The organism is Bradyrhizobium sp. UFLA05-125, from assembly GCF_059803515.1.
The window spans coordinates 1-56,901 of sequence record NZ_JBANBJ010000009.1 but is presented as its reverse complement, the minus strand read 5'-3'; the positions used below and the strand labels follow the sequence as shown (position 1 = coordinate 56,901).

At 64.2% G+C, this 56,901-nt stretch carries 51 protein-coding genes (1 of these 51 only partly in view); 15 read left to right on the top strand and 36 right to left on the bottom strand.

Features of this window, described 5'->3' with window-relative positions; all coding sequences use genetic code 11:
* Positions 1 to 373, top strand: partial view of a carbohydrate ABC transporter permease gene (locus SO156_RS11855; protein WP_458144929.1) — the end only. Its footprint begins 479 nt before the window's first position; 373 of the gene's 852 nt are visible here — the last part of the coding sequence; its start codon lies off the left edge, out of view; its stop codon occupies positions 371 to 373.
* Here the strand turns inward: SO156_RS11855 and SO156_RS11850 are convergent.
* The 6 genes from SO156_RS11850 to SO156_RS11825 form a co-directional block, all read right to left on the bottom strand.
* On the bottom strand, positions 370 to 867 hold the full coding sequence (locus tag SO156_RS11850) for a DUF6622 family protein (protein WP_498534900.1): 498 nt from the start codon (positions 865 to 867) through the stop codon (positions 370 to 372). The genes SO156_RS11855 and SO156_RS11850 overlap by 4 nt on opposite strands.
* A 13-nt stretch (positions 868 to 880) precedes the next feature.
* Positions 881 to 1,693: an ABC transporter permease gene (locus SO156_RS11845; protein WP_458144931.1), complete on the bottom strand. Its 813-nt coding sequence runs from the start codon at positions 1,691 to 1,693 to the stop codon at positions 881 to 883.
* 1 nt (position 1,694) lies between these two features.
* Positions 1,695 to 2,606, bottom strand: coding sequence for an ABC transporter permease (locus SO156_RS11840; protein ID WP_458144932.1), 912 nt, complete (start codon positions 2,604 to 2,606; stop codon positions 1,695 to 1,697).
* Entirely contained in the window at positions 2,603 to 3,772 is a 1,170-nt protein-coding gene (locus SO156_RS11835) for an ABC transporter ATP-binding protein (protein ID WP_498534899.1), read from the bottom strand. Before SO156_RS11835 ends, SO156_RS11840 begins: the two co-directional genes overlap by 4 nt.
* A 75-nt stretch (positions 3,773 to 3,847) precedes the next feature.
* Positions 3,848 to 5,311, bottom strand: coding sequence for a glycerol-3-phosphate dehydrogenase (locus tag SO156_RS11830; protein ID WP_498534898.1), 1,464 nt, complete (start codon positions 5,309 to 5,311; stop codon positions 3,848 to 3,850).
* 147 nt (positions 5,312 to 5,458) lie between these two features.
* Entirely contained in the window at positions 5,459 to 8,143 is a 2,685-nt protein-coding gene (locus SO156_RS11825; RefSeq protein ID WP_498534897.1) for a sensor domain-containing protein, read from the bottom strand.
* Positions 8,144 to 8,366: 223 nt separating this feature from the next.
* Here SO156_RS11825 and SO156_RS11820 point away from each other — a divergent pair, with 223 nt between their 5' ends.
* Entirely contained in the window at positions 8,367 to 9,470 is a 1,104-nt protein-coding gene (locus SO156_RS11820; protein WP_498534896.1) for an NAD(P)/FAD-dependent oxidoreductase, read from the top strand.
* A 265-nt stretch (positions 9,471 to 9,735) separates the two neighbouring features.
* Here SO156_RS11820 and SO156_RS11815 read toward each other — a convergent pair whose 3' ends face one another.
* A complete protein-coding gene (locus SO156_RS11815) occupies positions 9,736 to 9,921 on the bottom strand; it encodes a YdcH family protein (RefSeq protein WP_449376847.1) in 186 nt (61 codons plus the stop codon).
* A 330-nt stretch (positions 9,922 to 10,251) separates the two neighbouring features.
* On the opposite strand from SO156_RS11815, the gene SO156_RS11810 reads away from it, so the two are divergent.
* The 3 genes from SO156_RS11810 to SO156_RS11800 all read left to right on the top strand — a co-directional run bounded on the left by SO156_RS11810 (position 10,252) and on the right by SO156_RS11800 (position 11,053).
* Complete coding sequence (locus tag SO156_RS11810) at positions 10,252 to 10,458, top strand: YdcH family protein (RefSeq protein WP_027553252.1); 207 nt, start codon at positions 10,252 to 10,254, stop codon at positions 10,456 to 10,458.
* Between the two features lie 103 nt (positions 10,459 to 10,561).
* Positions 10,562 to 10,777: a hypothetical protein gene (locus tag SO156_RS11805; RefSeq protein ID WP_254099836.1), complete on the top strand. Its 216-nt coding sequence runs from the start codon at positions 10,562 to 10,564 to the stop codon at positions 10,775 to 10,777.
* 24 nt (positions 10,778 to 10,801) lie between these two features.
* Complete coding sequence (locus SO156_RS11800) at positions 10,802 to 11,053, top strand: hypothetical protein (protein WP_498534895.1); 252 nt, start codon at positions 10,802 to 10,804, stop codon at positions 11,051 to 11,053.
* 94 nt (positions 11,054 to 11,147) lie between these two features.
* Here SO156_RS11800 and SO156_RS11795 read toward each other — a convergent pair whose 3' ends face one another.
* A complete protein-coding gene (locus tag SO156_RS11795; RefSeq protein ID WP_498534894.1) occupies positions 11,148 to 11,909 on the bottom strand; it encodes a GGDEF domain-containing protein in 762 nt (253 codons plus the stop codon).
* 142 nt (positions 11,910 to 12,051) lie between these two features.
* Between SO156_RS11795 and purE the strand changes: the two genes are divergently transcribed.
* Both purE and SO156_RS11785 read left to right on the top strand, forming a co-directional pair.
* Positions 12,052 to 12,540 (top strand): 5-(carboxyamino)imidazole ribonucleotide mutase, encoded by a 489-nt coding sequence (gene purE / locus SO156_RS11790; protein WP_498534893.1) that lies wholly within the window; start codon positions 12,052 to 12,054, stop codon positions 12,538 to 12,540.
* Positions 12,537 to 13,643 carry a 5-(carboxyamino)imidazole ribonucleotide synthase gene (locus SO156_RS11785; protein WP_458144942.1) on the top strand — a complete coding sequence of 369 codons (1,107 nt, stop codon included), beginning with the start codon at positions 12,537 to 12,539 and terminating at the stop codon, positions 13,641 to 13,643. Before purE ends, SO156_RS11785 begins: the two co-directional genes overlap by 4 nt.
* 147 nt (positions 13,644 to 13,790) lie before the next feature.
* On the opposite strand, the gene aqpZ is transcribed toward SO156_RS11785, so the two are convergent.
* Entirely contained in the window at positions 13,791 to 14,513 is a 723-nt protein-coding gene (gene aqpZ, locus SO156_RS11780; RefSeq protein WP_498534892.1) for an aquaporin Z, read from the bottom strand.
* A gap of 262 nt (positions 14,514 to 14,775) precedes the next feature.
* Between aqpZ and rpsU the strand changes: the two genes are divergently transcribed.
* Together rpsU and SO156_RS11770 are read left to right on the top strand one after the other, a co-directional pair.
* Positions 14,776 to 15,078: a 30S ribosomal protein S21 gene (gene rpsU / locus SO156_RS11775; RefSeq protein WP_027525171.1), complete on the top strand. Its 303-nt coding sequence runs from the start codon at positions 14,776 to 14,778 to the stop codon at positions 15,076 to 15,078.
* A 127-nt stretch (positions 15,079 to 15,205) separates the two neighbouring features.
* Positions 15,206 to 15,859, top strand: a complete 654-nt coding sequence (locus SO156_RS11770) for a tetratricopeptide repeat protein (RefSeq protein ID WP_498534891.1) — start codon at positions 15,206 to 15,208, stop codon at positions 15,857 to 15,859.
* A 28-nt stretch (positions 15,860 to 15,887) separates the two neighbouring features.
* Here SO156_RS11770 and SO156_RS11765 read toward each other — a convergent pair whose 3' ends face one another.
* The 10 genes from SO156_RS11765 to SO156_RS11720 all read right to left on the bottom strand — a co-directional run bounded on the left by SO156_RS11765 (position 15,888) and on the right by SO156_RS11720 (position 27,742).
* The gene (locus SO156_RS11765) at positions 15,888 to 16,829 is read right to left on the bottom strand and encodes a hypothetical protein (protein WP_458144945.1); all 942 of its coding nucleotides are present in this window, start codon (positions 16,827 to 16,829) and stop codon (positions 15,888 to 15,890) included.
* A gap of 92 nt (positions 16,830 to 16,921) precedes the next feature.
* The gene (locus SO156_RS11760; RefSeq protein WP_458144968.1) at positions 16,922 to 17,206 is read right to left on the bottom strand and encodes a cupin domain-containing protein; all 285 of its coding nucleotides are present in this window, start codon (positions 17,204 to 17,206) and stop codon (positions 16,922 to 16,924) included.
* A gap of 14 nt (positions 17,207 to 17,220) precedes the next feature.
* On the bottom strand, positions 17,221 to 18,318 hold the full coding sequence (locus SO156_RS11755; RefSeq protein WP_458144946.1) for a calcium:cation antiporter: 1,098 nt from the start codon (positions 18,316 to 18,318) through the stop codon (positions 17,221 to 17,223).
* Positions 18,319 to 18,378: 60 nt separating this feature from the next.
* The gene (locus SO156_RS11750) at positions 18,379 to 19,179 is read right to left on the bottom strand and encodes an alpha/beta hydrolase (protein WP_498534890.1); all 801 of its coding nucleotides are present in this window, start codon (positions 19,177 to 19,179) and stop codon (positions 18,379 to 18,381) included.
* A 57-nt stretch (positions 19,180 to 19,236) separates the two neighbouring features.
* The gene (locus tag SO156_RS11745) at positions 19,237 to 20,634 is read right to left on the bottom strand and encodes an NAD(P)(+) transhydrogenase (Re/Si-specific) subunit beta (RefSeq protein ID WP_458144948.1); all 1,398 of its coding nucleotides are present in this window, start codon (positions 20,632 to 20,634) and stop codon (positions 19,237 to 19,239) included.
* Between the two features lie 39 nt (positions 20,635 to 20,673).
* Complete coding sequence (locus SO156_RS11740) at positions 20,674 to 20,991, bottom strand: proton-translocating transhydrogenase family protein (protein ID WP_283039714.1); 318 nt, start codon at positions 20,989 to 20,991, stop codon at positions 20,674 to 20,676.
* Positions 20,992 to 21,001: 10 nt separating this feature from the next.
* Complete coding sequence (locus SO156_RS11735; RefSeq protein WP_458144949.1) at positions 21,002 to 22,129, bottom strand: Re/Si-specific NAD(P)(+) transhydrogenase subunit alpha; 1,128 nt, start codon at positions 22,127 to 22,129, stop codon at positions 21,002 to 21,004.
* Between the two features lie 136 nt (positions 22,130 to 22,265).
* Positions 22,266 to 22,418 carry an aa3-type cytochrome c oxidase subunit IV gene (locus SO156_RS11730; RefSeq protein WP_449376860.1) on the bottom strand — a complete coding sequence of 51 codons (153 nt, stop codon included), beginning with the start codon at positions 22,416 to 22,418 and terminating at the stop codon, positions 22,266 to 22,268.
* Between the two features lie 144 nt (positions 22,419 to 22,562).
* Entirely contained in the window at positions 22,563 to 25,514 is a 2,952-nt protein-coding gene (locus tag SO156_RS11725; RefSeq protein ID WP_498534889.1) for a cell division protein, read from the bottom strand.
* A 347-nt stretch (positions 25,515 to 25,861) separates the two neighbouring features.
* Positions 25,862 to 27,742 carry a M3 family oligoendopeptidase gene (locus SO156_RS11720; protein ID WP_458144951.1) on the bottom strand — a complete coding sequence of 627 codons (1,881 nt, stop codon included), beginning with the start codon at positions 27,740 to 27,742 and terminating at the stop codon, positions 25,862 to 25,864.
* Between the two features lie 124 nt (positions 27,743 to 27,866).
* Here SO156_RS11720 and SO156_RS11715 point away from each other — a divergent pair, with 124 nt between their 5' ends.
* From SO156_RS11715 to SO156_RS11705, 3 genes are all read left to right on the top strand, one after another.
* Positions 27,867 to 29,369 carry a sigma-54-dependent transcriptional regulator gene (locus SO156_RS11715; RefSeq protein WP_498534888.1) on the top strand — a complete coding sequence of 501 codons (1,503 nt, stop codon included), beginning with the start codon at positions 27,867 to 27,869 and terminating at the stop codon, positions 29,367 to 29,369.
* Positions 29,370 to 29,715: 346 nt separating this feature from the next.
* Positions 29,716 to 32,001 carry a L,D-transpeptidase family protein gene (locus tag SO156_RS11710; RefSeq protein WP_498534887.1) on the top strand — a complete coding sequence of 762 codons (2,286 nt, stop codon included), beginning with the start codon at positions 29,716 to 29,718 and terminating at the stop codon, positions 31,999 to 32,001.
* Between the two features lie 338 nt (positions 32,002 to 32,339).
* The gene (locus SO156_RS11705) at positions 32,340 to 33,977 is read left to right on the top strand and encodes a peptidoglycan L,D-endopeptidase MepK (protein WP_498534886.1); all 1,638 of its coding nucleotides are present in this window, start codon (positions 32,340 to 32,342) and stop codon (positions 33,975 to 33,977) included.
* Between the two features lie 111 nt (positions 33,978 to 34,088).
* Here the strand turns inward: SO156_RS11705 and SO156_RS11700 are convergent, their stop codons facing one another.
* The 4 genes from SO156_RS11700 to SO156_RS11685 all read right to left on the bottom strand — a co-directional run bounded on the left by SO156_RS11700 (position 34,089) and on the right by SO156_RS11685 (position 37,153).
* Positions 34,089 to 34,511: a DUF1801 domain-containing protein gene (locus SO156_RS11700; RefSeq protein ID WP_458144955.1), complete on the bottom strand. Its 423-nt coding sequence runs from the start codon at positions 34,509 to 34,511 to the stop codon at positions 34,089 to 34,091.
* Between the two features lie 18 nt (positions 34,512 to 34,529).
* Positions 34,530 to 36,296: an adenylate/guanylate cyclase domain-containing protein gene (locus SO156_RS11695; RefSeq protein ID WP_498534885.1), complete on the bottom strand. Its 1,767-nt coding sequence runs from the start codon at positions 36,294 to 36,296 to the stop codon at positions 34,530 to 34,532.
* Between the two features lie 87 nt (positions 36,297 to 36,383).
* A complete protein-coding gene (locus SO156_RS11690) occupies positions 36,384 to 36,656 on the bottom strand; it encodes a DUF2312 domain-containing protein (RefSeq protein WP_458144957.1) in 273 nt (90 codons plus the stop codon).
* A gap of 194 nt (positions 36,657 to 36,850) precedes the next feature.
* Positions 36,851 to 37,153, bottom strand: a complete 303-nt coding sequence (locus SO156_RS11685; protein WP_458144958.1) for a DUF1244 domain-containing protein — start codon at positions 37,151 to 37,153, stop codon at positions 36,851 to 36,853.
* A gap of 263 nt (positions 37,154 to 37,416) precedes the next feature.
* Here SO156_RS11685 and SO156_RS11680 point away from each other — a divergent pair, with 263 nt between their 5' ends.
* Positions 37,417 to 38,013 (top strand): DUF1036 domain-containing protein, encoded by a 597-nt coding sequence (locus SO156_RS11680; RefSeq protein ID WP_498534884.1) that lies wholly within the window; start codon positions 37,417 to 37,419, stop codon positions 38,011 to 38,013.
* Entirely contained in the window at positions 38,010 to 39,446 is a 1,437-nt protein-coding gene (gene pyk, locus SO156_RS11675) for a pyruvate kinase (protein ID WP_498534883.1), read from the top strand. The genes SO156_RS11680 and pyk overlap by 4 nt, the downstream gene beginning before the upstream one ends.
* A gap of 110 nt (positions 39,447 to 39,556) precedes the next feature.
* On the opposite strand, the gene SO156_RS11670 is transcribed toward pyk, so the two are convergent.
* The 3 genes from SO156_RS11670 to SO156_RS11660 all read right to left on the bottom strand — a co-directional run bounded on the left by SO156_RS11670 (position 39,557) and on the right by SO156_RS11660 (position 41,894).
* Positions 39,557 to 40,234, bottom strand: coding sequence for a TetR/AcrR family transcriptional regulator (locus SO156_RS11670; RefSeq protein WP_027521917.1), 678 nt, complete (start codon positions 40,232 to 40,234; stop codon positions 39,557 to 39,559).
* A 116-nt stretch (positions 40,235 to 40,350) separates the two neighbouring features.
* Positions 40,351 to 41,637 carry a glycosyltransferase family 87 protein gene (locus SO156_RS11665; RefSeq protein WP_498534882.1) on the bottom strand — a complete coding sequence of 429 codons (1,287 nt, stop codon included), beginning with the start codon at positions 41,635 to 41,637 and terminating at the stop codon, positions 40,351 to 40,353.
* Positions 41,638 to 41,729: 92 nt separating this feature from the next.
* On the bottom strand, positions 41,730 to 41,894 hold the full coding sequence (locus SO156_RS11660; protein WP_027521915.1) for a Flp family type IVb pilin: 165 nt from the start codon (positions 41,892 to 41,894) through the stop codon (positions 41,730 to 41,732).
* A gap of 395 nt (positions 41,895 to 42,289) precedes the next feature.
* Here SO156_RS11660 and SO156_RS11655 point away from each other — a divergent pair, with 395 nt between their 5' ends.
* Positions 42,290 to 43,780: a hypothetical protein gene (locus SO156_RS11655; protein ID WP_498534881.1), complete on the top strand. Its 1,491-nt coding sequence runs from the start codon at positions 42,290 to 42,292 to the stop codon at positions 43,778 to 43,780.
* A 301-nt stretch (positions 43,781 to 44,081) separates the two neighbouring features.
* Here SO156_RS11655 and ftsH read toward each other — a convergent pair whose 3' ends face one another.
* From ftsH to tolQ, 10 genes are all read right to left on the bottom strand, one after another.
* On the bottom strand, positions 44,082 to 46,004 hold the full coding sequence (ftsH, locus tag SO156_RS11650; RefSeq protein ID WP_284268825.1) for an ATP-dependent zinc metalloprotease FtsH: 1,923 nt from the start codon (positions 46,002 to 46,004) through the stop codon (positions 44,082 to 44,084).
* A gap of 243 nt (positions 46,005 to 46,247) precedes the next feature.
* Positions 46,248 to 47,318, bottom strand: coding sequence for a tRNA lysidine(34) synthetase TilS (gene tilS / locus SO156_RS11645; protein WP_498534880.1), 1,071 nt, complete (start codon positions 47,316 to 47,318; stop codon positions 46,248 to 46,250).
* A 166-nt stretch (positions 47,319 to 47,484) separates the two neighbouring features.
* On the bottom strand, positions 47,485 to 48,522 hold the full coding sequence (ybgF, locus tag SO156_RS11640; protein WP_458149446.1) for a tol-pal system protein YbgF: 1,038 nt from the start codon (positions 48,520 to 48,522) through the stop codon (positions 47,485 to 47,487).
* Between the two features lie 225 nt (positions 48,523 to 48,747).
* The gene (gene pal / locus SO156_RS11635; RefSeq protein ID WP_458149445.1) at positions 48,748 to 49,236 is read right to left on the bottom strand and encodes a peptidoglycan-associated lipoprotein Pal; all 489 of its coding nucleotides are present in this window, start codon (positions 49,234 to 49,236) and stop codon (positions 48,748 to 48,750) included.
* 286 nt (positions 49,237 to 49,522) lie between these two features.
* Entirely contained in the window at positions 49,523 to 50,248 is a 726-nt protein-coding gene (locus tag SO156_RS11630) for an N-acyl amino acid synthase FeeM domain-containing protein (protein ID WP_458149444.1), read from the bottom strand.
* A 174-nt stretch (positions 50,249 to 50,422) separates the two neighbouring features.
* On the bottom strand, positions 50,423 to 52,753 hold the full coding sequence (locus SO156_RS11625) for a putative bifunctional diguanylate cyclase/phosphodiesterase (protein ID WP_498534879.1): 2,331 nt from the start codon (positions 52,751 to 52,753) through the stop codon (positions 50,423 to 50,425).
* 245 nt (positions 52,754 to 52,998) lie between these two features.
* Entirely contained in the window at positions 52,999 to 54,357 is a 1,359-nt protein-coding gene (gene tolB, locus SO156_RS11620) for a Tol-Pal system beta propeller repeat protein TolB (protein ID WP_498534878.1), read from the bottom strand.
* A gap of 21 nt (positions 54,358 to 54,378) precedes the next feature.
* Entirely contained in the window at positions 54,379 to 55,332 is a 954-nt protein-coding gene (gene tolA, locus SO156_RS11615; RefSeq protein WP_498534877.1) for a cell envelope integrity protein TolA, read from the bottom strand.
* A complete protein-coding gene (locus SO156_RS11610) occupies positions 55,329 to 55,796 on the bottom strand; it encodes a biopolymer transporter ExbD (RefSeq protein WP_254099914.1) in 468 nt (155 codons plus the stop codon). Before SO156_RS11610 ends, tolA begins: the two co-directional genes overlap by 4 nt.
* 37 nt (positions 55,797 to 55,833) lie before the next feature.
* A complete protein-coding gene (tolQ, locus tag SO156_RS11605; RefSeq protein WP_458149440.1) occupies positions 55,834 to 56,550 on the bottom strand; it encodes a protein TolQ in 717 nt (238 codons plus the stop codon).
* Positions 56,551 to 56,901 lie beyond the last annotated feature (351 nt).

Here is a 56,901-nt window from a genome sequence, read left to right as displayed (position 1 = left end):
GATCTGGGTCTTGAAGCAGGCATCCGACAAGCTGCCGGTCGAGCTTGATGAGGCCGCAGTGATGGACGGTGCCACCACGCTGCAGATCTTCCGCCTGGTCTATCTGCCCCTGATGATGCCCTCGCTGGTCGCGATCGGCACCTACGCGGTGCTGCTGGCCTGGAATGAATATCTCTACGCGTTCCTGCTGCTGTCGAACGACCGCGAGATCACCCTCCCCGTCGCGCTCGGCAACTTCCTCGCCGCCGACGATTCACCGTGGGAGCTGTTGATGACGACCGGCTTCATCTACGCGCTGCCGCCGGCCGCGATCTACTACGCCTTCCGCCGCTACATGGTGGGCGGACTCACCGCAGGCGCGGTGAAGTCCTAGTCTTCCGCGCGCTTCCTGCGATAGGCAACCAGGAGCGCGATCGTCGAGCCGATGAAATAGCCCGCGGTTGCGCCCGAGATGGCGCGGCCGAGGATGATCGCGAGCGCGCGGTCACCGGCGTCGATCGCCGAAATCACGCCGACCATGTATTGCAGGCCGAATACGATGAGGTTGCGGACCAGGCCAAACGCGCTGCCCGGCCGGATGATCTCTCCGCTCTTGTGATCCACCTCGAACGGGCGCGGCGTCAGGATGCCGAGCGGCAGCAGCGCCAGCGCCGCCGCGATCCACGCAACGAGCGGCCACGCGCTGTCCTGATGCCCGAAGCCGATCCGCGAGACGCCCCAGACGATGAACACGACCGGTACGATCAGGGCGCGCCACATCGGCGTCGTGCGCGGCCGCATGGCCTTGATGCCCTGCCACACCAGGAAGGCGAGCAGCGCGAACACCCAGACCGGGGTATGGATCAGGATCTGATAGACGAAGGTCACGACTATTCCCTGCTCAAAGCGGCGCCGCGCTCTCGCCTTGCGAGCTCGACAGCTTTGAGGCGAGCGAGGCGATGACGATGACGATTGCGATCAGGCCTATCACCAACGTGCAGATCGCATTGATCTCGGGCTTCACCCCGAGCCGCACCTCGGAATAGATCCGGATCGGCAGCGTCGCCGAGCCGGGTCCAGTGGTGAAGCTCGCGATCACGAGATCGTCGAGCGAGAGCGTGAAGGCCAGCATCCAGCCGGCAATGATACTGGGCGCGATCAGCGGCAGCGTGACCAGAAGGAAGGCGCGGACGGGAGCGCAGCCGAGATCCATGGCGGCCTCCTCGAGCGACCGGTCGAGCGAGCCGAGGCGCGACTGCACTACGACAGCGACGAAGCACATCGTCAGCGTGGTGTGCGCGATCGTCACGGTCCAGAAGCCGCGCTCCGCATTCAAGGCGACGAACAGCAGCAAGAGCGACAGGCCGGTGATCACCTCCGGCATCACCAGCGGCGCATAGAGCATGCCGGAGAACAGCATGCGGCCGCGAAATCCTTCGCCGCGCGACAGCGCCACCGCGGCCATTGTTCCAAGCACGGTCGCAATGCTGGCCGAAGCGACCGCGACGCGCAGGCTCATCCAGGCCGCCTCGATCATGGCGCTGTCGTTGAAGAACTCGCGGTACCAGCGCAAAGACCAGCCGCCCCACACCGTCACCAGCCGCGAGGCATTGAAGGAATAGATGACGAGGATGAGGATCGGCAGATAAAGGAACGCCAGCCCGAGCGCGAGCGAGGCGACGTTGAAGCGGGAGAGGCGAGCGGCTTTACGCATCTCACCGCTCCTCCAACTGCCGCCGCTGGAGCCGCTCGTAGAGCAACAGCGGTGCGAGCAGCACGACCAGCAGGATGATGGCAGCCGCGGACGCGACCGGCCAATCCTTGTTGGTGAAGAATTCCAGCCACAGCGTCTGGCCGATCATCAGCGAGTTGGAGCCGGCGAGCAGATCCGGGATCACGAACTCGCCGACGATCGGAATGAAGCAGAGTAGCACGCCGGCGCCGACGCCGGGCAGCGACAGCGGAAAGGTGACGAGCCAGAATACCGCCCCCGGCGGCGCTCCGAGATCGGCGGCGGCCTCCTCCAGCGCCGGCTCCATCTTGGCCAGCGTCGCATAGAGCGGCAGGATCATGAACGGCAAATAGGAATAGACGATGCCGAGATACATCGCGCTGTCGGTGGAGAGCCACACCACCGGCTGGCTGACGAGATGCAGCGCGAGCAGGATCTGATTGAGCAGGCCGTCGTGCTGCAAGATGTTGATCCAGGCATAGATGCGGATCAGGAACGAGGTCCAGAACGGCACGATCACCAGCACCATCGCCACCGCCTGCCAGCGCGTCGGCAGCCGCGCCATGCCATAGGCGATGGGATAGCCGATCAGAAGCAGGATCGCGGTGGCCGTGATCGCGACGGAGAGGCTGTGCACATAGGCGAATACGTAGAGATCGTCGGAGACCAGCAGCTTGAAATTGTCGATCGACAGCGCGCCGAAGGCGGCCTTGATCGCCGCCCATCCAGCCGTCAGGTCGAACACTGGTTCATAAGGCGGCTGCGCGATTGCCGTCTGTGACAGGCTGATCTTCAGCACGAAGCCGAACGGCACCAGGAAGAACAGCGCCATCCAGAGGTAGGGCGCGATCGCGGCGAAGCGCGCGGGCCGCGCAAAGATTCGGCGTGCGCTCATTGCTCCAGCACCACGCAATCATTGGACGTGAACCAGGCCACCACGCGCTGATTCACGCTGTACGCATCGGTGTCGCGGCGCGCGGTATTTGCGATCGCGGACCGCACCGTGCCACCTGCATCGAGCTTCACCTTGTAGGCGGTGCTGCCGCCGAGATAGCAGACGTCGCTGACGGTGCCTTCCAGCCGGTTGATCGCCGGCCCCTGGTCCGCATCACCGCCGAGCCCACGGCGCGAAAGCTTGACCTTCTCGGGACGGATCGCGACGGTCAGGTTGGACTTGCCGAGCGGCGCGCTCGGCTCAGCCACCACGAGTGCTCCGGCATCGCGAGTCGCAATCATCAGGCGATGCGCCTCACGCGACTGCAGCTCGCCCTCGAACAGGTTGATGTCGCCGACGAACTGGGCGATCCAGCGCGAACGCGGAGCTTCATAGAGCTCGCGCGGCGATGCGACCTGGACGAGCCTGCCGGCGTCCATGACGCCGATTCTCGTCGCCATCGTCATCGCCTCCTCCTGATCGTGGGTGACGATGATGAAAGTCATGCCGAGCCGGCGCTGCAGCTCCATCAGCTCTGCTTGCGTGCTCTCGCGCAATTTCTTGTCGAGCGCGGCCAGCGGCTCGTCGAGCAGAAGGAGTTGAGGGCGGCGCGCCAGCGCACGCGCCAGCGCGACGCGCTGCCGCTGGCCGCCGGAGAGCTGGTCCGGTTTGCGCTTTTCCATTCCCTCCAACTTCACCATCGCGACCATCTCGGCCACGCGCGTGGCGATATCGGCGCGCGCCATGCCGGCGCGCTTCAGGCCGAACGCGATGTTGTCGCGCACAGACAGATGCGGAAACAGCGCGTAGCTCTGGAACATCATGTTGACGGGCCGCTCATGCGGCAGCGCCTGCGCGATGTCGTTGCCACCGAGCAAGACGCGCCCTTCGTCCGGCGCCTCGAAACCGGCCAGCATGCGGAGCAGCGTGGTCTTGCCGCAGCCGGAGGGACCGAGCAGCGCAAAGAACTCGCCGGCCCCGATGTCGAGCGACACGCCGTCGACCGCGCGGAAGGCGCCGAAATTCTTCACCACGCCGTCAATGCGCAGCAGCGGACGCTCTGTCGCCGGATGCGCGCCTGGCCTGGCCGCGGCGGCCGCCTTGATCCCCTCGAGTTCGTCAGCCATGTTCCCTGCCGGCCCCAATGCAGCCGCACGCTAGCGGCGGAACGCCGCCGGCTCAACCGGTTCGATGCCGATCATTCACACCGCATTCGCCATGAACGCCTCCAGCGCGTCGCGATCCGCGGGCGGCATGGTCAGGCCGAGCTTGGATCGGCGCCACAGGATGTCGTCGGGGAAGCGAGCCCATTCGGTTTGCATGAGGTAACGCACCTCGGCTCCCGTTAATTCGGGACCGAAAGCCGGCCCCAGCTCGGCCCGACTCGTCGCCTCGCCCAGCACGGCCGGCAACCGCGAGCCATAGGCACCGACCAGGCGCTGCGCCTGCGCCTCGGAGAGAAAGCGCCAACGGTCGCGCGCGGCATCGACTTCCGCTTCGAAGCTCTGCCAGGGAAAGTCCCCGCCCGGAAGCGCCGCACCCGCCGTCCAGGGCCGCGACATCGGATAGAACGGCGTCAGCCTGGTCACCGCGCGCTCCGCGCGCCATCGTGCGGTCGTGACATCGCCACCGAACATCGTGATCAGCGGCGCCTTGCGCCGCCGCGCATCGAATGCGAGCGCACCATCCCGCCGGCGCGCCGCTTCAGGCGCCAGATTGACGCCCGACATCGTCCGCACCACATCGACCGGCGCGACCACCTCGCGGAAATAGCGGTTGGCCGCCTCGCAGAGATAGCTCACGTCAGCGGCCGGCATGGCGACGATCGCGGGATCGCCCGTGAAGGCATGCGTCACGGCGCCGATCAGGGTGAAATCGCGCTCGAATGGGCTTGCGAAGATCAGCCGGCCATCGCTGTTCTGGAAGACGTAGACATTGTCGGGTTCGAACAGCCGCGGCACGACGATCTGGCTGATCTGCACGGCTGCGCCCGCGCGCGGTGGCGGCTGTCGGAGCACGGTCTCGGCGACGCTCACGCTCCATCCACCGCTGGTGTTCGCGAGCGCGCGGGTCGTGATGACCCTGCGATGGCCGCGATCGACGACGGCGAGCCGCCAGATCTCGGTGCGATCGGCCCGCACACAGCGCGCGCCGGTACGGATCACGGCACCACGCTCCGCCGCATCCAGCGCGGAGAGGACTGTGAGCCTGGAATCATCGACGACGCAGTCCGAATATTCAAAGGCGGTGCCGAACGGCCGTTTCAGGGCGTTGCCAACCGGATGATGCGTGATATCGATGGTCGCCGACGGCGGCAACCCGCCGCGCCCGGCAAGCCGGTCGTAGAGCAGGAGACCGGCGCGCAGCAGCCAAGGCGGACGTTCGTCGGAATGCGCAGGGATCACGAAACGCATCGGACGAACCAGATGCGGGGCGATCGCGAGCCACACCTTCCGCTCGGCCAGCGCCCGGCGCACGCGGCGGAAGCGGCGACGCTCCAGCACCGAGAGATCGCCATGGATCAAATGCGGCGTCGCCGAGGAGGCCGCGCCACCGAGATCGCCCTGCTCGAGCAGAACGACGCGAAGGCCGCGCCCGGCGGCGTCGCGCGCGATGCTGACGCCGTTCAGGCCACCGCCGATGATCGCGAGGTCGTAATCCGCCATGAAGCCGTCGTGAAGGAACGAAGCAGGGACTTCGTCATCACTAGCGCATGATCCGGAAAAGTGTGTAGCGGTTTTCCGCGCGACAAACGCGGAACGCGTTTGCGCGGAGATCATGCACAAACATATGGCTGGAGCGCGACCAGCGCTCTAGCCGGTCTTGAGCGCAAGCTCCATCGCCTCGGCGCGGCCGATGAGGCGGGCATATTGTCCGATCGGCAAGGGCTTGCCGAGCAGATAGCCCTGCACGCCGTCGCAGCCCTCCTTGGCGAGGAAAGCGAGCTGCTCGATCGTCTCGACGCCCTCGGCGATGATCGACATTTCCAGGCCGTGACCGAGATCGATCACGGCGCGCACGATCGCCGCCGATTGCGGGTTGCGGCCGAGATTGATCACGAAGGCGCGGTCGATCTTGATCTTGTCGAACGGGAATGCCTGGAGATAGCTCAGCGAAGAATAGCCGCTGCCGAAATCGTCCATCGAGATCCGCACGCCCAGTGCCTTCAGGCGGCGCAGCAGCGCGAGGCCGCGATCAAAATCCTCGATCAGCACGCCCTCGGTGATTTCGAGCTCGAGCCGGCCAGGCGAAAGCCCGGTCTCCAGCAGGATCGAGTGGACGAGGCCGACCACGTCGCCATGGGCAAACTGCGCCGGCGACAAGTTGACCGCGACCTGGAGCGGCTTGGCCCAGGAAGCCGCCTCGCGGCAGGCTTGGCGCAGGATCCACTCGCCCATCTCGACGATCAGGCCGCTCTCCTCCGCGATCGGAATGAACTCGGCCGGCGAGACCTGGCCGCGGACCGGATGCTGCCAGCGCGCCAGCGCCTCGAAGCCGATGATCTCGCTCTCGGCGACGGTTTGGCCGGCGACGCCCTGCGGCTGGAACGCGAGCGAGAGCTCGCCGTTCTTGATCGCTTTCGACAGATCCTGGTGCAGCACGCGGCGGTCGCGGATCTGCTGGTCCATCTCGGGCTGATAGAGGCTGATCGTGCCGCGCGACTTCTGCTTGGCGCGGAACAGCGCTGCCCCGGCATTGGCGAGCAGCGAAGCACCGTCCGCGCCATTGTGCGGGAAGACCGATATGCCGGTGGTGACCCCGGCGCGCACCGCGCGGCCGTCGATCTGGAATTCCTGGGAAAGGGCTTCACCAAGCTGGCGCGCCAGCGCGAGACCCGTGTCGGGCTGCTTGCCATCGATGATCAGGCCAAACTCGTCGCCGGACAGGCGCGCGACCACGCCGCCACGGGCGGCGTCCTGGAGCCGCTGGGCGACCTCGACCAGGAGCTTGTCACCGAGCGCATGGCCGAAGACGTCGTTGACCTCCTTCAGCCCGTCGAGATCGATGCAAAGCACGGCGAACTCCTCGCCGGTGCCCTCGCAGGCCTCGATCATCTGCGTCAGTGCCTGGAGGAAGGCAGAGCGATTAGGCAGGTCGGTCAGACCGTCGTGATAGGCCATGTGCGCCATGCGCGACTCGGTCTGGCGGCGGTCGGTGACGTCCTCGTGGGTCTTGATCAGATATTCCGGCTCGCCAGCATCGCTGAGCACGGTGGCGCGGCGGGTGAGGAACAGCCGCAGACCATCCTTGGTCGAGATCGGATGCTCCTCGGTAATCATCCCCCGCTTCTTGATCGCGGCCTCGTCGCGCGCGATGATCAGCTTGGCTTCCTTGACATTGAAGATGTCGGAAGCGGTGAGGCCCGTGGCATCCTCGCGTTTACGGTTGAGGATCGCCTCCGCGCTGCGATTGGCGAGCAGATAGCGGCCGTCCTTGACTTGCTCCACGATCAGCGCAACCGGAATGTTGTCGACCACGAGCTCGAGGAATTTCTTGGTGCTCTCCAACTCCTCCGAGAGCGAGCGCCGGTCGGTGATGTCTTCGAACACGAGCAGCAGGAATTCAGGCTGGTTGCGTTCGTTGCGGACCACGATCCGGACCGAAGCAACCATGCGCCGCGCGGATCCGCGCTCGACCTCGAATTCGTTGCGGAACTGCCCGTCGGGAGAGTTAAGCGCGGCCCGATCGGCGTCCTCGATCCTGGTCGCCGAGACTGTAGCAAACAGCTCCCGCGCATTTTTGCCAACAGCGTAGTCCCGCGACAATCCCCAGAAGCGCTCATAGGCAGTGTTCGCGAAGATGTAGCGGCCGTCCTCGATGTTCTTCGCGGCCACACAGACCGGGACGTTGTCGAGCACCGATTCCAGGAATTGCTTGGTGGAGGCAAGCTGCCGCGACAAGTTGCGCTGCTCGCTGACGTCGAGATGCGTCGCTACCGAACCGCCGTTCGGGAGCACGAAATATTTCACCAGGATGGCCCGCCCCTCCGGCAGCTCGGTGATCAGGCCATTCGAGCTGGCGGCCTTCTCGTAGAACTCGTCGTCGGTCACGCCGAGCACGCCGCGATCGCGGCGCAGCCTGAGCATGTCGGGCCCGGTCATATCGGTCCAGAGGTCCGAGCGCGCCAGCCCGTAGATTTCGAGATAGCGGTCGTTGCAGAAGATGATCCGTCGCTGAGCGTCGGTCATCACGATACCCTGGTTCAGATTGTTCATGGCGGACGAAACGAACGCATTGCGCCGCAACTGCATGCGCCTGGCTCGCCGTAACGCCGAGTGGATCCACAGCACGATGGCCGCCAGGAGCGAGCACACCGCGATGCCGCCGAGCAGCGCCTCCCAGACCAGATTGGGATCGAGCCTGCCCAGATAGCTCTGCGGGCCGAAATTGTCGGACAGCGCAAAGGCGCGCGCGGGCGCAACCGTGCAGGCAAGGCACAGCAGGGCCTGCACAGACGTCAAAATCGTGCCGCTCGCGTGCCAGTCCTTCTCAGCCATCAGCCACCCGCGATTTCAACTCCGGATTGTCTGGCCTCACGGGTTGGGATCGGGTAAACGCCTGTCAGCACGACAGAAAAATGTGACGCCAGATACGGCAATTGCCCTGACATGATAAATTCTTCCTTAATGGAGAGCCGCCTTGGATGCGGTTCCTTAAGTCTCTCGTTAAGCCCCTTGTTAGACTTCTTGGCCCTGCCGCTTACGGACCTCCTGCCCCACCATGGATAGAGTTGACTGCGTCGTCATCGGAGCGGGCGTGGTCGGGCTCGCGGTCGCCCGAAAGCTCGCCCAGGCCGGGCGCGAGGTGATCGTGCTGGAAGCTGCGGAGGCCATCGGCACCGTCACTTCCTCGCGCAACAGCGAGGTGATTCATGCCGGGATCTACTACCGGGCCGGGAGCTGGATGGCGCGGCTGTGTGTCAGCGGCAAGCATGCGCTCTACCGCTACTGCGCCGAGCGCGACATCCCGCACAAAAATTGCGGCAAGCTGATCGTCGCGACCAGTCCGTGGGAGACCGAGAAGCTGCAATCGATCAAGGCGCATGCCGAGGCCAATGGCGTGCTCGACATGCAGATGCTTGCAGGCGACGCCGCGCGCGCGCTGGAGCCGGCGCTCGCTTGCGATGCCGCGTTGCTCTCGCCCTCGACCGGCATCATCGACAGCCACGCCTACATGCTCTCGCTGCGCGGCGAGGCCGAAGCGGCGGGAGCTGCGTTCGCGTTTCACACGCCGTTGATCCGCGCCAAGGCGTCGGGCGGCGTCATCGAAATCGATGCCGGCGGCGAGGCGCCGATGACGCTGCAATGCAGCCTGCTGGTCAATGCGGCAGGTCTTTCGGCGACGACGGTGGCGCGCAGCATCGACGGCATGCCGCTCGACCGGATTCCGCCGGCCTATCTCGCCAAGGGCAACTATTTCAGCTGCAGCACCAAGGCGCCGTTCTCACGGCTGATCTATCCTGTGCCCGAGCCCGGCGGGCTCGGCGTGCACCTCACCCTGGACATGGCGGGCCAGGCACGCTTCGGTCCCGACGTGGAGTGGATCGAAACGATCGACTATGCCGTCGATCCCGCACGCGCAGAGCGTTTCTATCCGGCGATCCGCAAATACTGGCCGGACCTGCCTGATGGTGCGTTGATGCCGAGCTATTCGGGCATACGGCCGAAAATCGTCCCGCCGGCGGTGGCCACACAGGATTTCCTGATGCAGGGCACGCGCGATCACGGCGTAAACGGCCTGATCAATCTCTTCGGTATCGAGTCGCCCGGCCTGACGTCATCGCTTGCGATCGCCGACCACGTCGCCGAGCTCGCAAACATCTAAAGCGCGATGAGATTGGGAGTGAATCGTCATCGCGCTCTAGGTTGTTGTATGAGCATGATCTCCGCGCAAACGCGTTCCGCGTTTGTCGCGAAGGAAAACCGCTTCACGCTTTGCGCTAACACGGCCCCTTCGGGTCCGGATCATGCTCTAGCCTTCGCACGAAGTTAACCGCACGACGCTTCGCACCTCGACGCAGGGATGAGCGCAACAGCTCTCATCCCTGCGTGAAGGATGCGTGATCAGGCTTACATGTGTACGGGGTTTACTAGTGGAGCGTGTCGTCCGTGCCGTGCCTCAACCGCTCGATCTGGTCCTTGACCATCAACTTCCGGCGCTTCAACTCAACAATTTGCAGGTCGTCTGTTGAAAGGTGCACAAGAGCTTCGTGCAATTCATTTTCGAGAAGTTTGTGTTTCCGCTCCAATTCAACAAGATGTGCCTGAATTGTCATTCGAAACCTCCTCGGTAGGGTTGAACCTCAGAATTCGATCCGGACGAAGAAGTGTACATCACCGATTCGTTCTGTCGATAAGTATCCGTAGTCTCCCTGTCATTTTTGAAACTTCATATGTAATGAACAGTGAGTAAGGAACCGCGGCAGGAATCATCCATGATTTCAATGCACCTGTGCGCTGGCGCCGCGATCCACTGAAATATCTTTGCGAGAGAACGTTGATAGGGGACCCAGATAGCTTGCGATCACGTCGCGCAAGGACGATACTTTCCACAGGCCTTCCACAGGCTTTCGCAACTTCATCGGGTTTTCCGGCTACCGCACATCATGACCAATGAAGACGAGCGCGAACTCGAAGCCGAGCTCGCCCGGTTGCAGCAGGAACACCGAGATCTCGATGCGGCGATCGATGCATTGCATCAATCGCCCGCCCCCGACCTGTTGCGGTTACAGCGCCTGAAGAAACGCAAGCTGTTGTTGCGCGACCGTATCGCCTTCATCGAAGACCAGATCACGCCCGACATCATCGCCTGATCCCCGCCGGTATGCCGGATGCGTTTTCCGCATACGGATTCCACTTGACTCAAAAAGAACAAAAGAAGAACATTCGGATCTCAACTGCTTCCGGGGAAATGCCATGTCCGCAGCCGCCTTCGACAACAGCCACTATGAGCAAGCCTGCGATCAAGCGATCGCGATGTGTGACGGCAATCTGCGCAGCACCATCAAGGCGCTGATCATGGCCAACGAATATCTGGAAGCGGAGCTCGAGGAATTGCAGGCGGCAATTTCGGCCGGCTGCATTCCCGAGACGTCGCGCAACAAGATGCGGAGCACCTCCAGCGCCGCGTGAGCCAAGGAGCACGAGGAGCCGACCATGTCCGATGTCACCTACTATGTCGCGCTGCCTTTCCTCATCGATGGAGATGGATCGCCGGTCGCGGGCGCCGCGGAGGAATGTCAGACCTCGGCCGCCGCGCTGCGGCGCGCCGAAATCCTGGCGCACGGCGACGGCCATATCGGCGCGATCGCGTTCAGCCGCAGCGGCGATCCCATGACCGGCGAGTTCGGCGACGCCAAGCTGCTGCGCAAGTTCGGCAACGTGCCGGACGATCTCAGCGCGCTTTAATCCAAAGCAGGATGAGTTTTGACTGAATCAACGCAAGCCGAGGGGGACACCTCTCCTCTCCCCGCTGGGGAGAGGTGAGCCAGATCATCGCATCCTAGCTGCTGATCAGCCTGATCCGCGGCTCGTGCCGCCGCTGCGCCTTGCGCACGTACATGGCTGCGTCGGCCTCCTCCAGCGCGCGGCCTGCCTCGGCATGAGATCCCAGCAGCGCGACACCGGCGGAGGCGCCTGCATTCACGCGCTGGCCGCGAAAGACAAAGGACAAGTCGTCGATAGCCTGCTCGAAGCCTGCGGCCTTGGCCTTGGCGTCCGTCTCGCTGAGGTTCCAGAGCAGCAGTGCGAACTCGTCGCCGCCAAGGCGGCCGACCACGTCAGAGGCGCGCACCTGCCGCGTCAGCGCGGCGGCGATCGCCTTCAGCACCTCGTCACCGGCGGCATGACCGAAGGAGTCGTTGATGGGCTTCAGACGATCGACGTCGAGCACGATCAACGCGCCGCGGGCGGCGTAGCGCGCCATGTAGGCGATCGCACGGTGCAGCTCGCGCTCGAAGCCGCGACGGTTCGGGATGCCGAGCAGGAAGTCGGTGTCGGCGGCAGCCTCGAGCTCGTCGATGCGCCTCTGGGCCCGGGCGAGCTTGGTGCGCAGGCTGCGGACGATCGCCTTGGCGTCGTTCTTGGCGTCGTTCTTGGCATCGTTTCTGGCATCGTTCCTGGCATTTTCCTTGGCCCGGCCGGTGGTCGCAGCGGGCCGGCCCGCCGACCGGGCCGTGCGCCTGGCCGCGGGTTTGGATCGGCTCCCGCTGCTTTTCCGGCGCTTTTTGGCCTTCGCAGCGATCGCCCTTTTTGGTTTCTTCATGGGCGTCCTGCTCAATGAAGGCTTGCGGGGATTCACCAAGACAGGATAGTGCATTCCCTTCTCCTTGCCACCGCCTTGCGAGCCGCCGGCCGGAACCGTTAATCTGGCCTATGTTTCTGTATTCCCGAGCACAATTGACGTCATGACCGCGCCGATCGCCATCATCATGGGAAGCCAGTCGGATTGGGACACCATGCGGCATGCTGCCGATACGCTCACAGCGCTCGGTGTCGCCTGCGAAAGCCGCATCGTCTCGGCCCACCGCACCCCGGAACGGCTGTTTACCTTTGCCAAGGGCGCCAAGGCCGAAGGCTTCAAGGTCATCATTGCGGGCGCCGGCGGCGCCGCGCATCTGCCCGGCATGACGGCGTCGCTGACCGAACTGCCGGTGTTCGGCGTTCCCGTCGAATCCAAGGCGCTGAAAGGCGTCGATTCGCTGCACTCGATCGTCCAGATGCCCGCCGGCATCCCGGTCGGCACGCTCGCCATCGGCAAGGCGGGCGCGATCAATGCAGCGCTGCTGGCGGCGGCCGTGCTGGCGCTGTCCGATCCGGCGCTGTCGGAACGCCTCGTGGCCTGGCGCAAGGCACAGACTGACGCCGTGGCCGAGCGCCCGGAGGACAAGGCGTGACTGGCACCAAACGGGTGAAGCTCAAGCCCGGCGACACCATCGGAATCCTCGGTGGCGGACAATTGGGGCGGATGCTTGCGATGGCCGCGGCGCGGCTCGGCCTGCGCTCCCAGGTGTTCTCGCCCGATCCGGACTCACCGGCCTTCGACGTCGTGCTGAACGCGACGTGCGCGGAATATGCCGACGTCGAAGCGCTCGAGCTGTTCGCGAATGACGTCAACGTCATCACCTACGAATTCGAGAACGTGCCGGCCGCGGCCGCGCTGGTGCTGGACGCGCGCCGCCCCGTGCTGCCCAACCGCAAGATCCTCGAGACCACCCAGGACCGGCTCGCCGAGAAGGATTTTATCACCCGGCTCGGGATCGGCACCGCCGCCTATGCCGATGTTACCTCGGTCGCATCGCTCCGCGAGGCGATCGTCAGGATCGGGCTTCCGGCCGTGCTGAAGACGCGCCGCTTCGGCTATGACGGCAAGGGCCAAGCGATCATCCGCGAGGGCGACGACATCGCGAAAGTGTGGACCGGCCTCGGCACCAAGTCGGCGATCCTCGAAGCCTTCGTGCCATTCGAGCGCGAGATCTCCGTGATCGCCGCGCGCTCGGCCGAAGGCCAGGTCGAATGTTTCGACGTCACCGAGAACGAACACCGCGATCACATCCTGAAGATCTCGCGCGCCCCGGCCGCGATTCCGGACGCGCTTGCCGAAGAGGCGCGCAACGTCGCCGGCAAGATCGCCGACGCGCTCGATTATGTCGGCGTGCTGGCGGTCGAGATGTTCGTGCTCGCCAACGGCACGGGACCGAAGGTGCTGGTGAACGAGATCGCGCCGCGCGTGCATAATTCCGGGCACTGGACGCTCGACGGCGCGTCCGTCTCGCAGTTCGAGCAGCACATCCGCGCCATCGCCGGCTGGCCGCTCGGCAAGCCCGTGCGGCACGGCGAGGTCGTCACCATGACCAATCTGATCGGCGACGAGATCAACCGCTACACGGAGTGGCTCACGGTCCCCGGAGCCACCGTGCACATCTACGGCAAGGGCACGCCCAAGCCGGGCCGCAAGATGGGCCACGTCACCGAGGTCGCGCCCGCCCGCGGTAAGTAAGGGGACCGCGGCGCTTCGCGATCCCCCTCTAAAGCGCGATCATCGTCGCGCCTTAGATTCTTGTTTGAGCATGATCTCCGCGCAAACGCGTTCCGCGCTTGTCGCGAGGAAAACCGCCGCACACTTTTCCGGATCATGCTGCGACGATCACGCGGTCTTCACACCGGCGACGACGCCGCCCGGCTCTTCGCTCAGCCAGCGATAGATCACGCCGCCGAGCGCGCCGCCGATCAGCGGTGCGACCCAGAACAGCCAGAGCTGTGCCAGCGCCCAGCCACCGACGAACAGCGCAGGGCCGGTGCTGCGCGCCGGGTTCACCGACGTGTTGGTGACGGGAATGCTGACGAGATGGATCATCACCAGCGTAAGCCCGATCGCGAGCGGCGCGAAGCCCGCAGGCGCCCTTCCGTGCGTCGCGCCCATGATGACGAACAGGAACATCATGGTCATCACCACCTCGGTGATGAAGCACACCACCATGCCGTACTGGCCGGGCGAGTGCGCACCGTACCCGTTCGACGCGAAGCCCTTGGCGACGTCGAATCCCGGGGCGCCGCTGGCGATCACATAGAGCAGCGTGGCCGCCACGATCGCGCCGATGACCTGCGCGACGATATAGGGCAGGATCTGTCCGGTCGGGAACCGACCGCCCGCCGCAAGACCGACCGTGACGGCCGGGTTGAGATGGCAGCCCGAGATGTGGCCGATGGCGTAGGCCATGGTGACGACGCTGAGGCCGAACGCCAGGGACACGCCGACCAGGCCGATACCGACCTGCGGAAAGCCGGCAGCGATCACCGCGCTCCCGCACCCCGCAAATGTCAGCCAAAAGGTGCCGATGGCCTCGGCGGCGTATTTCTTCATATCCATGAGGGACTCCCCTGATTTCCAAGACTTCCGGATCAAAATCCGGGAACGGCCCCGCGATTGGCACCAAACCACCCAAATCGCGGCCGCACGGGGGCATTTTTGCCCCATTTAATGGCTTATCTTGGCCCGAAAGCCCTCTTGGACAATGGACATCTCAGGTTTTGTCTGATACATCCGCGCGCTCAAGGTTAAGGGCTTGCGCTTTTTGCCATCCCCTTTGACTTACCAGAATTCAAATCCGATCCACTGAAGAGGATGCCGCGTGCAGGTTCTCGTTCGCGATAACAATGTCGATCAAGCCCTCAAGGCGCTGAAGAAGAAGATGCAGCGCGAGGGTATTTTCCGCGAGATGAAGCTCCGCGGTCATTACGAAAAGCCCTCCGAGAAGAAGGCCCGCGAAAAGGCCGAAGCCGTGCGCCGCGCGCGCAAGCTGGCCCGCAAGAAGCTGCAGCGTGAAGGCCTGCTGCCGATGAAGCCGAAGCCGGTGTTCGGCGCTGGCCCCGGTGGCGAGCGTGGCGCTGGCGGCCGTGGCGGCCCGGGCGCAGGTCCGCGCGGACCGCGCTGATTTTGCCGCTTCTGCAAAACTGAGTTTTCGATGACGCGGGCCCCGAGCCCGCGTTATTGTTTTGTGAGCGGTGCCTTTTCTGGGACGGGGCACTACCGATGCGGCACCAGCGCGAGCGAATCCGTAGATGGCCTCCCCTTTCCCCAAGCACAGCCCGGCACTGTCGTGCCGGCTCTGGCGGCGTTCCGTCACGCTCACATTGATCGCGATCGCACTGTCCGGCTGCTCGTTCGACCTGGGATCGCTGATGCCCGAGAAAGAGAAGCCGCAGGACGCGTCCAGGGCTGCTGCCGCGCCCGCCGAGAGCGCGGTCAGCGCCGGCAATGTCACTGAGGCCCAGAACCACACGGCAAAGGGCCAGGCGCTTGCGAAATCAGGAGAGACGGCAGCAGCGCTCGAGGAGTTCAACCGCGCCGTCGCGCTCGATCCCTACAATGCGCAGGCGCTCTATGGCCGCGCCCTGATCTATCAGGCGAGCAACGAGCACGAGTTCGCAATCGCGGATTTCAGCGCCGCGAGCGGGCTCAATCCGCAGAAGCCGGAGCCGCTGCTCGGCCGCGCCATCAGCTATCTCGCGGTCGGCAAGGTCAAGGAAGCCGCAGCCGACCTCGACGAGGCCTCCGAGGCTGATCCGCACAATGCGCAAGTCTGGACCACGCGGGGGCTCGCCTATGAGCGCCTCGGCGACAAGGCCAAGGCGGCGGCGTCCTACACCAAGGCGGTCGCGCTCCGTCCACGCGACGATGCTGCCCGCAGCGGGCTGGCCCGGGTCGGCGGCTGAGACGGGATCGAAGGCGCAGCGCCCCAGGTCAGTCTGGGGTCACGCTTTTCGGCAGGACCGCGTGGAACATCGACTTGACGCCTGACAGCATCTCGTCGGCGACGTTGGTCTTTGGCCGCGGCACGGGAGCGGCCGCATCGGCCCGCAGATCGAGCGGAGGCGCAACGACAACCGGGACCGGGATGTCGGCCGGTGGCGTCAGCCGGTTCGCATCATCCGAGCCAACGGACGCGGTGTAGGGCGGGTTCGACGTCGTGGGGGAGCCGTAGGCCTCCGGGCCCGGCGTCGACACCGTGATCGGCGGTGGCAACGGCTGCAAGGCGGACGGAGTTGCCGTCACGACCCGCGGGGCCTCATGAACACGCGGCGCTTCCACGGCATGGGCCGTCTCCTGAGGGGCAGCCTCGGGCGACTTGCGCAGCCGCTCGATCGCCGCGCGGGCAAGATCGTTGGCGTCAGGAGTCGCGGCATTCGATGCCGGGGCCTGAGTGGTCTCGGAGGCTGGCGCTGTGATGGCCGGAGCAGGCGTCGCCTTGGCCATGGCCTTGCTGTCGCGGGAAGCCGTCGGCCGGCCGCGCGGCGTGGCGGGAGCGGCGGCGGTCTCGGCGGGTGCAGTTTCGGCGGGCTTGTTCTCGGCCGGCTGGTCAGCAGCCTTGGTGTCAGCCGGCTTCTCGGCCGGCGTCTTGTCCGTCGCGGTCTTCTCGGAGACGCCCTTCTCGGCAATACCCTTCTCGGAAATACCCTTCTCGGAAATACCCTTGGCCTTCACTCCGGGCGCGGGGAGATTCGCGACCTCGGCAGGCTTGGCATCCTTCTTCGTCTGGGTGGTCTGAGCAGGCGCGACCGCGGCAGCGGGAGTGTCGGACGCCGGCCGGGCGTTGATGTAGTGATTAACGATGTACGCCCCGATGATCGTCGCGAGCACCGAGGGGAAGATGTCCATGGAGATTTTAGTCAGGTATTTCAGCATTCCGGCCACTCCCCACACGGTCTGATGCGGGAACTTTGAGGCAATAGTAAGGGGTCAACTGCGACGGATCGGTGGCCATTGGCAAGCCACTTTTACGGTTTCAGCTCGACTTCAAGGAACACGATCTCCGTTGCAGTTTCGTTAAGCACGTCGTGCGCGACACCTGCCTTGCGGAAGTAGGACTTGCCCGCCGAAAGCTGCGCTTTGGAACGCTCGCCATTGGGCGCCACGATGGTCATCTCGCCGGCCGTGACGGGAACGATCACATAGTCCATCCCGTGAATGTGATGGCCGGTGGCGCCGCCCGGCGGCAGCCGCCACTCGGTGACCCGGACCTCGTCGTTGTCGACCTGCACATCGGATTTTGCGGCCAGCATATCCATTCCTCTCGCTACGGCACAAAGACCATGAACACGTAGACCGCGAATACCACCATATGGACCAGCCCGAACAGGACGTTGGTCCTGCCGGTGCCGAATGTCAGCATGCTCAGCAAAAATGTCAGGAACATCAGCGCCGTATTCGGGGGGTTCAGGCCCAGCACAAGCGGCTGGTCGAGCGCATAGGTGGCGAGGCCGACGGCGGGAATCGTCAGGCCTATGGTGGCCAGCGAGGAGCCGAGGGCCAGGTTGATGCTCTTCTGGAGATCGTTCTTGCGCGCGGCGGCGATCGCCGAGACGCCCTCCGGCATCAGGATCAGCAGCGCGACCAGGAGCCCGGCAAAGGCCGGTGGGGCGCCAATCATGGCGGCAACGGCGTCGACCACCAGTGAGAACTTCTTGGCGAGCAAAACGACGGCAAGGAGCGAGATCAGGAGCAGGACCATGCTGAGAACCAGCATTGTGCCTGACAGATGGCTTTCGCCGCCCTTCCCGTCATCAGCCTGATTGATGAAATAGTCGCGGTGCAGCACGGTCTGCGTGTAGAGAAACACGCCATAGAGCACGATCGTCACGAGATCGACGAAGCCGAGCTGGAGCGACGAATAGATCGGGCCCGGCGTCGTCAGCGTATAGTTGGGCATGATCAGCGTGATGGTCGCCAGCGCGATCAGCGTGCTGAGATACACGTTGGAGCCCGAAACCTGGAAACCCTGCTCGCGATAGCGGAGGCCACCGATGAACACGCAGAGGCCGACGAGCCCGTTGCAGACGATCATCACCACGGCAAACACGGTGTCGCGCGCGAGCTCCGGTGCCGGCTTGTCGCCGAGCATGATGGTGGTGATCAGCGCGACCTCGATGATGGTCACCGCGAGCGTGAGCAGCAACGTGCCAAACGGCTCGCCGATCCGCTCCGCAATGACCTCGGAATGATGAACGGCAGCGAACACCGTTCCGAACAGGATCACCAGCAGGACGATCGCAAATCCAAGCCCCCCGACCGACAGGGTGAAGCCGTACCCCGTCGCGGTGACGATCAGGAACAGCAGCACCGCTAGGGCGGGAAATAGCCAAGACGACCGCGGCATCGGTCCGTGTGCGCTCATGCAGGCGATTCCTTCAAATAGGCGACCGATTATGCGCGAGAAGATCGCGCCCGTCAGCCCTCAGGAGCCATTGATGAAACGTCGGGCAATCTCCTGGGCACCAAAGCTGTCGAGATTGTCGTGCCCTCCGCCGGGAATGCGAACGAGCTGCCTTGATTGATTGGCGAGAGCGAACAGGCGCTCGCCGAACGCGATCGGGATCACCGTATCCTCCGTGCCGTGCATGATCAGGAGCGGAACGGTGACGCGAGCGATCCGCTCGTCCGAACGAAATTGATCGCGCATCAGGAAACGGACCGGAACGAAGCGAAAGAGCGAGGCCGCAACATCGACGGTCGAAGTGTAAGGCGCTTCCAGGATCAATTTGCCTATCGGATGCTCGGATGCGACCGCGACGGCCACACCGGTCCCGAGCGAAAAGCCCCAGACGACGATCCGTTCAGCCGCGTAGCGCGCGGTCGTGAAGGCGTAGGCGGCCGCAGCATCGCGCAGCAGGCCCTGTTCGCTCGGCGCGCCGCTCGAGCCGGCATAGCCGCGATAGGACAACGCGACGAGGCCGGTGCCGTCAGCCGTCATCGCCTTGAAGCGGCCGACGAGGCCGGCCAGATAATCACCATTGCCGGGAAAATGGAGGATCACGGGGCGGCCGGGCTTTGCCGGCACGTGCCAGATGATGATCTTCTCGCCGTCCGACGTGGTGAGCAGATGCTCTTCCGCCTCGGGGAGGCCTGCGGCTTCCGGTAGCGTTCGACCGACCGGGGGGATCGGAAACAGCATGTCGCGCTGTTTGACATAGAGCACGACGAGACCGGCGAGATAGCCGGTCACCAGCACGACGGCGACCCACTTCACGACGATCATGACGACGCCGCCAATCCAGAGCCCTATGGCTTGCGAGGGCTCTCGAGCATGTCGCGATCACATCGCCTTGACGATGTTCTCGGTGACCTTCTTGGCGTCGCCGAGCAGCATCATCGTGTTGTCGCGATAGAACAAGGGATTGTCGATGCCGGCATAACCCGAAGCCAGCGAGCGCTTGATGAACATCACGGTGCCGGCCTTCCAGACCTGGAGCACCGGCATGCCGTAGATCGGCGAGGTCTTGTCCTCTTCGGCCGCCGGGTTGGTGACGTCGTTGGCGCCGATCACGAAGGCGATGTCGGCCTGCGCGAATTCGGAGTTGATGTCCTCGAGCTCGAACACCTCGTCATAGGGCACGTTGGCTTCGGCCAGGAGCACGTTCATGTGGCCGGGCATGCGGCCTGCGACCGGGTGGATGGCGTATTTCACCTCGACGCCTTCCTTCTTCAGCATGTCGGCCATTTCGCGCAGCGCGTGCTGCGCCTGCGCCACCGCCATGCCATAGCCGGGCACGATGATGACCTTGGAGGCGTTCTTCATGATGAAGGCGGCATCGTCCGCCGAGCCGAGCTTTGCCGGCTTCTGCTCGCCAGTGCCCCCGCCGGCCGCCGCGGTCTCGCCGCCGAAGCCGCCGAGGATGACCGAGATGAAGGACCGGTTCATCGCGTGGCACATGATGTAGGACAGGATCGCACCGGATGAGCCGACCAGCGCGCCGGTGATGATCAGCGCGGAATTGCCGAGCGTGAAGCCGATGCCTGCCGCGGCCCATCCCGAATAGGAGTTCAGCATCGAGATCACGACCGGCATGTCGGCGCCACCGATCGGGATGATCATGAGCACGCCGAGCGCAAGCGCCAGGATGACGTTGAGCCAGAAGAACACCGGGCTGCCGGTGACGACGAGCCCGACGATGCAGGCGACCAGTGCGACCGCGAGCGCGATGTTGATGAGGTGCCGCGCCGGCAGGATGATCGGCGCACCGCTCATGCGGGCCGACAGCTTCAGGAACGCGATCACCGAGCCGGTGAAGGTCAGCGCGCCGATGGCGACGCCGAGCGACATTTCGACGAGGCTCTGGGTGTGGATGTTTCCGGGGGTGCCGATGTCGAAGGCTTCCGGCGCATAGAACGCGCCGGCTGCGACCAGCACCGCGGCCATGCCGACCAGCGAGTGGAAGGCGGCTACCAGTTCCGGCATCGAGGTCATCGGGACACGGCGCGCAACCACGGCGCCGATCGTACCACCGATGGCGATGCCGACGATGACGAGCAGCCAGGCAAGGCCGTCCGCCGGCGGGTGGTTGGCAAGCGTGGTGGCGACCGCGATCGCCATGCCGATCATGCCGAACAAATTGCCCTGGCGCGAAGAGGCCGGGCTCGACAGCCCGCGCAGCGACAGGATGAACAGCACCCCCGCCACGAGATACAACAATGCAGAGAGATTGGCGCTCATCTCAGGTCCCCATCTATCCCATCAGCCCGAGGTGGCCGCTTACTTGGCCTTCTTCTTGTACATCGCCAGCATGCGCTGGGTGACAAGGAAGCCGCCGAAGATATTAATGCAGGCAAAGATCAGTGCGATGAAGCCGAAGGCGCGCGCCCAGCCCGAACCGCTCGACACATTCGCAACGCCACCCGCGAGCAGCGCACCGACCACGATCACCGAGGAGATCGCGTTGGTGACGCTCATCAGCGGCGTATGCAGCGCCGGGGTCACCGACCACACCACGAAATAGCCGACGAACACCGCCAGCACGAAAATCGACAGCCGGAAAATGAAGGGATCGACGACCTGTGCGACATGCTCCATGGCTTCTCTCCTAGGCTTTCGGCTGGAAGTTCGGGTGGATGACTGCGCCGTCCTTGGTCAGCGCGGTCGCCTTCACGAGCTCGTCGTCCCAGTTCACGGCAAGCTTCTTCTCTTTCTTGTCGATCATGGTCTCGATGAAGGAGAACAGGTTGCGCGCGTAGAGGCCGGAGGCCGAGGCGGCGACGCGGCCGGCGACGTTGGTGTAGCCGACGATCTTGATGCCATCGAGATCGACGACCTCACCGGGCTTGGCACCCTCGACGTTGCCGCCACGCTCGACGGCGAGATCGACCAGCACCGAGCCCGGCTTCATCGACTTGACCATCTCGGCATTGACGAGCTTCGGCGCGGGCCGGCCCGGGATCAGCGCCGTCGTGATCACGATGTCCTGCTTCTTGATGTGCTCGGCGGTCAGCGCGGCCTGCTTGGCCTGGTACTCCTTGGACATTTCCTTGGCGTAACCGCCGGCGGTCTGCGCGTTCTTGAACTCCTCGTCCTCGACGGCGAGGAACTTGGCACCGAGCGATTCCACCTGTTCCTTGGTGGCGGGGCGCACGTCGGTCGCGGTGACGATGGCGCCGAGACGGCGCGCGGTCGCGATCGCCTGGAGGCCGGCGACGCCGACACCCATCACGAACACTTTGGCGGCGGGCACGGTGCCGGCCGCCGTCATCATCATCGGGAAGGCGCGGCCGAAGGCTTCGGCACCCTCGATCACGGCACGGTAGCCGGCAAGGTTCGCCTGCGACGACAGCACGTCCATCACCTGGGCGCGCGTGATGCGCGGCATCAGTTCCATGGCGAAGGCGGCGATACCGGCATCGGCCATCGTCTTCAGCGCGGAGTCATTGCCATAGGGGTCCATGATGGCAATGACCAGCGCGCCGCGCTTGTACTGGCCGAGCTCGGACGCCTCGGGGCGCTTCACCTTGATGATGATGTCGGCATCCCTGAGCGCATCGGCGCTGACGGTCGCGCCGGCGGCGGTGTAGTCGGAGTCGAGCAGGCCCGACTTCACGCCGGCACCGGGCTCGACGGCAATCTCGGCGCCCAGAGCCTTGAACTTCTTCACCGTGTCCGGCGAAGCGGCGACCCGCGGCTCGGATGGATCGATTTCCTTGGCAACGGCAATCTTCATGAGGCCTCCGGCGGCGCGGGACAGCGCGCACGCGAATTTAGCGTTACTCCCGCAACGTTGGATACCGGTTTTAGAACCGGTTTGGATGCAAATTTTCTGAGCAACCGCCGCCTTTGGCGGTGCAGCCGACGATGGATCAGGTCAGGAAGATCGCCATGAGGATGACGATGAGCGCGACCGTGGCTGTGCCGTACTTGACCAGCTTGATGAAGCCCTCGTAGGTCTGCTCGTGGGCAACGTAGTCGTTGCCGTCGGCGGTGCTGTACGCCACTTCGCTATGGTCAGCCATGGATGTCCCCAGTCGAAAGTCGAATTCCCGGCTGGCAATACCGCAATCCGCCGGGCAGGGCAACGGCACAGCTGCGCAGTTTTCCCGCAAATCGGCTCATTTGGAATCCGGATTGTCGGGGCGTGCGGTGCAGACGGCAACCAGCTAGCCCTGATCAAGCGCGCAAACCGTGACTGCCGCGGTCTGAGGTTGCTGCACCGGCAGACCAAGCGCTCCGCGCACGGCGTCGATCGCCGGCTGGCCTGCGTCGGTAAATCGAACCATGCGTGGATCGACGGCGGACCCGACCACCACAGGATTGTCACCGCACAGGAAGCCGTGAGTCGTGTGGAAGCCGAGGGCACGATAGACCTCGAACTGTTCCTCGGAGAAGAACTGGTCGCCCGTGGTCTCGTGCGGGAAAGTGGCGTGCCGCCGCGCATAGTCGCGAATGTAGTCGTTCTCGTCGCCGGTCAGGGACGACTTGATATAGACGAGGTAACCGTAGTCACCACCGCCATAGTCGATCGTGCCGATCGCGACGTGAGCGTGATCCTGCGGCCGATCGTCGTGCTGACACGGGGCCGACTCGTTGCTGGCATTGCGCGCCATCAATGCGCGCGTGCACTCGCGGATCGGCGTCCACGGCAGATCGATCCGGACGCCGAGATCGATGCGGGCATAACGCTGCAGCGTCATCAGCGAGGCGAAATTCATCGGCGTGTCCGCCTCCGCGTCCACGGCAACGATCACTCTGCAGCGCCTGCGCAACAGCTCGTAGACGCCGAGATTCTCGATGTGTCCGCCGTCGGTGAGGTAGACCCCCTCGCTGTTCTCGTAGAGCCGGCCGGATATTTCCGCCCAGAAATAGAGCGGCGAGAAGCGAGGGAACGAGAGCGCATTCACGTAACGCGGATTCCTGAGCCAATAGCCAAGCCGCACGTTGAGAAGGGCGAGCGTCGGCGTCAAAACCCTGATCGAGCTCGATCCCATGTTGGAGGAAGCTGCGGCTCCCGAGATCGCCATCGCGGTGGCGAGGTCGAGGCTCAGCTCGACTTTCTCGAGGGCCGAAGTCGCGGCGTATCCGGTCGCCTCGCTACCGACATTGCGCGGCGAAAACAGGAAAAAGTCCGCGTTGCGGCCGCGCCGGTTGGCAAAATCCGATCCCTGGATGTTTAACGCCGTGTTGATGAGGTGGTAGGGCGCGCTCAACTTCGGCCCGGCATTCGGGTCACCGGCGTTCGCGATGGCGTAGAGATCGCTCAGCTTCATGCGATCGAGCGGCTTGAAATCGCGGCCCTGGTCGAGGCTGGCTTCGGTGCGCGCGATATCACCGTCGGCAGGCAGGGTCGGATCGAACAGGAAGGCCTTGCTCAACCGGTCGCGGTAGAGCCTGTGAAGGGAATTCGCGTTCGGCGTCAGGAGCCACGACACGAGGAACAGAAAGACACCCGCCAGTGCATAGAGGATGACCACCGGCAGGCTGAAGGAATAGCCGAGTTCCGACGCCAGTCCCTGGAACATGCCTGGGAATCGCTTCTGCGCCTCGGCTCCGATCCACTGCGCTGCCGATTCGAGCCATGTCGGCGCGTGCCAGGTCGGTGTCAGCCGCTCCGTATCCGGAGCGTCGGGAAGTGCTGGTTTCGGCGTGATTTGCGCGGACAGGGTGCCCGCACTGGCGTCGAACTGAATCTTGCCCGCCAGGCTTCCCTGCGTTGAGGCGCTCGATTTTGCATTCGCCAGGCATTCTCTTTGCGTCGGAGACGGTGGGCACTGCTCGAACAGATCATTGGCGATGCCCCAATATGACAGATAGAGGTAGGCGATCCAGATGATCAGCGGCAATGCGAGACCCGCGACCCAGAGCGCGACCTTGGCAACCATGGCCAGCACCGCCGATCCCCATTGCGATGAGATGCCGTTGCCCTTGAGAAGCTCGGCGAACTGCTGCCGGAAGGCCGTGACGAACACGCCGATCGGCGCCGCGATCGCAGCGAGCGACTTGATCCAGGCCACCCCGACGCCGCCGACCGGCCCACCGATCACGCTGCTGTCGGCGACTTCGAACATCTGCCGCAGCACGAAGGGCTGAAATTCGAGGAAAGCGATGGTCGCCAGCATCACCAGGAAGGTTGCACCCGCTGTCGGAACATGGGAGCGAAATTCCTGTCGCTTCTTGGGGCTGGCAAAGGACCGGAAAATCGCCCACAGAAAGAACAGAACGACCCCGATGATGGCCATCGCCAGCGTCAACGCAAAGTTTTTCACCTGGAGCACGCGCGCGAAGTCGCAGCCGACGCCGACCACGAAGACAATGCCGGCAAGATAGGCGCACACAATGCTGGGACCGCTGCCCCTTTCCGATCGCGAGCCGAGGTAGGTCAATCCGCTGACGGCAAGCAGGATCACGGCGAGGATCGCTCCGACGGCGCTGAATCCATGCTGATTGACGAAGCTGAAATCTTGCAGCTCGCATTTCTTGAGGTCGCCGATGGCGACGCCGAACAGGTTTGCGACCGTCAGGCAGCTTCGCACGGGCGTCGACCAGATCGTGACCGCCGCGAGCATCAATATGATCGGCAGGGTGAGCCCGATATTTGCGATCAACCCGCGCACCACGATCGCTATCCCGGTCAGCAGATCGCGCACGCCGGCAGGGATCAGATAGTTGGAGTAGTTCCGGATGTGTCCGACCGACGGCGTGTCGCTGATCTCGCAGGCGGTCGCGGTGTCGCCTGCCGGCCTTTCGCCGAAGACGAAACGGCCCGCGACCGTCATGCTCGCGCTGAGCGAGGTACCGATATATCCGCCGCCCGACACCGTCGAAAGGTAGTCGATCCGCCCGAACAGATCGTGATGGTTCAGCCCCTGGAGAACGCCGAGACAGAAGGCCGAGGAGCGGATCCCGCCACCCGACAGCGCGAGCCCCGTGACGTCGAGCATCTGGCAGGGATGCAGATCGTCAATCCGGAGCTGGCGCGTCCCATCGCGACGCGTGTTGATTGCCTCGATCTCATCGCGAACGATCAGGTGGTGCTTTTCACACCAGGGCTTGTCGGCGGCGAAGGCGGCCTTCCGCGCTTCTGCGGCCGCTGTCGACGAGACTTGATTGAGCATGCGTGTCTCCCCCAACGGCAGAGCCACAAACAATCAATGGTTGCATAATAGGCTGGAGAATCTAATAGAGATTAGTCGCGCCGGGTTTCGCGAACGTTCAATCCCACGTAGCAGGAGCTCCGGACCCGTCGCGAAGGTGGCCCATCCAGCGGCTGGGAAAACGGGGGCCGAAGGCTGCAGGACGCGCCGAACTGCACGGCAATGACGTCGTTCGGGGCCGGTTCCATCAACAAGGGAGGCGCCTGCCGCACTGCGTCCACGAGCTCATAGCCGAGCTCGCGAAAAAATGTCGCAGCCGTGAGAGGCAGGGGCCAATCCCGTCGAGAGGCCGACGCGGCCAGGCCGCTTCAGCCCATCGCCTCCAGCTCGTCAATCATACCGGCGACGACGCTAAGGCCGCCGTCCCAGAATTTTGGGTCCTTGGCATTGAGACCGAACGGGCGCAGCAGCTCGGAATAATGCTTGGTGCCGCCGGCGGCGAGCATGTCGAGATAGCGCTCGGCAAAGCCCCCGGCGGCATTCTCGTAGACCGCATAGAGCGAATTCACGAGGCAATCGCCGAAGGCATAGGCGTAGACATAGAACGGCGAATGGATGAAGTGCGGGATGTACATCCAGTAGTTCTCATAGCCCGCCTTGATCTCGATCGCGGGCCCCAAGCTCTCGGCCTGCACCGAAAGCCAGATCTCGCCGAGCCGCGTCGCGGTGAGCTCGCCGTTCTTGCGCTCGCTGTGGACGGCGCGCTCGAAGGAATAGAACGCGATCTGCCGCACCACGGTGTTGATCATGTCCTCGACCTTGCCGGCGAGCAGCGCCTGGCGCTGTTTTGCATTTTTGGTCTGGGCAAGGAGCCGCTTGAAGGTGAGCATCTCGCCGAACACACTCGCGGTCTCGGCCAGCGTCAGCGGTGTCGGCGCCATCAACGCGCCGTTCCTGGCCGCCAGCACCTGGTGCACGCCGTGGCCGAGCTCGTGCGCTAGCGTCATCACGTCGCGCGGCTTGCCCTGATAATTCATCAGCACGTAAGGATGCGCCGACGGCGTGGTCGGATGCGAGAAGGCGCCCGGCGCCTTGCCGGGACGAACCGGGGCATCGATCCAGCGGTCACTGAAGAAGCGCTCGGCGATGTCGGCCATCTCAGGCGAGAAGCCGCGATAGGCCGTCAGCACCATGTTCCTCGCATCGGGCCAAGCGATGGTGTCGGTCGCGGCAAAGGGCAGCGGGGCATTGCGATCCCAATAAGCGAGCCGCTTCTTCTTGAACCAGCGTGCCTTCAGCGCGTAATAACGATGCGACAGTCTTGGATAGGCCGCGCGCACCGATGCGACCAGCGCATCCACCACCTCGCGCTCGACGCGGTTGTTCAGATGGCGGGAATCCGCGACGTCCTTGAAGCCGCGCCAGCGGTCGGAGATGTCCTTGTCCTTGGCGAGCGTGTTGGTGATGAGCGCGAAGGTGCGCTCATTGGCCTTGAAGGTTTTTGCCAAAGCTTCCGCCGCAGTCTTGCGCTTGGCGCCGTCGCGGTCCTGCAAGAGATTCAGCGTCGGCTCGATCGCGAGCTCCTTAGCCCCGACCTTGAAGCGCAGGCCGGAGATGGTCTGGTCGAACAGCCTGTTCCAGGCCGAATAGCCGGTCTGCGCCTTTTCCAGGAAGAGCTGCTCGAGCTTGTCGTCGAGCTGATACGGCTTCTCCTTGCGGAGGTCCTCGATCCAGGGGCGATAATGCGCGAGCTCGGAAGCCTGCATTGCGCGATTCAAAATTTCGTCATCGATCCGGTTGAGCTCGAGCGCGAAGAACAGAAGATGGGTCGAGGCGGCCGTCAGCCGCTCTGACACATCGCCGTAAAACTTTGAAATCTTGGGATCAACGCTGTCGCCGGCATGGACTAGCCCGGCATAGGACCCGAGCCGGCCGGCGAGATCGTCGATCGCCTCATAACGCCGCACGGCCTCCGCGAGCCATTTTCCGCCATCTTCATTTGCTGTCGCTGTCGCGAGCTTGCCCTTGTAGTCGGTCTCGAACGCGACGCAATCGGCATCCATCTTCTCGAGATCGCGCGCCACTTCCGGCGCGGTGATCCCGGAATAGAGATCGGCGAGGTTCCACTCCGGAAGCTTGCCGGCTTTGCTGGCGGCTTTGCCCGAGGACTTTGCTTTGGCGACGGCTTTTTTGGTATTCGGCTTGCGGAGAACGGACGTGCTGAGAGCGGACTTGGAGCGCGAAGTCATTGTGTTGGAAACCTGTGTTCAACGATCGCAATGGATGGGGTCAGCAAGGTTTAAGAGTGCGTTAATCGGCTTCGGCCAGATTGACCCGATTCGAGACAGATAGTTGTAGCGTGCGGGGATCACCATGGCTGCCAGTATTTTGATTGCCGATGACGACGCCGTCGCGCGCCGCCTGGTCGAGAACATGGTGCAGAAATGCGGCTATGAAACGATCATCGTCGATTCCGGCGATGCCGCGCTCGCCGCCCTCACCGCACCCGACGCACCGGCGGTCGACGCCGTCATCCTCGATCTCGTCATGCCCGGCCTCGACGGCATGGGCGTCCTGGCAAAAATCCGCGAGGCGGGCCTCAGCGTACCCGTCATCGTCCAGACCGCGCATGGCGGCATCGACAACGTGATCTCGGCGATGCGCGCAGGTGCGGCCGATTTCGTGGTCAAGCCGGTCGGCATGGAGCGGCTCCAGGTCTCCTTGCGCAACGCGCTCAACGCGTCCGCGCTCAAGGGCGAATTGCAGCGCATCCGGCACAGCCGCGAGGGCCGGCTGACGTTTTCCGACATCATCACGCGCAGCGACGCGATGGCGCATGTGATGCGCGCCGCGCAGAAGGCGGCAAACTCTTCGATCCCCGTCCTGATCGAAGGCGATTCCGGCGTCGGCAAGGAGATGTTCGCCCGCGCCATCCATGGCAGCGGCGAGCGCAAGGCAAAGCCGTTCGTCGCGGTCAATTGCGGCGCGATCCCCGACAATCTCGTCGAGTCGATCCTGTTCGGTCATGAGAAAGGCGCCTTCACCGGCGCGACCGAACGGCACGCCGGCAAATTCGTCGAGGCCCATGGCGGCACGCTGTTTCTGGACGAGGTCAGCGAGCTGCCGCTGACCGCGCAGGTCAAGCTGTTGCGCGCGCTCCAGGAGGGCGCAGTCGAGGCCGTCGGCGGACGCAAGCCGGTGAAGGTCGACGTCCGCATCATCTCCGCGACCAACCGCAAGCTCCTGGATCGGGTGAAGCAGGGCCACTTTCGCGAGGACCTGTTCTACCGCCTTCACGTGCTGCCGCTGACGATTCCAAGTCTGCGCGCGCGGCGCGAGGACATTCCGCATCTCTTGCGGCATTTCCTGGCGCGGTTCGCCGCCGAGGAGAATCGCCCGATCACTGGCATCAGCGGCGAGGCTATGGCGCATCTCTCGACGCTCGACTGGCCCGGCAACATCCGCCAGCTCGAGAACGCGGTCTATCGCGCGGTGGTCATGAGCGAGGGTGATCAGCTCGGCCTGGACGATTTCCCGCTGCTTGGCGGGCCCCCGCATCAGACGAGCGACGCTGCGACCGCGCCGCTGATCCTGGAGCCACTCGCGTCAATGGCCCCCGCGATGATCTCTGGTAACGAAATACCGATCGCTCCATTGGCCACCGCCGGGTCGCTCGCGATGCTGACCAGCACCGGAGAAGTACGGCCTCTGGAGGAAATGGAGAACGAAATCATCCGCTTCGCGATCTCGCATTATCGGGGGCAGATGTCGGAGGTCGCACGCCGCCTCAAAATTGGCCGCTCCACGCTCTACCGCAAACTCGACGAAGCCGGCGTCCAAGGACATGGCGGCAAAAGCGGTGAGGAGACGCACTGAGCACGGCTCGCGGAACGACGTTCCCTCTATGGCCCAAACGGGGCGCAAGTCCTTCGCATTGCGGACGATTTGAACCGTGACCGGGAAGTGACAGACAAAGGGAAAAGCGCGTGGCAGAGGCGCACAATCCGTTGCCAAGGGGTCTCCTTGAAGTCAGTTTGTCGTGAGTTGTCCCGGGTCGCGCTGGCTGCAAAAACGGGGCCTGTATATCGTCTGCGTAAGAATCGCTGCGTGCAGGCGTGCAACTTTCGAGAAGCCGGCGCGATTGGCCGAAGCTGTTAGACGATAACGAATCTGTTCCGCGAATCTGTTTCATGGGGACAGTTCACCCGAGGGGCGTGACACGATGCGAGACTGTTTGAACAACCGTGCAGGCTTTGACCGCGTGCTGATGACGGTCGCGGCGACCTTCCTCACGGTCTCGGCCACTTCGGCGCTCGCCCAGGACCAGGCGCGCAGCAGCGCCGCGGAGCTCGCGATCGAAGCCGCGATCCCGCGCCCCGAACCGGCCAACGTCCCGCCACCGACAGCCGCCGACATCAAGCTCGATACCACGGCCACGGTGCAGGAGCCGACCAAGGACGCAAGCAGCAAGGAGCCCGTGAAGGCGGAAGCCGCACCGGCGCCTGAGAATGTCGAAGCCAAGCCTTCCGAAGCCAAGCCTTCCGACGTCGCCACGACGCCCGCCACTGAGGCGCCGAAGAGCGAGACCGCGAAGACCGAGCCTGCCAAAACTGAAGCTGCCAAGACTGAAGCTGCCAAGACTGAGCCTTCCAAGACTGAACCGGCAAAGACCGAAGCTGCGACCGCTCCCGCTGCGCCCGCGACCGCTGCAGTGCCGGCCGAGCCGCCGAAGGATGTCGCGAAGGAGCCGGCCGCCGAGCCGGTGAAGGCCGCGAGCAACGTTCCCGCTGCCGACCAGCCGGTTGCCGACAAGATCAAGGACGCGCTCGGTGCCAAGAGCTCGCGTTATTTCGATCGCAAGAATGAGCGCGCTACCGTCGAGAAGTTTTACGGCGCACGCGACTTCGCGCCAGTCTGGACGCAAGGCGGGAGTCTCAGCGCTTCGGCGAAGGGCGTGATCGCACGACTGAAGGATGCCGCGTCCGACGGCCTCAACGCCGCCGACTATCCGGTGCCGGATTTCGCGGCAGCCACCACGCCCGATGCGCTCGCCGAAGCCGAGCTCAAGCTCACCGCCAGCATGCTGGACTATGCGCGCCAGGCGCAGAGCGGCCGCATGCACTGGTCGCAGGTCAGCGCCGATATCCTTTATCCCGAGCATCCGGTCGACCCGAGCGAGGTGCTGGCCAAGGTCACGACCGCGACTGATGCGTCCGCGGCGCTCGACAGCTACAACCCGCCGCAGAAGCTCTACAAAGAGCTCAAGGCGAAGCTCGCCCAGCTCCGCGGCCAGGGCGAAGGCCCGGTGATCGAGATCACCGACGGGCCGGCGCTGAAGTACACGCCGGCGCGCGGCAAGAAGCAGGCGGAAGTGGTCGTACAGGATCCGCGCGTGCCGCAGCTCCGCGCCAAGCTCGGCATCACCGAAAACGCCAACGACGACCACTATGACGCAACGGTTGCGGAAGCCGTGCGGAAATTCCAGGACGGCGCCGAGATGAAAGCGACCGGCGTCCTCGACGCGCCGACCGTAAGGGCGCTGAACAGCCCGAAGCGCGACAAGCAGATCGATACCGTGCTCGTGAACATGGAGCGCTGGCGCTGGCTGCCGCGCGACCTCGGCGCACCGTCTCTCGGCGATGCCTATGTCATCCTCAACATTCCCGACTACACGCTGAAGGTGATGCAGCGCGGCCAGCAGGTCTGGACCACACGCGTGGTCACGGGCAAGCCGGGCACGCACGCCACCCCGCTGCTCAGCGAGACGATGAAGTACATCACGGTCAATCCGACCTGGAATGTGCCGCCGTCGATCGTCTACAACGAATATCTGCCGGCGCTGCAGCAGGACCCGACCGTGCTCCAGCGCATGGGACTGCGCCTCGAGCAGAACCGCGACGGCTCCGTGCACATCTCGCAGCCGCCGGGTGAAGCCAACGCGCTCGGCCGCGTCCGCTTCAACTTCCCGAACAAGTTCCTGGTCTATCAGCACGACACGCCGGACAAGTACCTGTTCGCCAAGGAAGAGCGCGCCTTCAGCCATGGCTGCATGCGGGTGCAGAACCCGGATCAGTACGCCTCAGTGCTCCTCAACATCACCATGCCGAACGAGCACTACACACCGGAGCGGATCCGCGGCATGTACGGCTCGAGCGAGATCGACCTGAAATTCCCCACCCCGATCCCGGTCAACATCACCTACCAGACCGCGTTCGTGGACGACGGCGGCAAGCTGCAATTCCGCAGGGACGTGTATGGCCGCGATGCGACGATGCTCAGCATCCTGAAGAACGGCCGCGGCAAGGACCTCGAGAACGTCGTCGCGCATTCCCAGCCAAGCTACTCGCGGCCAGCCACGATCCTGCCCTCTGGCGTCGCGGTAGCCAATAGTGGCTTCGGCGGCGGCTTCTCCTCGTCGGGTCCGTCGTTCTTGGAGCGGCTGTTCGGCGCGCCTACCCCGCCGCCGGCTCCGGTCGGCCGGCGCCAGCAGCGCGTCTTTACCCGCTGATCGCCTCAGCGGACTCGCGTCGAAAGACAGATTCATCAATAAAATCAGCGATCCCGTCCCCGACGGGATCGCTTAACGTTAACCATTGTCCACCAGAGCCGCCGCTGGGGGCGTTTTTTCGCCACACTCGACCGGTTAGGTCTGTATCCTGACTTGGGTTTTCGGCTTGGGTTTTCGACTTGCTTGGAATCCCTCTCGGGATTTCGTTGGGGTTGGGGGCGGGAAGGTAAACCTCAAATTAACCTTCTCGCTTTAAGAAAGCGTTCATCCTCTTTCGCGCGCTAGCGGGGTTGGCGGGAGAGTCCATTTGAACGCTCGTCGACTGGGTGGGCTCATTCGTGCTGGCTGGTTTCGCACGCCAATTCGTTGCGGTGTCGTTGTCCCATGCGGGAGTCAGGGCTGGATCCCGGATCGCCCTGACCTCGCTGCTGTTGCTTGCCGGCGCCAGCTCCGTTCACGACGCGACCGCGTTGAACGAGACCCGCACCCTCTCCTTCCACCACACCCATTCCGGCGAAGACCTCACCGTCACCTTCAAGCGCGACGGGCGCTATGACGAGGCCGCGCTGAAGCAGCTCAATCACTATCTCCGTGACTGGCGCAGCCAGGACGAGACGGTGATGGACCGCCACCTCTTCGATATCCTCTGGGAGGTCTATCGCGACGTCGACGGCAAGCAGCCGATTCAGATCGTCTCGTCCTATCGCTCCCCCGCCACCAACGCCATGCTCCGCCGTCGCTCATCAGGTGTGGCGCGCTTCAGCCAGCACATGCTGGGCCATGCGATGGACTTCTACATTCCGGGCGTACCGCTGGAGCAGATCCGCTTCGCAGGACTCCGCCTGCAACGCGGCGGTGTCGGCTTCTACCCGACCTCCGGCTCGCCTTTCGTGCATCTGGACACCGGCAGCATCCGGCACTGGCCGCGCATGACGCATGACCAGCTCGCCCGTGTCTTCCCGGACGGCCGCACCGTGCACCTGCCGACCGATGGCACGCCGCTGAAAGGCTATGAGCTCGCCAAGGCCGATATCGAGCGGCGCGGCAATGGCGATGACGCCGCGACGATCGGCAAGCCGAGCTTCCTGGCGGCGCTCTTCAAAGGCAAATCGGCCCCCGCCAGCGACGAGGATGACGAGGGCGCGCCGGCCGTCAGTGCTAAACCGGCGGTACCGACCGTGGTTGCGGCAGCCGCGCCTGCCAAGACCGCTGAGAAGCCCACCGATCCAGTGCCGACGCCGCGCGCCAAGCCGCAAGTTGCGGCCGCGATCCAGCTTGCCGCGGCCGACATGCAGGTCGTGCAGCCTCCCAAGCCGAAGCCTGCTTCCGCCGCCGACAGATCGGCTGAGGCCAAAACAACTGAAGCGAAGCCGCAGACGCCCGCCGACATCATCAACGCCCGCGGTTTCTGGGATGCGCCGGCGGCTCCGCAGCAGGCTACGCCGGCCCAGGTCGCGGCGCTCAGGGCACGCCAGGCACTGGCCTCGGCGACCGATCCGCAGGCGACCGCAAGCGTTTCTTTCTCGGCCTACCAGGCGCTTGCCTATGCGCCGGCCGCCGCCTCGCCCGTCGACCATGCCAACGTCGTCGCCGCCTCCGCGCCGGTCCCGCGCGCAGCCCGTCCGCTTGCTGCGACTCGCAGCCTGGCCCAGGCCACCGAGATCAACACCGTCGTTGTGAAGGGCGCCCAGGGCATGGTCGCGACCTCGACGCGGCTCTCCGCCGCCAAGGGCGAGAGCATGTGGCTCAAGATCGTGATGCTGGCGCCGAGCGCCAGCCGCGCGATGTCGGTGACGCTGATGGGCGATATCGACATGACCGCGATGCGGGCCTATTTCGTCAAGCCGCAGGCGGTTATCGCAATGGGCTTCACCGATGATCCGATGCAGGGCATGTCCTGCGACAGCTTCTCGGGCTCGGCGACCACCAAGCTCGAGACGACGTCCTTCGTGGTCCGCACCGCAGCATTGCGCTAACGGCCCTTCCCTTCACATCGTGCCGTAGCCTGGATGGAGCGCAGCGCAATCCGGGTATCTTGCCGTGTACGCGAATCCCGGATTTCGCTGCGCTCCATCCGGGCTACAAGCTTATTTCCTGCTCCGGCGGTCGAGGTGATACGTCAGCGCCAGCGACAGGCAGACCGCGAGCGGCTGCTTCGCCAGCTTGCCCGACACCGGCAACAGCAGCGCCCGGTTCTGCCGGTATTCGAACGCGTCGGGAAAGCGCTCGCGAAAACTGTCGATCAGCGTTGTCTTGCAGTTGAACAGCACGGCTGCGTACGTCTCGGAGTCCTTCACGCGACCGAGCCGGATGGTGCTGCCGCTTCCGGTCTGTGCGGTGAGATAGGCGGGCTCGCCCCATTTCAACGTCTCAGTCAGCGCGCCGACGTCGTCATGTGCCCCGGCGGTCGCGAAGATCAGCTCGCGTACATCGAGAAGACGCCGGCGGATCTGCAACGGAAAGGCCTCGAAGGCTCGGCCCACCTCGCGCGGCAATGGTGGCTCAGTCACGCTCTCCCCCTTGATGGATCAGGCCGGCAGGCCGGCGCCGCGAAGGCCCGTCTCGTAGCGCTGCCGGTCGACCTCGCGCTTATAGTGCTGGGTGGAGAGGTGATTGGCTACCGAAAATGCAGGCTCACGCTTGAGAACCTCGGCCGCGTGAGCGCCGGCCGCAACCGCGTTGCCCATCTGCGCGAAGATCGCGGCGAGGAACGCGTGATGGGCGTGATCGGGCCGTGTGATCCGTGAGAAGGCTTCGGCGGCGTCGGCGTATTTCTCGGCACAGTAATAGGCGCGCCCGAGATGACTCCAGAAGCGTTCGGGGTGACAGGGGTTGAGCCGCATCGCCTTCTTGATCCAGTCGATGCCTTCCTCCGGCCGGCCGAGCCAGGTCAGCAGCTCACCCTGCTGCACTACCACGAGATCATAGTTCGGGTTGAGTGCGAGCGCCCGCTCCTGATGGTAGGCGGCCCTGTCATGGTCGTCGCGGTTCAGATTGAGCGCGGCGAGGATGCGGTGGACGTCGCTGTCATTGTCGTCGAGGGCCAGCGCGGTCTCCAGCTCCGAAGCCACCTGCCGGAAAGTCGCGTCGCGATCCTCACACCAGCTATAGACCCAGGTCTGGCCTAACACGCACGCCTTCCAGGCGTGTGCGTGGGCGTAGTTCGCATCGAGCGAAAGCGCCCGGTCGAGCAAGCGCTGCGCCTGCGCATTGTCGTCGTGGTTCGAGCGGTGGTGCAGGATCTTGGCGGCCAGCACGCATTCATAGGCCGCCATGTTGTCGGTCGGCTTGCGTTTCGCGCGATCGTGGCTCGCCGCCTCGACGCGGCCGGGCAGCGTCGAGGCGATCGCGCGGGTCATCTCATCCTGGATCGCGAAGATGTCCTCGAGTTCGCGGTCATAGCGATCGGCCCAGATGTGCCGGTCGGTCTCCGCGTCGATCAGCTGCACGGTGACGCGCACGCGCCCTCCCGCCTTTCGCACGCTCCCTTCGACAACATAGTCGACGCCGAACTCGCGGGCGACGTCCTGCACCTTCACCGCTTTGCCCTTGTACACGAAGGCCGAGTTGCGGGAGATCACCAGCAGATCGTGGAAGCGCGACAGCTCGGTGATGATGTCCTCGGTCAGCCCATCGGCAAAAAACTCCTGCTCCGGATCCCCGCTCATGTTGGCGAAGGGCAGCACGGCGATCGAAGGTTTCCTGGAAATGCCCGCCGCGGGCGCGGCGTCCGTCGCCCCGTCCGGCGCGCCCGCCATCTCCTCGTTCAGCCGGACGCGGAAGACGCGGATGGGTCGCGCGATGTTCTTGACGTTCTGCTCGCCCAGATCGTCGAAGTCGACGCCATCGAGACGCTGGCCGAGCTGGTCGCGAACCGCGCTCGAGATACAGATGCCGCCAGGCTCGGCCAGCGCCTCCAGCCGCGCCGCGACGTTGACGCCATCGCCGAAGATGTCGTTCTGGTCGACGATCACGTCGCCCAGATTGATGCCGATGCGAAACTGTATCCACCGTCCGGGCGCAACGTCGGCATTGCGCCGACCCATGCGGCGCTGAATCTCGGCCGCACACAGCACGGCATCGACGACGCTGTGGAATTCGACGAGCAGGCCGTCGCCCGTGGTCTTGATGATGCGTCCGCGATTGCGGCTGATGACCGGATCGATGAGCTCGATCCGGTGGGTCTTGAGGCGCGCAAGCGTTCCAGCCTCGTCGGCCTCCATGAGCCGACTAAAGCCGACCATGTCAGCGGCGAAGACCGCGGCGAGCCGGCGCTCTGGTCCAGGCGCATCCATGACTCGGTCCCTTCACCGAGCAGCTTAGCAGAGAAGCGGATTTTGCCTAGGTTTGGTGCGCCGCGATCGAAAGGCCGAAGCGGCCCGTCAGAGCATTCCGAGCGCCTGCATATACGTCTCGAGGATCGTTTCGGCCTCGGCGCGCTCATTGGGATCCTGCTTGCGCATCCGCACGATGGTGCGCAGCGCCTTCACGTCGAAGCCGTTGCCCTTGCTCTCGGCATAGACGTCGCGGATGTCGTCGGAGATCGCCTTCTTCTCTTCCTCCAGCCGCTCGATGCGTTCGATGATGGAGCGGAGCTGATCTTTGGCGAATTTCGTGGCGGGCGCTTCTTCGTCGACGGCGGTGGCAATGGCCATCTCGTACTCCTGATGGAACTGGCAAGGTGAGATAACGCCGGCGTCCTAGCACCGCGCGTGCTGGTTTGACCCTTAGGTTTGGCAGCCGTTACGTCAAGGCACCATCGCGCCCGTCCACAGCGCACCCACATCTTCGTGCCGCGGGGGTCAAAAACCGGTTGTGCTGCGAACGATTCGGTCCCTCGAGTCGGAGGTCAATGCCCGGGATGGACCTTCTTCATGGCCTCGAGCTGCTCTGGCGTGGCCGTGCCCTGGTACTTCGCCTTCCAGGTCTCATAGGGCATGCCGTAGACCGCTTCGCGGCTCTCGTCCTTGCTGAGAGGTACCCCTTGGGCGTCAGCGGCGTCCTTGAGCCAGTTCGACAGGCAATTGCGGCAGAAGCCGGCGAGATTCATCAGATCGATGTTCTGGACGTCGGTCCGCGTCTTCAGATGCTCGACCAGGCGCCGGAAGGCCGCTGCCTCGAGCTCTGTTCTGGTTTTGTCGTCGATTGCCATGACGATGACCTCACTGTCCGGACAGATCCTTTACGGGACCAAAGCGCGACGAGATTGGGATGAATCGTCATCGCGCTTTAGGCTATTGTTTGAGCATGATCTTTTCGGAGAAGCGCTGTGCACTTTTCCCGGATCATGCTCTAGGTAGGCCTTTGTCATAGATTTTGCCATATCCCGGTGCAAACGGGTCCCTTGGACGGTCCCTAGGCAGTTCCCGCGCTCTACGCCAAATCGTCAATGATCTGATATAGCTTCCCGCGACTATGATCGCCGAATCTCCCGCCTTCCAACGCCTCTCCACATGGCTCGTCCGCCTCGCCCCGGCGCTGGCGATCGCCTTGCTGTGCTTGTCCGCGAGCCCCGCCTCGGCCGACTTCCGCCTCTGCAACAACACCTCGAGCCGGGTCGGGATCGCGCTCGGCTACAAGGACGCGGACGGCTGGACGACGGAGGGCTGGTGGAACATCTCGTCCCGCGCCTGCGAGACGCTGCTGCGGGGCACGCTGGTCGCCCGCTACTACTATATCTACGCGATCGACTACGACCGCGGCGGTGAATGGTCGGGCCAGGCCTTCATGTGCTCGCGAGACAAGGAATTCACCATCCGCGGCACCGAGGATTGCCTCGCCCGCGGCTACGACCGGACCGGCTATTTCGAGGTCGATACCGGCGAGCAGCGCGCCTGGACCGTGCAGCTGACCGACGCCAACGAGCAGCCCTCGCAGCAGCGGGTACCTGGTCTGCCGGGCCCGGTTGGCCCGGGTGGTGGCGTTCCGGGTTTGCCCAATAGCCCGCCGGGTGCTACGCCCCCGGGCTCGCCTGGCCTTGCGCCAGCACCCCCGCCTGGAAATAAGCCATGAGGCGACTTCGCCGTATCAAGATTCTCGCGACCCTGGGACCTGCCTCTTCGGACCTCGCGACAATCCGCCGCCTGTTCGAGGCCGGAGCCGACATCTTTCGCATCAACATGAGCCACACCCCGCACGACAAGATGCGGGAGCTGGTGGCGACAATCCGTAACGTCGAGTCCAGCTACGGGCGGCCGATCGGCATCCTTGTCGACCTCCAGGGGCCGAAGCTCCGGCTCGGCTCTTTCGCCGAGGGGGCCGTGCAGCTCCAGAACGGGCAGACCTTCACGCTGGACTCCGACAAGGCGCCGGGCGACACGACCCGCGTCTACCTTCCACATCCGGAGATCCTCGCCGCTCTCCGGCCCGGCCATGCACTCTTGCTCGATGACGGCAAGGTGCGGCTGATCGCGGAGCAAACCACGAAAGAGCATGCCGTGACGCGTGTCGTGGTCGGCGGCAAGATGTCGGACCGCAAGGGCGTCAGCCTGCCCGATACCGACCTGCCGGTCTCGGCAATGACGCCGAAGGATCGCGCCGATCTCGAGGCTGCGGTGACCACTGGCATCGATTGGATCGCGCTGTCCTTCGTGCAGCGCGCCGACGACGTCATTGAAGCCAAGAAGATGATCCGCGGCCGTGCCGCCGTGATGGCCAAGATCGAGAAGCCGCAGGCGATCGATCGCCTCGCCGACATCATCGAGGCCTCCGACGCGCTGATGGTGGCGCGCGGCGATCTCGGCGTCGAGTTGCCGCTGGAGCGCGTGCCGAGCCTTCAGAAGCAGATGACGCGAATGGCACGCAGCGCCGGCAAGCCGGTGGTGATCGCCACCCAGATGCTGGAATCGATGATCCAGGCGCCGGTGCCGACCCGCGCTGAAGTCTCCGACGTCGCGACCGCCGTCTATGAGGGCGCCGACGCCATCATGCTGTCGGCCGAATCGGCTGCTGGCAAGTTCCCGGTCGAAGCGGTCTCGACCATGAATCGCATCGGCGAGGAGGTCGAACGTGACCCGACCTATCGATCCGTGATCATGGCCCAGCGGCCGGCCCCCGAAGCGACAGTAGGCGATGCGGTCGCGGACGCCGCGCGCGTGATGGCCGATACGCTCGACCTGCCGGCGCTGATCTGCTGGACCAGCTCCGGCTCGACCGCGATCCGGGTGGCGCGCGAACGTCCGAAGGCGCCGATCGTGGCGATCACGCCGAACATGACGACGGGACGCAAGCTCGCGGTGGTCTGGGGCGTGCATTGCGTGGTGGCGGAAGACGCGCGCGACCAGGACGACATGGTCAACCGCGCCGGCCAGATCGCATTTCGCGATGGCTTTGTCCGCGCCGGCCAGCGCGTGATCATCGTCGCCGGCGTGCCGCTCGGCATTCCCGGCACCACCAATATGGTGCGGATCGCCTCCGTCGGCCCCGAGGGCGACGCCAATATCTGACGTCAGTCATTCCGGGGCGCGCGCAGCGCGAACCCGGAATCTCGCGCCGCAATCTCTAGATTCCGGGTTCGTCCGCGCTTTGCGCGGCCGCCCCGGAATGACGTACCAACTTAAGCCCCCACCAACGCCTTCGCCGGCAACACCGTCTGCTGCACCACAAGGCCGCGGGCGCGGGCATCCATGACGCCGACCGCACGCAGCGCCAGCAGCGTGACCGTCTGCACGGCGTCGCGCAGCTTGACCGGATCCTCCAGATTGTCGGGTGCGAGCGGCCCGACCAGGGCCTCATGGAGCGCGCCGAGCAGCGCCGTTGCCGCAAGCGCAGTATCCTGCGCCGGCAGATGGCCGGCACGCACGGCGGCGTCGATCCGGGACGCGATTTCGCCCGCGATCTCGCGCCGGCTCGCAAGCCTGGAGGCACTGACATCGACGTCGACGGGCTCGGCCAGAATGCCCCAGGCGAGCTTGCGCTGGGAAAGGGTGTGCACCGCAACCGTGGTGACGGCCGCCGCCAGCGCCGAGGACGGACCGGGCGCGGCGTCAGCCGCCCGGCGGATCGCGGCGAGCTCGTCACGCGACACTTCGGCAATCAGTTCAGAGATCAGATCGGCTTTGGACGGGAAATAGCGGTAGACCGTTCCCGCCGCGACATTGGCCCTGATCGCGACCGGGGCGATCTGCACCGCGACCATGCCGCCTTCCGCCGCCGCCTCCCGCGCCGCCGCCAGAATGGCGCTGCGCCGGGCGGCTAGGCGTTTCACCACTTGATGGGTCCGCCGGTAAACCATGGCGCGCTTCCTGTCCCACGCGCCTGGCCGCGCGTATCGGCCGAACGCTTCTTCACTGTTTTCGCCGCAAATCGCCCGCAAGAACTGAACAACTATTCAGAGCGGATGACAAGACCTCAAATGCGCGAGGCTGATCTGTCAACGCAGGGCGAGGCTTGGGACGAGGCTTGGGACGAGGCCTGGGACGAGGCAAGGCCGGGCCGGGACGCCTGCAGCTCACGCCAATCGGCGAGCGCGCGGGCGACGATGAGCGCGGCGACGATCAGTGTCGCCACAAGCCCGACCGGAATTTTCAGAAACGGGAAGCTCGCAAGCAGCGCAAGCACGAAGCCGAGCGCACAGGGCTCGTAAGCACGGAAGCCATCATCGTATCCAGCGCGCACAAGCCAGGCGACGGGAATGGCCAGCACCGCGAAGTCATACATGTAGGTATAGGGCGAGCACAGCAGCGTACCGGTCGCAAGCGCAGCTGCCTTCAGCGCGTAAGGCAGCTTGCTGCGCCACATCAGCACGAGCCCGATCGCGACAGCAGAAGCCACCACGGTCTGCAACGCCCAACCGAGCGTCTCGCTACCGCCAAGACAGCGCACCATCGCGAACACGCTCTGGAGCCTCAGCCATGATTCCGACCCCTCAGATAAAACCGCCTTCGAGATCATCGGCATCCAATGGAAGAAGGCAACCCAACTCTCGACGCCAAACACGAGCATCGACGCGAGCGCAACGCCCAGCGCAGTGATGGCCGCCGAGACGAAGACTTTCCATTCTCCGGTCGCCATGAGGACAAGCGGAAACAAGAGCCCGTATTGCGGCTTGTAGGTGAGCAGGCCGAGACAGATTCCAGCAAGCAGCTGATGACGCGGCAATAGATATAGCGTGCCGCCGATCAGGCTGGCGGTCAGAAAGCCGTTCTGACCGATCGCAAGATTGTCGAAGGTCGCCGGAAACGAGATCGCAAGCATGACACCGAAGCTCCGTCCGACGATCGCGCGCATCAGCGCGACATAGGGCAGCATGCTGGCGAAGGCCCAGCCCGCGAAAGCTGCGGCATAAGGAAATTGCGCGAGGAAGGCGGCGACGAACAGGAACGGCGGCGGATAATGCCAGGCGAAATAGCCGGAGAAATCCTGCCCCAGCACGGCGACCTCGACCTGCTTCTGCACCTGCCAGTCCCACGCCTGTATCGCGTGGCCGTCGAGCGCCAGCCTGCCGGCGGCCCACACGTTCACGAAATCGGTGGGGTTACCGAGCCCATTCGCGTCATAGATCCAGGAATGCGAGATATAGGCGAGCGGGAAATGCAGCAGCGTGAGGACGAGCAGTACGAGGCAGACGTTGAACAGCACGGACGGCACCGAGCCTGGCCGCAGGCCTGATGGCGGACTCAAGGCGAGCTCGGCCATGCTGCATTCCTCTCAAGTCGTCGCGCGCAGCGGCTGAAATGAAAGAGCCCCGGAATCCCGGGGCTCTTCGAATTCACGTCGATCGTCCGAACTTACTTCAGGCTGGACGAGATCGAGCCGAACTTGGAGTTCAGCGAGGTGCCGAGGTTATTGACGACGGTGATGATGGCCAGCGCGATGCCGGCGGCGATCAGACCGTATTCAATAGCGGTGGCGCCGGATTCATCCTTCACGAAGCGCGCAACGAGGTTTTTCATAGACTGCTCCCAAGAGTACACAAGGCTACAACAACTAGTCTGGTCTGACCGGCTTCCCAGCGCCGCGCGACCATGGAACCGACCATAGCGACAAAGAATTGCACCGCAGTTAATTCGTCCGCGGAAACATGCAGCGGTTTGCGTGTATTCCGCGATGGTAAACCGAAATTGAAAACAACCAGTTAAATCGTCGGGAAACATGCTGGCCACATTCGCGCCGGTTTACTCGAAGTTATGACCGTCATGGTCCAATGCCGCCCGCTAAAGCGCGATGAATCCTCATCGCGCTTTGGGTTCTTGTTTGAGCATGACCTTTTCGGAAAACCGCTTCACACTTTTCCGGATCATGCTTTGGAAGCCGGCAGGATCAACGTCCGGCAGAACGACGAGGCGGAATGTCCCTCTCCTTTACCTACGGCATGGCGATGCAGAGCCGCGCGCGAGTCCTGGTGCCGCTTTGCCTCGGCGCGGGCGCATATCTCTGCTTCCTCTTCATCGGCGACACGCTGCTCCAGGATTCCGACTCGTTCTGGCAGATCAAGATCGGGCAATGGATCCTCGATCATCGCGCGCTGCCCTATACGGACATCTACTCCTTCACGCGGACAGGCCAACCCTGGATCTCTACCTCGTGGCTGTCGCAAGTCGCGTTCGCGAGCTCCTATGTGCAATGGGGCTGGGCGGGACCGGTGATCCTCACGACGGTTGCGATCGCGCTCACTGTCGCAATCTTCGTCTACCTGCTCGACGCGCATCTCGAGCTTCCGCGATCGGTGCTGTTTGCGATGCTGGCGCTGCTTTTGTCGCTGCACCACCTTCTGGCGCGTCCGCACATCCTGGCGCTGCCCGTCATGGTGCTGTGGGCTGGCGCGTTGATGGCGGCTGCCGATCGCCGGAGCGCGCCGTCATGGCTCTGGCTGCCATTGATGGCGTTGTGGGCGAACCTGCATGGCGGCTTCGCTCTTGGTCTGGCGTTGATCGGTCCGATCGCGCTCGAGGCGGTCGAGCATGCCGAGAAAGGACGACGACTTCAGCTATTCCTGCGCTGGGTGCTGTTCGGCATCGCCGCGCTGATCGCAAGCTGCGCCACGCCTTATGGCTGGCGGACGCTATGGGGCGCGACCAACATCCTCAACCTCGGCGAACTGCTGACGGTGATCTTCGAGTGGATGCCGGCGAATTTCGCCTCGTTCTCTGCGTTCGAAGGCGCGCTGCTCGGCCTTATCGCCATCGGCTTCTATCGCGGCCTCGTGCTCTCGGCGCCGCGAATTTTCCTGATCCTATTCCTGACCTGGAGCGCGCTGACGCATGTCAGGAGCATCGAGGCATTTGCGTTCCTGGTACCGCTGGTGCTGGCAAAGCCGCTCGGGCAATTATCGCCGCGCCCCACGCCGGACTCCGGCAATGACGAAATCTGGCCGGCCCGCTACGTCACTGTAATGGGCGCGCTGATGATCGTGGCGGCTGGCTGGACCTCGACGGCGATCTATATGGGACATCACCGCTTCGCGTTCACGATGTTTCAGACGCCCGTCGCCGCGGTCAACCTGCTCGAGCAACGCAAGGCGCAGCGGATCTTCAACGCCTACCAGTTCGGCGGCTATCTGATCTCGCGCGACGTCCCGGTCTTCGTCGACGGCCGCGCCGAACTCTATGGCGAGAAATTCGTGATGGATTTCTTCAAAGCGACCGAGGGCAAGCAGCCCGAGCTTCTGCCGCGCCTGCTCGACGAATACAAGATCGACACGACGCTGCTGGTTGCCGATGCCCCAGGCCCGCAGATCCTCGATCACCTCAAGGGCTGGAAGCGGATCTACGCGGACGACATCGCGGTGATCCATGTGCGGGAGAGCGCGGAAGATGGGGCGGTAACGCCGCCGAAGTGACGGCGCGGCTCAGGGGCGTGGCCTTGTGAATGGGCGGGGCACGAGGCCGGCCTGAGCTGGCATTCCGGCCATTTTGCCGTTTGGTCCGAGGCAGTTTGTAGGGTGGGCAAAGCGCGAGCGTGCCCACCGCTTCTGTCGCTATTGCCGAGAGATGGTGGGCACGGCGCGTGCGCGCCTTTGCCCACCCTACCCTGGCTCGCAATGACGGGGCGCCGAGTTGCCCGCTCGCAAATCACCATCGCCAACACAAAAAAACGCGGCGTTGCCGCCGCGTTTTTCAATTCGATCTGCCCGCTTGCGGTTACGCCTGCGGCTGCGGCTCCAGGCCGGGATCCGGATCGGGCCGCGGGCGCGACTTGCCGGCCGGCGGCACCGCCGAAGCGCGCGGCGTGCTCGGCTCGAGCACGGACTCGCGGTTCGGCTTCTTGCCCTTGAGGAGATCGACGATCTCATCTCCCGTCAGCGTCTCGAACTCGAGCAGGCCCTTGGCCAGCGTCTCGAGGTCGGCATGCTTCTCGGTGAGAATGCGGGTCGCCTCCTTGTAGCCTTCCTCGACCAGGCGCTTGATCTCGGAGTCGATCTTCTGGACCGTGGCCTCAGATGCGTTTTGCGTCCGCGACACCGACATGCCCAGGAACACCTCGTCCTGGTTCTCGCCGTAGGAGACCGTGCCGAGCTCTTCCGACAGACCCCAGCGCGTCACCATCATGCGGGCGAGGCGCGTGGCCTGCTCGATGTCGGATGCGGCACCCGAGGTCACCTTCTCCCGGCCGAAGATCAGCTCTTCGGCGACGCGGCCACCCATCATGATGGCGAGGCGCGAGGTCATCTGCTCCAAGGACATCGACAGCTTGTCGCGCTCGGGGAGCTGCATGACCATGCCGAGCGCACGGCCGCGTGGAATGATGGTCGCCTTGTGGATCGGGTCGGTCGCCGGGACGTTCAGGCCGACGATGGCGTGACCGCCCTCATGATAGGCCGTCAGCAGCTTCTCTTCCTCGGTCATGACGAGCGACTTGCGCTCCGCGCCCATCATCACCTTGTCCTTGGCTTCCTCGAACTCGGCCTGGGTCACCATGCGCTTGTTGCGGCGGGCGGCAGTGAGCGCAGCCTCGTTGACGAGGTTCATCAGGTCGGCACCGGAGAACCCGGGCGTGCCGCGCGCGATGGTCTTGAGGTTGATATCCGGCGCCAGCGGCACCTTGCGGACGTGAACCTTCAGAATCTGCTCGCGACCGACGACATCGGGATTGGGCACCACGACCTGGCGGTCGAAGCGGCCGGGACGCAGCAGCGCGGGATCGAGCACGTCGGGACGGTTGGTCGCGGCGATCAGGATCACGCCCTCGTTCGCCTCGAAGCCGTCCATCTCGACCAGCAACTGGTTCAGCGTCTGCTCGCGCTCGTCATTGCCGCCGCCGAGGCCGGCGCCACGGTGACGACCGACGGCGTCGATTTCGTCGATGAAGATGATGCAGGGCGCGTTCTTCTTCGCCTGCTCGAACATGTCGCGGACGCGCGAGGCACCGACGCCGACGAACATTTCGACGAAGTCGGAGCCGGAAATGGTGAAGAACGGCACATTGGCTTCGCCCGCGACCGCGCGCGCGATCAGCGTCTTACCGGTGCCGGGCGGGCCGACCAGCAGCACGCCGCGCGGAATGCGGCCCCCGAGCCGCTGGAATTTGCCGGGGTCGCGCAGGAATTCGACGATCTCCTGGAGGTCCTGCTTGGCTTCGTCGACGCCCGCGACGTCCTCGAAGGTGACGCGGCCATGCGCCTCGGTCAGCATCTTGGCGCGCGACTTGCCAAAGCCCATCGCCTTGCCTGCGCCGCCCTGCATCTGGCGCGACAGGAATATCCATACGCCGATCAGCGCGATGAACGGCAGCCAGGAGACCAGCAGCGAGACGAACCACGGCACGTTGTCGCCCGGCGGCTTCGCGGTGATCTGGACCTTGCTGTCATAGAGGCGCTTCACCAGCGTCGGATCGTTGGGCGCGTAGGTCTGGAAGCTCGAGCCGTTGGTGAACGTCCCGTGAATCTCCGGTCCCTGGATTACGACATCGCGCACATTGCCCCGATCGACCTCGCTCAGGAGCTGCGAGAAGGCGATGTCCTGGGAGGAGGCGCGCTGGCCGGGATTCTGGAAGAGCGTGAACAACGCCAATAGCAGCAAGACAATGATGACCCAGAGGGCGAAATTGCGCAGATTGGCGTTCATCGATCTTCCTTCGTGGTCGCGCGGATCGCGGCCCTATTCCTTGGGCAAGCTAGAGAAAATCCCCAAGGAATCCTCTCGGTTAGACGAATACAATTTAGGTGCCGCCCGGGTCGCTGCCAAGGGAACGAGATGGGACTATTTATCCCATCTTAGCCCGATTCCCGCTGAAATAATGGCGGGTCAGGCTGGGTTTTTCCGCCCTGGTTAAGGCGTCCTGAGGGACAGGGGCCGAACGCGCCGGTGTCATGATCCGCCCCTGACGCGCCGGGCCGGCGCCGGCGCGATCAGGATGCGCCCCCGCGACAGGCTGATGAGGGCCCCCGCCAGCGTCTGCTTGATCTGAGGCCGACTGGTTCCGACATTGCGCCGGCCCGTGCCCTCGGCGATGCCGCGGTCAAGAACCGCCAAGAGAGCCTCGACCTTCCCCAGTTCCGCCGGCCCCTCGTGCCCGACGGCGTCGATCGCCCGCATCAGGAGCCGCACGCGCACCTCCTCGGGCAGTGTGACGAAGGCCGATGCTTCGAAGCTTCGCGCTGGCGCATCGGGCGGTGGGCGATCGCGATCCCTCAGAGCGAGGAAGCGCTCGGCGCCGTCGGCCAGCACGTCGATGGCGGCATTGGCGCGGGCGAGCCGCGCCGCGAGCCGCGCCAGGTTGCGCGCGGTGCCGCCTTCGGCAGCAAGCTGCGGCAAAAGCGCCCGCAGCCGCGGACGCGTGAAGGCGCCGTCACGGTTGGTCGGATCGTCGGCGAAACCGATATTGGCGCGCTTCAAGGTCGCGATCAGCTGCGCCTTCGGCACGTCGAGCAGCGGACGCGCCAGCGCGATCCCGTCCCGCTCCGTGACGGGCGCCATCGCGGACAGACCGGCGATGCCGCTGCCGCGCAACAATCGCATCAGCAACGTCTCGGCCTGGTCGTCACGGGTGTGCGCGGTGAGCACATGGGTCGCTCCGATCGCGCGCGCCGCCTGCGTCAGCAGGCGGTAGCGTGCGTCCCGCGCAGCGGCGGGCAGACCGGTCTTCGGCTTGGCGCCGGTCCAGCGCATCGTCCGATGCGGCAGATCGAGCGAACGCGCCAGCTGCTTGACGTCGCGAGCCTCGCGCGCCGCTTCCGGTCGGAGGCCATGATCGACGGTGACAGCGATGAGCTGGGGGCCGCGCGTGAGGTTCTTGCGCCAGCGCGCGGCAAGCCACATCAGCGCGACGGAATCGGGCCCGCCTGAAACAGCGAGCACGAGCGCCGGCGCGCGTCTCAGATCGGCGAAAAGCAGCTTCGCCTCGCGCGCCGAGATCGGAGAATTGTCGTCGTCTGACATGACGCTGCCCGCAGGATGGCGCGCCTATTTAGCGCAGCGCCATCCGCATTGTCAGCGCTCCAGAGCCGTTTCCGTTCAGATTGAATCGGAATGGGGCTCTAGACTCTAGTCTTGACGCGTTTTCTTCACGCACTTCGCTGGAAAACGCTCTCATGAGGCCAAGCGGTCAGCACTTCACCCGCTTCTGCTCGCGATCGACGGCGGCCTTGACGCCGGCGGAGGCACGCGGGAATTTGCGGCCGACCTCGCCGAAGGCGGCGCAGGCAGCTTCCTTCTCCTTCAGCGCGGCCAGCGACTGGCCGAGCCGCAGCAGGGAGTCCGGGGCCTTTGCGGACTTGTCATATTTCGTCGTGACGGCGAGGAAGGCCTCTGCGGCATCACGATATTGCTGACGCTGGAAGTAGCTCTCGCCGAGCCAGTATTGGGCGTCGCCGAGCAGGGGATCGCTCGGATATTTCTGCGTGAAGTTCTTCATGGTCTGCTCGGCGAGCGCATAGTCCTTGCGCTGCATGTAGCCGATGCCGAGGTCGAACTCGTCGCGCGGCGATTGCGAGGGCGGCTGGGTCGCCAGACCGCCGCCTGCGGCCGGCGCGGGATAACCGGGCTGCGCCGCCGGATAGCCGGACTGCGTGGACGGAGCCGCAGCCTGCGGATAGCGGCCGCCGGTGTTGCCGAGGTCGAGCGGCTCACCGGCGCCGCGGCCACCTGGTGCACCGACCGGCGCTCCCGCCGTCATCGGCTGCTGACCGCCGCCGAGCGCGCGCGGCGCACCGGGAGCATTGGGATTTTGATTCGGATCGAACGCATCACCGCGGCGGCGGCTGCCGGGCGCACCGGGCCCCGGCTGCTCCTGCACGATCGGCGCGGGCGCCGCGATCTGCGGCTCATAGGCTGGCTGCTGCACCGGCTGCTGCTGCCGATAGCCCGGCGCTGGTGGCGCCGCCGCGACATTGGGCTGCTGTGCCGGCGTCTGCCCGGGGACTCCCTGCGCGCCACCCTCGAGCTGACGGAGGCGTTCCTCGAGCTGGCGGTTGCGGTATTGCAGCTCTTCGTTCTGGCCAGTCAGCTGTCGCAGCTGATTCTCAAGCCGCTCGATCCGCATCTCCGGATCGGCATCGTCCGACTGCGCGAAGACGGGCGAGCACAGCGAAAGCAGCGCGGCGATCGCCACAGTGCCGGTAAAAGCCTGGAATCTGGATGACATCTTGCCCTGACGACGAAAGCGACGTGGCGCGCGGCGGACAACTCGCTGCGCGAGACATTGAGAGACGGAGTACGCCAAAAATGTGACTGGTACCAAGGGCTTTCTATGACTTGATCCAGTAAACGAAACCGGCGCCCGAGTGGGCGCCGGCAAATCAGGTTTCCGTGGTCAGGTTTCCGTGGTCAGGTTTCCTTGGTCAGGTTTCCTTGGCGGAACGGCCGCCGTTCAGGAGCTCGCGTTCAGCACCGTGACGGCGCGACGGTTCTGCGACCAGCAGGAGATGTCGTTACAGACCGCGACCGGCCGCTCCTTGCCGTAGGAGATGGTGCGCATGCGATTCGGGTCGATACCGCGCGAAGCCAGGAACGAGCGCACCGATTGGGCACGCCGCGCGCCGAGCGCGATGTTGTATTCGCGGGTTCCGCGTTCATCCGCGTGACCTTCGATGGTGAAGGTGTAGCGCGGATAGCTCTGGAGCCACTGCGCCTGCTTCTCCAGCGTGACGATCGCCTGCGGCGTCAGATCGGTCTGATCGCTCTCGAAGAACACGCGGTCGCCCACGTTCACGACGAAATCCTGTTGGCTGCCGGGCGTCGCCGCGTTGGCCATCGCATCCGCAGCAAGGTTCTTGTTGGCGCAGGCGCCCATCGACAGCGCGACGGCAAGCACCGCGACCAGCTTCAATCCCTGGAGGATACGCATAGGATGTTTCATTCCGGAGCCTCCATGCTCACGTTAGTCCACTGCTGTCCGGTCTACAGGGGGTTGGTTAAGCGAACGTTCCGTCAACCTTGATGGGACGTTGCCACGGCCGGTCAAATGCCCCCGATCAGCGAAAAGCAACCGCGATGGTTAATGGTTTGTAAATGTGGCGCGACGGTGAAGGCAAGCCGCGTTGGCGGCCGAAACGCCTGTTTTGCCCGAATTTTGGGCCTGCCGCCCCAAGATGAACAGGGAAATGCCGACGGAGCGGAGCGGTGGCTCACCCGCCAGCCGGGAATCAGGCGTGGGCGGCGTCCGCCACCAGCACCCGTCGTTGCGCGACCTGGCGCTCACCGCGGCGCCCAAACAGCATCCGCCGCTCGAAGGCGGTCGAACGCATTACCGGATAGCGTTCAAAGACTCTTTTCCGGAAAGTCGGGAAATCCGCCGCCATGAGCCCGAACGGCTTGGTGAGGCCGGGGACCAGCCGGGGCTCGGCGATGGTCGCATGCAGAAAAACCCGCCGATAGAAGGCTTGATGCTCGGCACGCACGATCGCGAGGCCGAGATCGGCTTTGAAATGCTCGCAGGCCATATAAGCGATGCGCAGCGTCAGATAGGGCAATTCCGGAACCCGCTTCGCCTTGTCGGGATCAGCGACAAAACGCGTCGGATCGATCATGACCTCGCCGCGGTCAAGTCTCGGAAGCAGGATGTCGGGAAATACGTCAGTTGAGGTGGACTCGCGCCATTCCGCGGTCAGCACACTAATGCGCACGGAGCTGCAGAGTTCGCCCTGGAGATAGACACCGAAGGTCCACGAGTTGGGCAGATCGTCATACCGGTCGGTGACCCGGCCGTCCGGGCTCTCCTTGACGGCCTGCTCCCGCAGATATGCGCGGTAACGGAGGTTGTAGATCTCCTCCTTCTCGTCGTGGGTTTCAGCAAGCCGGTAGTCGACGTCGGTCAGGAGTTCTGCTCCCGGTCCAACAGCCGAAATGATCGATCGGGCTGAGGACTGCATCCAAACTCCTTACGCACCACCCACCACGACGCACGAAAACAACTTCAGCGCGCGTGACAATTCATTAACACCTTCTTAACCGCGACGCAAAGCAATCGATTAATTAGGGTTAACCCGCACGAGTACGGAGTCCGCGGCAACACACTGCCGCTATTGGAAATCTCAAGAAATCGATTACGCGAAGGAGCGCGATCCGACAACCTGGAGCCCGTCTTCGCCACGGCGGCCATGCGAGGCGTTGAGAAGCTGGCGCATTCGTACCGCAGGGACCGGGCGACTGAACAGATAACCTTGAGCTTCCGTGACGGTGCCGTCGGCGCTGATCAGCTCAAGCTGCTCGTTGGTCTCGATGCCCTCGACCACGACCGCCATGCCGAGATCGGCCGACAGCCGCGCCACGCCGCGCAGCAGCGTGAGCGGCCGGTCGGTGTCGATGCCTTCGAGGAAGGAGCGGTCGATCTTCACCTTCTGCATCGGGAAGTTATGCAGGTAGCTGAGGCTCGAATAGCCGGTGCCGAAATCATCGAGCGAGATGCTGACCCCCAGCGTGTGAAGCTGCGACAGGATGTCGTGGGTGAGCTGGGTGTTGCGCAAGAGCGAGGATTCGGTGATCTCGATCTCCAGCCGATGCGCCGGAAGTCCGGAGACCTCCAGCGCGTAACGGATTTCGCTGAGCACGTCGCGCTGGTGGAATTGCTGCGGCGAGAAGTTGACGGCGACGCTAACGCCTTCGGGCCACTTCATGCATTCCATGCAGGCCCGGCGCAGGATCCAGCGGCCGAGATCGACGATCAGGCCCATGTCCTCGGCAACCGGGATGATGTCGACCGGCGAGACCGTGCCGCGCACCGGATGATTCCAGCGCAGCAGCGCCTCGCAGGTGGTGATCTTGCCGGTCTTCAGATTGACCAGCGGCTGATAGAACAGCTCGAACTCCTCGTTGGCGAGCGCCTTGCGCAGATCGAGCTCGAGGATGCGGCGTGCCTCGACGGTCGCAGCCATCTCGTCGCGGAAGAAGCAGAAGGTGCCGCGGCCGTCGGCCTTGGCGCGGTAGAGCGCCATGTCGGCGTTCTTGAGCAGCGTGTCGGCGCTGAGGCCTTCGGGAGACGTCAGCGCGATGCCGACGCTGGCGCCGATCTCCACCAGATGATTGTCGATGCGGTAGCGCTCGCTGAGCCGCTCGACGATGCGGCGGGCGAGCGCCGCGGCATCCTCGGGTGAATTGAGGTTCTGCTGGAACACGACGAACTCGTCGCCGCCGAAGCGGGCGACGAAATCTTCGGGGCGGAGCATCTCGCGCAGGCGGTTCGCCACCGCACACAGGAGCTGGTCGCCGCAGGGGTGGCCAAGCGTGTCGTTGACCTGCTTGAACTGGTCGAGATCGACGAACAGCAGCGCGGACAGGCGCTCGGCATCGTGCGAGATCGCGAGCAGCCGCTCGATCTCGTCGCGGAAACTGACCCTGTTCGGCAGCGCCGTGAGCTCGTCATAGCGCGCGAGATGGCTGATCTTGGCTTCCGCATTGGTGCGCTCGGTGATGTCCTCGAGCAGAAGCACCGTGCCGCCGCCGGCCATCGGCTGGAACGTCCATGACAGCGTGCGGCAGCGCTTCAGATCGGGATCGGTGGTGACGATCTCCTTCATCTGTGCGCCCTTGATCTCGCCAAGGATCATGTCGCCGCTCTCCAGCGAGATCGAGTTCGAGGCCACGCAGGCCGCGACGACGTCGGCGGCGCTGGCGCCACGGGCGACGAAATTCTCCGGCAGCACCATCAAGTCGCTGAAGCGATGGTTCATCACCGCAAGCCGTCCGTCGGCGCGGAACATGCACAGGCCGTGCGGCATGTTGTTCAGCGCAGTATCGAACTGACCTGCCAGCGCGGATTCGCGGAAACTCGAAGTCAGAGCCTTGACGAAGATCGCGTGCAGGCTGAGGTTGATGTTCTTCAAGCCGATGAAGAACAAGACAAGCAGCACGGCGAGCCCGATGTAGTAGAATCCGCCATGCAGCAACAGGGCGAGCGACATTGGACCGCAGGCAAGCATGACGTGCCATTGGATCACCCTGGGCTGGCCGTAGTTCCGGGCCGCTCCGCCGGCGGTGTAGCCGACCGTGACGGCGACGCAGAGCATGTTCGCGACCGGATCGTCGTTATTGTAGATGACAACGAAGCACCACAGGCCGAGCACCCCTGCATAGGCGAGCGCGCCGAGCCAGTAGCGCGGCTCCAGATGCTTGGCCTGTTCGAACGTCAAAGCCAGTGTTTGGTCTTCGTACCCTCGCATCTGAAATGCGCGCGCAGTGCCAATGGCAATGATCAGGAACGCGATCGGCCAGAGCAAGACGTCGCCAGTCTTCAGCGCAGTCATGACCGCGGCCACGGCAGTACAGGCCGAGCCGATGAAGATCGCCCAGAAATTCTGCACCATGGAGTTGATGAGGGCGGCGTAGAGTATGGGCTCCAGCTCGTCTCGATCACTCTGCTTCTGGTCGGCCAGTTGCATTGGCTTGTTACGCATCCTGTTTGGAGCGTACTTTTACCCAGCCGAGATGAAGTCTTTCTGAGGGAATATCGTTAAAGACGCGTTGTTTTGAACCTTCAGCGAACGAATTTCTGCTGAGATATCAAGCAACTGGGCAAGCTTTGCCGGGCACAAGGTGAAGGAAAGCTTGCCGCAATCGAGGAAAGCGAAAAACTCGGCGCTGTTTTTCGAAAACTTCGCGCCGATGAACGCGCGACGCGGGCGATTTATTGGCCCGACGTCGAGGACAGTAGCGGCGACCAGGCGGGGTCGGATGCGTAGCCCGGTGTCGGCACCTTCTGCTCGTTGCGGCCGGAGATGTCGACGCTGAACAGCGACGGCCCACCATTGCCGCCGGGATCGCGGAAGAACATCACGACGCGGCCGTTCGGCGCGAACGTCGGGCCTTCATTGTGGAAGCCCGAGGTAAGGAGGCGCTCGCCCGAACCGTCCGGCTTGATGATGCCGATCGAGAACTGTCCGCCGCCCTGCCGGGTGAACGCGATGTAGTCGCCGCGCGGCGACCACACCGGCGTCGAGTAGCTCGCATTGGCGTCGTCCTTGGAGAAGGAGATGCGCTGCGCCTGGCCGCCGCCCGCAGGCATCACATAGATCTGCGGCCTGCCGCCGCGATCGGACTCGAAGCAGATGCGGGTGCCATCTGGTGAGTACGAAGGAGAAGTGTCGATCGCCGGCGTGTCGGTGAGCCGCGTGGTCGAGCGCGAGCGCAGGTCCATCACGAACAGGTTCGAATTACCGCCCTGCTGGAGGCTCATGATGACGCGCTGGCCGTCCGGCGAGAACCGCGGCGCAAACGTCATGCCCGGAAAATTGCCGACGATTTCGCGCTGGCCGGTCTCGATGTTGTAGAGATAGACCTTCGGATCGCCCTGGCCGAACTCCATGTAGGTGATCTCTTGCGAATTCGGGGAGAAGCGCGGCGTCAGCACGAGGTCCGAGCCGCGCGTCAGATAGCGCACGTTGGCGCCGTCCTGATCCATGATCGCGAGCTTCTTGACGCGGCGCTCCTTCGGCCCGCTCTCGTCGACGAAGACGACGCGGCTGTCGAAATAGCCCGTCTCGCCGGTGAGGCGCTGATAGATCTGGTCGGAGATGATGTGGGCGATGCGGCGCCAATATTCCGGCGAGGTGAAATATTGCTGGCCGGTGAGTTGCTGGCCCGAGACGACGTCCCACAGGCGGAATTCGGCCTTGAGGCGGCCGTCCGGCTGACGCGTCATGCGTCCGGTGACCAGTGCCTGGGCGTTGATCTGCTTCCAACTCTGGAATTGCGGCGCAACGTCGATGTTGCTGATGCGCTCCAGATAAGCGGCCTGGTCGATCGGATTGAACAGGCCCGAGCGCTTGAGGTTGTTGGTGATCACCTGCGTCACGCCGGCGCCGACCTCGCCGTCCGACGGCGAGCCCGCCACGAAATTCGGGATCGCGATCGGAATCGGCTGGAAATCGGTCGGGTTGACCTGGAGGCGTCCCTGCGCAAGCGCAGAGCGGCCGGCCAGCAATGCGGCAGTTGATCCTGCCGCCATCATGAATCCACGTCGTGTCAGCAATGGCATCTTATTCATCTGAGTTATGTCTTTTCACGCTTACAGCATATCTTTGAGGCCGAACGTCATCGGAATGTATTTCCACGTGTCGTATTGCGCCTTGGGCAGGAATGCATAGGCCTGACACTCCTCGACCGCCCGCTTCGCGCTCTCGGCCATCGCCGTGCCGACCGAGCGCGACGGGCCGCGCACGGCAACGATCACGGGCGAGGAGGCAACCGTGCCGTCCGGACGCATCTGGATGTCGATGTCGACCTCGAACTGATCGGCATCCTGGCCATTATAGGGGAATCTGAAGCAGCGCCTGACGGCGGCGACAAACGCGCCCTTCCAGGTCGCGACAATCGCAGTGTCCTTGCCGTTCTGCGTTCCCAGCGCACTGGTCGCATTCGGCGTCGCGCCGGTCATTTCATGCCGCGTCGGATCGCGCTTGTCCTCGAGCTTGGCCATGATGTCCATCGGATTGAACGGCCGGTCCTTCGGCTTCGGCGGCTGCGGCTTGGCCTCCTGCTGCTTGGGCGGCGGCGGCTTCTTCTCCTTCTCCGGCTTGTTCAAGGCGTCCGCGATCGGATCGATCTTGTCCTTCTCGGGCTTCTTCTCGGCCTGCTTGGTCTCGTCCGTGGGCTTGGTCTCCTGAACGGGCTTTGGCGGATCCGGCTTCTTCTCGACCGGCTTCTCCACCACCTTCGGCGGCGGCGGAGGCGTCGTGTTGGTCTGGATCAGCTCCTTCTTGGTGGTGATCTTGCCCTGGGACTCCTCGGGCGGCGTCACTTCGGGAGCGACCTTGTCGACCTTGGGTTTCTGCTTGTCCTTCTCCGCGGTCTGAATGCCGGCCGTCGCCTTGGCGGGCTGATCCAGAGAGATATCGACGGGAATGACGGATTCTTCCGGCACTTCGAGGGCGCGCGAGCTAAATGAGATCAGCCCCCAGCCGATCACGAGGACGTGGAGGACAATCGACGCAACAACAGTCTTGTCGACTTTGACCTTCATCCCTGCTCCGGGATAATCACGATGTTGGCCTTGAAGCCGGCGGCGCGCACCTGCCCAAGCAGCTTCATCATGTCGGTGTAGCAGACGTCCTTGTCACCGCGCAGATAGACGACCCGGTCGGCGTCGGATCGCGTGTCCTTGATTGCCTCGATCTTGGACTGAAGATCGCCAGCCGAGATCGGGCTGTCGCCGAGGTACAGCTCCACATTCGAATTGCAGCCGCCGGTCGTCCGCTTCACCGACAGCGTCAAGGGCGGCGCGTTCGAGGAGATCGACTTGCCGCCGTTCGCGACCGGCAGATCGATATCGATGTTCGATGTCATCAGCGGCGCTGCGACCATGAAGATGATGAGCAGCACCAGCATCACGTCGACCATCGGCGTGACGTTGATCTCGGCCATGACCGATTTGCGCCGGCTGCGGCGGCCGCCGCCACCGGACGAACTGGCTACGTTCATCGCCATGATCTAGAGCCCACGATCGTCTTCACTATAGCGTCCATCACCCACGCTCGTCGATCTGACGGGACAGGATGGCTGAAAATTCATCCGCAAAGCCCTCGAGCCGCTGGGCCTGCCGGTTCACCTCGGAGGTGAACTTATTGTAGAAAATAGTGGCAGGAATGGCGGCGATGAGGCCGATTGCGGTCGCAAACAGCGCCTCCGCGATGCCAGGCGCCACCACCGCCAGAGAGGTATTTTTCGAGGCCGCGATCGACTGAAAGCTCGACATGATGCCCCAGACGGTACCGAACAGGCCGACGAAGGGCCCGGCCGAGCCGACGGTCGCGAGCACCAGGAGCCGCCGCTCCAGCCGCTCGATCTCGCGCGCGATCGACACGTTCATCACCTTCTCGATGCGCATCTGAAGGCCGGCGACGGAACGCGCGTGGCTCTCGAAGGAGCGTTTCCATTCGCGCATCGCCGCCACGAAGCAGGCCGCCATCGAATGCGTCGGCTTGGCCGATAGCGTGCGATAGAGCTCCTCGATCGATTCGCCGGACCAGAACGCCTGCTCGAAACGGTCCATCGAGCGGCGGGTGCGGGCATAGAGGAAGACCTTGTCGATCGCGATCGCCCAGACCCAGACCGAGCAGGACAACAGCCCGAGCATGACCGCCTTCACGATCCAGTGAGCTTGCCAGAACAGCGCAACCAATGACACGTCGGCGGAAGCCGCAACCGGGAGGGCTGACTGAGCGACGTCGGCCGGGTTCATAAGCAGTATCCTCTCAAGCCGATCGTTCCATGTCCTCGGCGCGCAAAATGGCTGCCGGTTCCCCAAGCCGCGCGGGTCGCGCGTAGCTGCCAAGCCTGCGCAAAGCCTTGTCTTTTTTGGATTGCAGCGGCCCGTCCGAAGCCGGCCGACTGCTTTCCCTGCCAAGATGTCAAAACTAAGGGCCTCGACTAAGCCTTTGGGCGCGACTTGCCGACCTTACCAGACGCCGACGATGGTTAATGCGGGGTTAGCGCGGGCACTTTTGGCTGCCGGAATGGTAGTCCGTACAGGCGGTTGGCGGTGCGTTCCCGCGTCGCAGCGAGTTGCCGGCCTAGAGCGAGCACGGTCCCC

What these genes read in the sequence shown, in the direction of transcription:
- SO156_RS11680 (WP_498534884.1), top strand. Translation starts at nt 37,417, where the DNA reads ATGATCGCCGAATCTCCCGCCTTCCAACGCCTCTCCACATGGCTCGTC.
- SO156_RS11745 (WP_458144948.1), bottom strand. Translation starts at nt 20,634, where the DNA reads ATGAGCGCCAATCTCTCTGCATTGTTGTATCTCGTGGCGGGGGTGCTG.
- SO156_RS11815 (WP_449376847.1), bottom strand. Translation starts at nt 9,921, where the DNA reads ATGACAATTCAGGCACATCTTGTTGAATTGGAGCGGAAACACAAACTT.
- SO156_RS11715 (WP_498534888.1), top strand. Translation starts at nt 27,867, where the DNA reads ATGGCTGCCAGTATTTTGATTGCCGATGACGACGCCGTCGCGCGCCGC.
- SO156_RS11660 (WP_027521915.1), bottom strand. Translation starts at nt 41,894, where the DNA reads ATGAAAAACCTCGTTGCGCGCTTCGTGAAGGATGAATCCGGCGCCACC.
- SO156_RS11810 (WP_027553252.1), top strand. Translation starts at nt 10,252, where the DNA reads ATGACCAATGAAGACGAGCGCGAACTCGAAGCCGAGCTCGCCCGGTTG.
- SO156_RS11695 (WP_498534885.1), bottom strand. Translation starts at nt 36,296, where the DNA reads ATGGATGCGCCTGGACCAGAGCGCCGGCTCGCCGCGGTCTTCGCCGCT.
- SO156_RS11755 (WP_458144946.1), bottom strand. Translation starts at nt 18,318, where the DNA reads ATGAGCGCACACGGACCGATGCCGCGGTCGTCTTGGCTATTTCCCGCC.
- SO156_RS11805 (WP_254099836.1), top strand. Translation starts at nt 10,562, where the DNA reads ATGTCCGCAGCCGCCTTCGACAACAGCCACTATGAGCAAGCCTGCGAT.
- SO156_RS11665 (WP_498534882.1), bottom strand. Translation starts at nt 41,637, where the DNA reads ATGGCCGAGCTCGCCTTGAGTCCGCCATCAGGCCTGCGGCCAGGCTCG.
- SO156_RS11770 (WP_498534891.1), top strand. Translation starts at nt 15,206, where the DNA reads ATGGCCTCCCCTTTCCCCAAGCACAGCCCGGCACTGTCGTGCCGGCTC.
- SO156_RS11710 (WP_498534887.1), top strand. Translation starts at nt 29,716, where the DNA reads ATGCGAGACTGTTTGAACAACCGTGCAGGCTTTGACCGCGTGCTGATG.
- SO156_RS11765 (WP_458144945.1), bottom strand. Translation starts at nt 16,829, where the DNA reads ATGCTGAAATACCTGACTAAAATCTCCATGGACATCTTCCCCTCGGTG.
- SO156_RS11795 (WP_498534894.1), bottom strand. Translation starts at nt 11,909, where the DNA reads ATGAAGAAACCAAAAAGGGCGATCGCTGCGAAGGCCAAAAAGCGCCGG.
- SO156_RS11725 (WP_498534889.1), bottom strand. Translation starts at nt 25,514, where the DNA reads ATGCTCAATCAAGTCTCGTCGACAGCGGCCGCAGAAGCGCGGAAGGCC.
- pal (WP_458149445.1), bottom strand. Translation starts at nt 49,236, where the DNA reads ATGAAACATCCTATGCGTATCCTCCAGGGATTGAAGCTGGTCGCGGTG.
- SO156_RS11610 (WP_254099914.1), bottom strand. Translation starts at nt 55,796, where the DNA reads ATGGCGATGAACGTAGCCAGTTCGTCCGGTGGCGGCGGCCGCCGCAGC.
- SO156_RS11735 (WP_458144949.1), bottom strand. Translation starts at nt 22,129, where the DNA reads ATGAAGATTGCCGTTGCCAAGGAAATCGATCCATCCGAGCCGCGGGTC.
- SO156_RS11820 (WP_498534896.1), top strand. Translation starts at nt 8,367, where the DNA reads ATGGATAGAGTTGACTGCGTCGTCATCGGAGCGGGCGTGGTCGGGCTC.
- SO156_RS11625 (WP_498534879.1), bottom strand. Translation starts at nt 52,753, where the DNA reads ATGCAACTGGCCGACCAGAAGCAGAGTGATCGAGACGAGCTGGAGCCC.
- tolB (WP_498534878.1), bottom strand. Translation starts at nt 54,357, where the DNA reads ATGAATAAGATGCCATTGCTGACACGACGTGGATTCATGATGGCGGCA.
- SO156_RS11685 (WP_458144958.1), bottom strand. Translation starts at nt 37,153, where the DNA reads ATGGCAATCGACGACAAAACCAGAACAGAGCTCGAGGCAGCGGCCTTC.
- SO156_RS11830 (WP_498534898.1), bottom strand. Translation starts at nt 5,311, where the DNA reads ATGGCGGATTACGACCTCGCGATCATCGGCGGTGGCCTGAACGGCGTC.
- SO156_RS11825 (WP_498534897.1), bottom strand. Translation starts at nt 8,143, where the DNA reads ATGGCTGAGAAGGACTGGCACGCGAGCGGCACGATTTTGACGTCTGTG.
- SO156_RS11655 (WP_498534881.1), top strand. Translation starts at nt 42,290, where the DNA reads ATGTCCCTCTCCTTTACCTACGGCATGGCGATGCAGAGCCGCGCGCGA.
- aqpZ (WP_498534892.1), bottom strand. Translation starts at nt 14,513, where the DNA reads ATGGATATGAAGAAATACGCCGCCGAGGCCATCGGCACCTTTTGGCTG.
- tolA (WP_498534877.1), bottom strand. Translation starts at nt 55,332, where the DNA reads ATGAAGGTCAAAGTCGACAAGACTGTTGTTGCGTCGATTGTCCTCCAC.
- SO156_RS11740 (WP_283039714.1), bottom strand. Translation starts at nt 20,991, where the DNA reads ATGGAGCATGTCGCACAGGTCGTCGATCCCTTCATTTTCCGGCTGTCG.
- purE (WP_498534893.1), top strand. Translation starts at nt 12,052, where the DNA reads ATGACCGCGCCGATCGCCATCATCATGGGAAGCCAGTCGGATTGGGAC.
- ftsH (WP_284268825.1), bottom strand. Translation starts at nt 46,004, where the DNA reads ATGAACGCCAATCTGCGCAATTTCGCCCTCTGGGTCATCATTGTCTTG.
- SO156_RS11800 (WP_498534895.1), top strand. Translation starts at nt 10,802, where the DNA reads ATGTCCGATGTCACCTACTATGTCGCGCTGCCTTTCCTCATCGATGGA.
- SO156_RS11670 (WP_027521917.1), bottom strand. Translation starts at nt 40,234, where the DNA reads ATGGTTTACCGGCGGACCCATCAAGTGGTGAAACGCCTAGCCGCCCGG.
- SO156_RS11730 (WP_449376860.1), bottom strand. Translation starts at nt 22,418, where the DNA reads ATGGCTGACCATAGCGAAGTGGCGTACAGCACCGCCGACGGCAACGAC.
- SO156_RS11845 (WP_458144931.1), bottom strand. Translation starts at nt 1,693, where the DNA reads ATGCGTAAAGCCGCTCGCCTCTCCCGCTTCAACGTCGCCTCGCTCGCG.
- ybgF (WP_458149446.1), bottom strand. Translation starts at nt 48,522, where the DNA reads ATGTCATCCAGATTCCAGGCTTTTACCGGCACTGTGGCGATCGCCGCG.
- SO156_RS11760 (WP_458144968.1), bottom strand. Translation starts at nt 17,206, where the DNA reads ATGCTGGCCGCAAAATCCGATGTGCAGGTCGACAACGACGAGGTCCGG.
- SO156_RS11630 (WP_458149444.1), bottom strand. Translation starts at nt 50,248, where the DNA reads ATGCAGTCCTCAGCCCGATCGATCATTTCGGCTGTTGGACCGGGAGCA.
- SO156_RS11750 (WP_498534890.1), bottom strand. Translation starts at nt 19,179, where the DNA reads ATGATCGTCGTGAAGTGGGTCGCCGTCGTGCTGGTGACCGGCTATCTC.
- tolQ (WP_458149440.1), bottom strand. Translation starts at nt 56,550, where the DNA reads ATGAACCCGGCCGACGTCGCTCAGTCAGCCCTCCCGGTTGCGGCTTCC.
- pyk (WP_498534883.1), top strand. Translation starts at nt 38,010, where the DNA reads ATGAGGCGACTTCGCCGTATCAAGATTCTCGCGACCCTGGGACCTGCC.
- SO156_RS11835 (WP_498534899.1), bottom strand. Translation starts at nt 3,772, where the DNA reads ATGGCTGACGAACTCGAGGGGATCAAGGCGGCCGCCGCGGCCAGGCCA.
- tilS (WP_498534880.1), bottom strand. Translation starts at nt 47,318, where the DNA reads ATGTCAGACGACGACAATTCTCCGATCTCGGCGCGCGAGGCGAAGCTG.
- SO156_RS11690 (WP_458144957.1), bottom strand. Translation starts at nt 36,656, where the DNA reads ATGGCCATTGCCACCGCCGTCGACGAAGAAGCGCCCGCCACGAAATTC.
- SO156_RS11840 (WP_458144932.1), bottom strand. Translation starts at nt 2,606, where the DNA reads ATGAGCGCACGCCGAATCTTTGCGCGGCCCGCGCGCTTCGCCGCGATC.
- SO156_RS11720 (WP_458144951.1), bottom strand. Translation starts at nt 27,742, where the DNA reads ATGACTTCGCGCTCCAAGTCCGCTCTCAGCACGTCCGTTCTCCGCAAG.